The sequence below is a fragment of the Pedobacter polaris genome, from assembly GCF_005116505.1.
Classification (GTDB): domain Bacteria; phylum Bacteroidota; class Bacteroidia; order Sphingobacteriales; family Sphingobacteriaceae; genus Pedobacter; species Pedobacter polaris.
Genome location: NZ_SWBR01000001.1, coordinates 1,038,083 through 1,095,753, shown reverse-complemented (window position 1 = coordinate 1,095,753; position 57,671 = coordinate 1,038,083). Strand labels below are relative to the sequence as shown.

Below are 57,671 nucleotides of genomic sequence, written 5' to 3'. Positions count from 1 at the left end.
GTGAAACCTATTGCTTTTCGTTTGTTGGGTATGAGCGAAAAGGAATTGAGCATTTATATGAAAGAGGTAGAAGAACGTTTGTTGGAAGAAACTGATTATGAACGTGAAGTACGTAGCTCTATTGAATTTGCAGAAGCTTGTAAGAATTTAGAAAATGTTGTTTTTCCTGGTTATTATCCTGCACTTTCAAGCAGTAGGATCATTACAATGGATTGGATTGAAGGACAACATTTAAAAGAATTTCTAAAGAGTAATCCTTCTCAGGAGCTAAAAAACAAAATAGGACAGGCTTTATGGGATTTCTATAATTTTCAGCAACACGAGTTAAGAAAAGTACATGCAGACCCTCATCCTGGAAACTTCTTAATTACCAAAGATGAAAAGCTTGGAGCAATAGATTTTGGCTGCATTAAAGAGATGCCTGATGACTTTTATGAACCATTTTTCTCTCTAACCTCAACAGATTTATTTAATAACAAAGAAGAAACCATCAAAGCTTTTAGAAAGCTACAAATGATTTTGCCAAATGATACTTCTGCACAAATAGAATTCTATTATAAAGCTTATAAAGAAATGATTTCTCTATTTGCTAAACCTTATGTTACCGATACATTTGATTTTAGCCAAGAGCAGTTTTTTGAAGATTTATATACCTATGGCGAAAAGGTTGCTAAAATGCCAGAGTTTAAACAAGCACGTGGGGTTAAACATTTTATTTATATTAATCGCACCAATTTTGGTCTATACAACATTTTACATGAATTAAAGGCTACTGTAAGAACAGATACTTTTAAACCTCATGTAAAAAGGAACTAACAAATCGTTTAGATTGGTTGTTACGTAAGTAGTCATTCATTCGCAATCATGAAAATTTTACTTACAGGTGCCAATGGTTACATTGGTACCCGCTTACTTCCACTTTTATTAGCACAAGGCCATGAAGTAGTTTGCATGGTTCGTGATCCACGAAGGTTTGCCCTAGAAAGTGATTTTGGCGATAAAGTTCAAATTGTTACTGGCGATTTACTCAAACCAGATATTTTAAAAAACATTCCAACAAACATTGATGCAACTTATTACCTGGTACATTCAATGTCTGGTAGTGATGGTGATTTTGCAGATCTAGAACTAAAATCTGCTCAAAATTTTGTGCAGCAGATTAAACAAACCAATTGCAAACAGCTTATTTATTTAACTGGAATTGTTAATGGCGATGAGCTCTCTAAACATTTAAGCTCTCGTTTGGCGGTTGAGGATGAATTGAAAAATTCTGGTTTGGCTTACACTATCCTGCGAGCAGCAATTATTATAGGTTCCGGCTCTGCATCTTTCGAAATTATTAGAGATCTAACAGAAAAACTTCCGGTTATGGTTGCTCCAAAATGGGTTAGCACAAAATGCCAACCTATCGCCATTAGAGATGTACTTGAATATTTATGTGAGGTTTTGGGCAATGAAAAAGCTTACCAACAAGTTTTTGATATTGGCGGACCAGATATTTTAACCTACAAACAAATGCTTTTGCAATATGCAGAATCTAGAGGTTTAAAAAGATGGATTGTTACCGTTCCGGTTCTAACGCCAAAGCTTTCTTCATTGTGGCTAAATTTAGTTACCGCCGTTCCTTATTCTTTGGCTAGGAGCTTAGTAGATAGTATGAAAGTTGAAGTGATCTGTAAAAATGACAACATTAAAAAAGTGGTTCCGAAACCTTGCCTTACTTACAAAGAAGCTTTAAAACTTGCGTTCGAAAAGATTGAGCAAAACTCCATTGTGAGTAGCTGGAAAGATGCATTAAACAGGGGCTACTTAGAAACTTCTTTTATGGATCAGGTTAAGGTACCACAAAACGGGACTGTAGAATATAAAGTGAAGATGCTTTTTGAACGCAAAGCAGAAGAAGTTTTTGATAACATTTGGGGTATTGGTGGCACCAGAGGTTGGTATTATTTAGATTGGCTTTGGAGCTTACGTGGTTTTTTAGATAAGATGTTTGGTGGCGTAGGCACTAGACGAGGAAGAACAAGTAATACAAGTTTACAAGCCGGAGATGTACTAGATTTTTGGCGGGTTTTACTGGCGGATAAAGAGCATAAACGCTTACTACTTTATGCAGAAATGAAAGTACCCGGCGAAGCTTGGCTTGAGCTAAAAGTAGTGCAATTTCATGGCAAATCTTACCTTTCTCAAATTGCAACTTTTAGGCCTCATGGTTTATGGGGCAGACTTTATTGGTATGCCATGTACCCTTTTCATTTGGTTTTATTTAAAGGAATGGCCAAACAGATTGCTACTTATAAACCTAAGGCGTAAATTTTTTACCACATAGATACATAGTCTTACTTATTTTCTATGTACCTATGTGGTAATCGAGTGCAATTAAAACCTAAACATTGTATCCTTGCCACCTACTTTGCCACCAAAATTTTGGATATTATAAGTGAGTGTAAATAGTCCGTGCCTACCGATGTTATTTACCCTTAAATCTCTTGCCGTATTTTCAGTAATGTAAACGTAACGCCTATTATTGGTGTTCAAGATATCATTGAAACTAGCCTTTAGCTGTAACCTATCATTTTTCATAAATAAAAACGTAACTGCTGCATTCCAAAAGCTAATGGTATTATTTTGCCCATTAAGTGTTTGTGTATTGTACTGCAAGCGATAGTTGGTTTCCCAAACCACTTTTTTAGGCAAACGAATAATCATTTCTGTATCGCTACTGTGATTGTAATAGTCTAGGTTTTTAAAGAAATCGTTTTCGTATTGACTTTTGTTAAAGCCAAAGCTATAGGTTTCTCCAAACTCAAATTTATCGTTTAAATTAATTCTTCCTCCGAGTCTCGGACCTCCATTGATAATTTGACTATTACTTTTATTTCCATTTACGATAACATAACTTCTATTATAATTACCCCAATACCCGGTGCTAATGGTAAATTGCCTTTTAACGCCTTTAAAATCTTTGGAAATATTACCATTGCTATGGAATTGCCAGATACCATTTTGATTAACGGGAGTAGAGGTTTGTACACCCCCATCGCCAATTACCCTCGCCATAATTACACCGTCATTTTGTACACTACCACCTAAATACAAATTGTAACTTAATGTTTTCTGTGTATCATATTTATACAAATTCATGTTTACTTGGTGAGTTTTAGATGGTCTTAAGTTAGGGTTCCCGTTCTGAATGAAAAACTGATTGGTATTATTGGCTACTGGCTGCAGGTATCTTACATCAGCTTCTCTAAATGAGGGAGAATAATTAAAGCTTAAATTTTTATACTTGATGGTGAGTTGGGGTGCAAAAAAATTGAAATGCTGCTCGAAGCTTGTGTTATTTGCAAACTCATTTTTTAAATCGATTGTGTTAAAAACAAAACCTGGTTGGATGTTTAAATCCTTGGTTACCTTCCATCGTAGACTGATCCTGTTGTTTGTTTTATAACCACTTTGAACTACAGTTTCACTACGATCTGGCACTGCAATATCATACTGTTGATTATTAGGATTCTTAATAAAAGTAGCTAATGCATTTTCGTTGTCAATATAATTGGCATTACTAGCTATGCTTAATGTTAAAGCTTTACTTATTGGTTCGCTATAATTACCATTTAGGTTAAGGTTGAAGTTAGAAATATTGTTATCTCTCCATTGATCTAAATAAACACTCGGATTTTGCGGGTCATAAAAGTTACTTTGGTTAATGTTATAGTTGTCCATTAGATTTTCTCGCCTAGATATATTCATAGTCAAGTTTAAAGACCTGCCTGTTTTTTTAAAGTCTTTCCATAAACTTGTGCTTAGATTGATATCATTTGTTCTTCCTTTTGATCTAGACGCATTGTTACCGTCGCTTTCTAACTGCAAGTTGTTGTTAAAAGTAGTTGTTTTTAAAGTGCCATTGATATTTGTAATACCTATGGAAACATTAGGCTCTATGGTTAATTTCGTTAAACTATCAAGTTGCGCTTCTATCCTACCGCCAAAATTATGGCTATAGGCCCTATTGGTCTCTAATGAGTTTGTATTGATAAACAATCGCCTATTGCCCAACGTTTGGTCTACGTCTGTTTGTTGATTGGTAAAATTATCACTATAACCTAGAAAATATTTCCCATTAACCTTTAATCCCTTTTTTGTGATGGTGTTAAAATTGGCCCCTCCACCAGCTGACTTTTGAACACCTCCATTCATAGAACCACCAAAAGAAATTCCGTTGAGGCTAAAAGCTCCATCGGAGTTGATTGAGGTAGAATTAACACCTGATCTTGAAAATCCGCCGATGCGCATCACATCTGATATACTAAAACCTGGCTTGTTGGCATTGTTACTATATCCTAAAATACTTACCTGTGTAGTGTCTCTAAAAAAATTCATGATCCCACCTGCTTCATATAATTCTTTTGGCCCGCCACCAGCATAGAACTTTCCAAAAGCACCACTTTTAATTGCTTTTTTTAGTTTAAGATTAATAATTTGTGGAACGTTGCCCGCTACAATATCGGGATCTCTTCGTTTTGCTTCTGGGTCGTCACTCAATTGTACTTTATCAATAATATTGGCTGGAAGGTTTTTTGTAGCAATTTGTTGATCTCCACCAAAAAACTCTTTGCCATCTACTAATATTTTACTCACAGATTTTCCATTAACCATGATTGCTCCATTGGCGTCAATAGCTACACCTGGTAGCTTTTTCAATAAATCTTCAACAACAGCACTAGGCAGTGTTTTAAAAGATTCTGCATTAAATTCTATGGTATCTTTTCTAACAATAACTGGTGGTCTTTCAGACATAATAACCACTTCATTCAAGTTATTTCTTTTCTCTGACAACAGCAGATTCCCAACATTTAGGTTTGGTTCTGTTGCGGTTATTACGACTTCTTTGCGCAACACATTGTACATCCAAGCATTAATTACTAAACGATATTTTACGCCCAACTCTAAGTTGTTTATCTTAAAAACACCTTTATCATCAGATAATTTATAGGTAGTTAAAACTGTATCTGTTCCTTTAAAAATAGAGATAGTTGCATAATTTAAAGTGGTTTTATGGTTCGTACTATCAACTAATGTTCCGGTTATGCTACCCTTTTGGGCATACAAAATGGTTGATAAAAAAATTAAAGTAAGGGCAAGTAAGTTTCTCTTCATAAAATTTGTTTGTTTGGTTCTTGCTACAGAGACGTAGCATTATTTAAAATGTTGCATCATCGGTATAACAATAATTAAATACGAACACTTTCGTACATACGAAACTACGAAATATTTCGTAAAAACAAATTCTCCAGTAGAATTTTAAAAAAAAATTAGCACAAACAAAATTATCAGCCTTGTTAAACGGAAATTACAGACATGCAATGATTTTGATAACAAATTTTAAATCTGTATTCATTGCAAAAATTTACAACAAAATTTTACTACTCACTTCTTTATCAATGGTTATATAGCCAGGATATTTTACCAAGCCGCTTCCAACCATAATAGATGGACGAATTTTTAAAGTAACCATTCCTTTCTTTTCAGACCCGGTGTTTGCAGCCTTTACAAAATCTGTAATGTCTGATAGCATTGATCCATCGGCCAAAAACTTGTAAATATTAGCATTTAGTTGAACAGGGACTTTCACAGTTTGGCCAGCATCTATACTTACTCTTTGATCAACTGTACCATTTGCAATTTCTTGTTTATTGATTAAAATGATGTAATCAAAATTATTTATGGCTGCTAAAGTTGTAGACGGATTGCTAATTTCTAAGTTTAAGTTCGCTTTTAATGGAATATCTTTTCTTAAATAACCTAAAGCTAATGATGGAATACTGGTAAGATCTATTGAATTTCCATTAATTAATTTTTGGACATTAGTGCCTGCAATAGTAATATTAGTTGCATTTAAAAGCTTGTAATCGCACTTTTCTAAAGCTTTAATCTGTTGCGCTTGTTTATTTACACTGCATGCGGATAATCCTACAATTAGCAGAAAACCTAAAAATATTCTATTCATCACTTTATAACGATTAATTAAACACAAAGGTATAATCAACTATGGTACCAAAACTATTAAATGTAAGTCAAATTGTTACGCAACTACAATTACATCACCATTGGTTCTATTATATTATTAATTAATTTAGTGACTTAAATTCTTGTATGAAACGGCTATTTTACCTCACTCTCTTTTTATTTTCTCCTTGTTTGTTAAATGCGCAAATGCAACAAATGAATGCTGCAGATATTGCATTAGGTATAGCAAAATTAAATGTAAAAGGAAGTGTGCTTTATATTGCAGCACATCCTGATGATGAAAACACTCGCCTATTGGCTTACTTGGCAAAAGAAGTAAAAGTTAGAGCTGGGTACTTATCTCTAACCAGGGGTGATGGCGGCCAGAATTTAATAGGTAATGAACAAGCAGAGCTATTAGGTTTAATTAGAACTCAGGAATTACTAGCCGCAAGAAAAGTTGATGGGGCTGAACAGTTTTTTACACGAGCAAATGATTTTGGCTTCTCAAAAACAGCAGATGAAAGTTTTAAAATTTGGGGCAAAGAACAAATCTTAGCAGATGTAGTTTGGGTTATACGAAAGTTTAGGCCAGATGTAATAATTACTCGTTTTCCTGAAGATTCAAGAGCGGGTCACGGGCATCACGCAGGTTCGGCAATTTTAGCCAGAGAAGCATTTGTAGCGGCTGCAGATGCTAAACGTTTTCCAGAGCAGTTGAAATATGTTAAAGTTTGGCAAGCAAAACGAATACTTTGGAACACTTTTAATTTCGGAGGTAATAATACTACTGCCCCTGATCAACTTAAATTAGATGTTGGTTTATACAATCCATTAGTAGGAAAAAGCTATGGCGAAATTGCTGCCATTAGCAGAACAAACCATAAAAGCCAAGGCTTTGGTTCAACCTTACAAAGAGGAGAATCTATTGAATTTTTTAGTAGCGTTGGTGGAGAGCCTGCCAAAACTTCTATTTTTGATGGTGTTAAAACAACTATTGACAATAAAAACGTTCAATCCATTCTATCAGAAATTCAAAGCAATTTTAAAGTTAATGAACCTTGGTTGTCATTACCAAGCCTTTTGAAATTAAAAACAGCAACAAAGGAGATTGATTTCGACCATCAATTGGTAGATGATTTAATTTTAGCTTGTGCAGGTATTTGGACAGAAGTGAGCACACCAGAAAATGTTTATGCTGTAGGAGATTCTATTCCAGTTAGAATACAAGCAATAGCTAGATCAAAAACATCAATTTCTTTAACCACTCCAACCAAAACCGTGGTTCTTGAGCCCAATAAATTAACAAATACAGATTTTAAGGTTTCTTCAACTCAAACTTCGCAACCGTATTGGCTTCAGAAAAATCACCCAATTGGGCAATATATAATAGAAAATCAGGAAGAAGTTGGCAATCCAGAAAATCCCAAACGTTTATCTGTTAAATTACTCTTAAATTTTGGCAGTCAGAATATTGAGTTGAATAGTCCTGTAGTTTTTAAATCAACAGACCCAATTCGTGGTGAGCGTTACCAACCTTTAATTATAGCGCCAACTGTAACAGCAACGCTAAGTGAAAAAGCTTATGTTTTTAATGGTAATTCTACCAAAACAATATCAATTCAATTAAAGAGTTTTCGCAATAACAGCCCCGGTTTTGTAACCCCTCAATTACCAAAGGGATGGAAGAGTAATCCAGAAAAAATAGATTTCAGTTTAGCTAGAAAAGGTGATGAGCAAAATATTAGTTTTAGCATTACTCCTGGAAATGAAGTAAGCAGTGGCAGCATCACGCTTCAAGTTAACATCAACGGAAAGGTAGATGATAAAGGTTTAAAAACCATCAGCTATGAGCATATCCCTACCATAACTATCTTTCCTCAGGCAACCGCCAGATTAGAGAAAATTGACCTGAAAACAGTAGGTAAAAACATTGCTTATATTGAGGGTGCTGGCGATTTGGTTGCTGCTGCTTTAAAGGAAATGGGCTATCAGGTTACCCATTTAAATGCAGTACAGGCGCTTAATAATGACTTATCAACTTATGATGCCATTGTTGTTGGTGTTCGCTTTTACAATATTACAGATGAAGCTAGAATTATCCAACCTAAGTTATTAGCATATGTTGAAAATGGCGGAACATTATTAATTCAGTACAATGTAAATAACGGGCTAAAGACAACTAATATTGGCCCCTATCCGTTTAAACTAGCCAACAAAAGGGTAACCGAAGAGGATGCGAAAATTAACTTCATTACTCCAGCGCATGCTGCATTAAACTACCCAAATAAAATTACAACTAAAGATTTTGAAGGTTGGATTCAAGAAAGGGGATTATACTTTGCAACAGATATAGACCCAAAATATACAACCATTTTAAGTATGAATGATACTGGAGAACCTGCGAGTGATGGTGCTTTACTCGTTGCTGACTATGGCAAAGGAAAATTCGTTTATACTTCTCTAGTTTTCTTTAGAGAATTGCCTGCTGGTGTTCCAGGAGCTTACCGTTTATTCGCAAATTTACTTGCTCCAAAACAACCATAAAATGAAAGAAAAGCAACATGAGAAAGACCTTCCACCGTTTGTAAAAACCTGGAAACAGTTTTATTTTCTGCTAATGGCTTGGCTTGTTTTACTTATTCTAATGTTTTACGCTTTTACAAAATATTTCGAATGAGCTATATAGACTGGGCAGTTTTAATGACAACACTACTAGCTATCGTTGGTTATGGTGTTTATAAAAGCCGAGGTGCACAGAGCATGCAGGCTTATTTGTTGGCCAATCAAAGTTTGCCTTGGTATACAGTTTGCCTGTCTGTAATGGCTACACAAGCAAGCGCAATTACCTTTCTTTCTGCACCAGGCTTAGCCTACACTTCGGGAATGAGCTTTGTACAATTCTATTTTGGTTTGCCATTGGCGATGATTGTGCTTTGCATTGCATTTGTACCAATCTTTCACCGCCTTAAAGTTTATACTGCTTATGAATATTTAGAGCAACGTTTCGATTTAAATACAAGAGCCTTAACCGCGTTTTTGTTTTTAATCCAAAGGGGATTATCAACAGGAATTACAATTTATGCCCCATCTATAATTTTATCTACCATATTAGACATAGACACCACGTTTACCACTTTGTTTATTGGCGGATTGGTGATTTTCTATACTGTTTATGGAGGTACAAAAGCCGTCTCTTATACACAGCTTTTACAAATGAGTATTATTTTCTGTGGTATGTTTGCTGCAGGAGTAATGGTTGTTCATCTCTTACCAGGAAGTGTAGGTTTCGAAAAGGCCGTCAGCATTGCCGGGAAAATGGGAAGAACAAATGCGATAGATTTTAACTTCGACTGGAAAAATCCCTACAACATTTGGAGTGGAATTATTGGTGGTTTCTTTTTACAACTCTCCTATTTCGGTACAGATCAAAGTCAAGTTGGACGTTACTTAAGTGGGGCTTCTGTAGGTCAAAGTAGATTAGCTCTATTGATGAATGGTTTGGTTAAAATTCCAATGCAATTTTTAATTCTATTAATCGGTGTATTGGTCTTTACCTTTTATCAGTATAATAAAGCACCCTTATTTTTTAATAGCTATGAATTAAATAAACTAGAGGAAAGTAAGTATAAAGCAGAGCTGGATAAAATTAAAATTAATTACAACCAAGCTTTCGAAAGCAAAAAGAAAGAAGTAGAGAAATTAGATCAAGCATTAGATGCAAATGAACCAACAGCAATAAATCAACAAAGAATTGCGGTTAAAAAAGCGGATGAAGAAACTAAAACGATTCGCAAAGAACTAACCGACCTCATGATCAAAAATGATGAGAAAGCGAATATAAATGATAACAACTACATTTTTTTAAGCTTTGTTACACAATACCTACCAAAGGGATTAATTGGATTATTAATCGCTATAATCTTTTTAGCTTCTATGGGTTCTACAGCGAGCGCATTAAACTCATTGGCTTCTACAAGTGTGGTAGATATTTATAAGCGCTTAATTAATAAAAATGCAAGTGATAGTGAGTATGTAAAAGCCTCTCGATGGTCTACCATTATATGGGGTATTGTTTGTATAGTGATGGCATTGTTTGCTAGCAAAATTGGCAATTTGCTCGAAGCAGTAAACATTTTAGGATCATTTATTTACGGTACAATCTTGGGCGTTTTCATCGTCGCTTTTTACCTTAAATCTGTAAAGGGGAAAGCAGTTTTCTATGGCGCCCTATTAGCTGAAGTTATTGTTTGTATTTGTGGTTATAGTGAAGTAGTGGCTTATTTATGGCTTAATGTAATTGGCTGTTTATTGGTTGTAATTTTTGCATTAATCATACAAAGTTTGATGGGAAATAAAGCCGCTGATTCGCAGATTAAATTTTAGCGTAAAATGTTAGATTTTTAGTTAAGATGCAATTAAAAATCCTTTCAATTAACTTTAAAGCATTATTCATTCTAAATAACTTGAGTGTATTTAGGAGTTGTACGCAAGCAAATCTAACATTATGAGACAAAACTTACTTTTACTGACAATCATTGGAATACTACTTTCTTGTAATCAAGCTGACAAGAAAACGGCTGGTCAGGAAATAACAACCGTAGCCCAACTGAATGACACTATAGCAACTAATTCCGAACAACAAATAATAATCGCAGAACTAAAACGACTTCAAGCAGTTTTCTCTACTAATGACAAAGAAAAAGTGGCTGATATTTTCAGTTTCCCAATTTCTAACGAAAAATTAGGTATATATATTGACAATGACAACTTCAATGAACAATTGGCAAAAAATAACAACAGAGTAACAAGAAGTATGTTCATCAGTTTTTATCAAGACATTTCAGAGAGTTTGCAGATTGACCAATTAAACCAACTGTTTAAAAAGTTGCATGTAGAGAACCTTATAACGAAGGAGAGCTTAGAACATAAAGCAATTATCAAAACAGAACCTTGCTATCATTTTTATGGTGTGAAAGTTGAAAATAAACTTGTGACTCTTACCTTAGGAACAAACTCAAACAAAGGCTTCAAAGGCAAAACAGTTTCAGAAGACGAGATATCAGAAAATGACAGTTCAATTTGTGAATATGTAATTTGGTGGGTGTTTAAATTTGACGGAAAACAATTGCAATTAAAAGAAATTTCAGCTGCAGGGTAAAATTGACAACAAAGTGCTATTTAAGATGTTCTGAAAGGCATCTCGAATAAAAGATTTTACGGATTTGAAATCCGTTTCTATCAATAGTTCGAGATGCGCTGTGCTAAAAATCTCGAACAGCTGTGTGATTATTTTCGCTTATATAATTCCATTGATTAGATTTACAAAATGATTTACAAAATCTCTACGAAAGGCAAAATGTTTAGCCTTAAATGGGTTATATTATTATCATTTCTTCTAATTCCTGTTTTATTTAAGGTACTATTTATGGAATCGCCACAAGGAGGGGTATCAGCCTTGGTCTTCATTTTTTTTTGGCTCTTATTTTGTTTTCCGCATCTAAACTTGTTTTTACAGTACCGAAAGGTGACCAATTATCAAAGCATAGAGATTGACTATCACCAAAAAACTATCTCAATCTCAAAAGATGGTAAACTGCTCAAAAAAAAATTCTCGGATATCAAAAGACTTGCCTTGTATAAGGCCAAAGCCCCTTTTTTTTCAGGATCATGGTGGCTTACCATTTGTAATGAATTCTATTATTATAAAATTGATTTTGATGAAGAATCGTACTACTTGACCAGCATATTATTTCCAACTCCTTCATTAAATGGAGAAAAACATTTTTACGAATCATACATGGAAGTTACAACTGCCTATGCCAATATAAAGAAGACAATCAAATAGATTTGAACTTAACTTACCTGTTGCCATTCTCGAAATGCACCCACTAACATCTCGAACAGAAATTTGTGGGAATGAAGCGGAGTAAACAAAAAACCGCCCCAACAAAAGTTGAAGCGGTTATATAATTTGACTTGGGAATACTGACTCAAGACTTATTTCTTAGCCTCTGCTAATAATTGGGTATTTAGCCTGATATATTCATCATTTTTCATTGTAGTAGCTAACTCGATACCAGCTTTTGCACTTTCTGCTGCACCAACTTTATCGCCAGACTTTAGCTGCATTTTTCCTAACCATAACTTAGTCCATGGCATTTTTGGTTCTGCTTTATCAGCTTCTACCATCCAACCTAAAGCAGTTTTTAAATCTTTACCGTTGGTAAAATAATAAATAGCCGATTGCATATATGGTTTTTTCTCACCCTTCATTGCTTCAGCAATATTAGCCATTGCTTTGGTATCAACATCAGTTGTTAAGTTTACAGTAACCGCTGTGTTTTCCCAAGCTAAATGTAATTGTGCTTTACTTTCTGTTACGTTTACAAATTGCATCGTAAATGTTTCTGTTACGTCTTTTGTCGCCTTTGGCTTAACTTTTACACGCAAAACATCATCGTTTTGGTTGTAGGTATAAGCACCCCATTGTTTTGCATTTTTACTGAAAATGATCGTCCATTCCTTTGCGTTAGGGATAGAAAACAAACCATATTCGCCAGCTGGCAAATCTTGTCCTTCAATTTTAACAGGTTCGGTAAAAGTGATCATTGTAGTCGCGTTTGCTCCTGTTCTCCAAACTTTGTCCATAGGCTCCATTCCGCCAAACATTTTACGGCCTTTTACATTGGGTCTAGCATACACCAAAGTTATTTTCCCTAATCCAAATTCTTGGATAATTGTTTGCGTGCTACTTGGCGCAGGCAACTTTAATTGTGCACTTAAGCTATTATTTATGCCTAAAGCAATTAATAGCAAGAGCACTGTTTTTGTTGTAAATTTCATTTTGTTTTGATTTAAGTTTTGCGCTTAAATTTACAATAATAAAATTTTAAACTTTATTCAAATCGCTAACTGAATGTAAAGAAACATTAGCACATTGAAATTTGTTAAGCTAAAACCTTAGATTAGTGGAAATCAGATCTGTTAACCAAAAATTAAATGATAATGAAAAAGACAATCAAATCAATAGCTACTTTCTTATTTGTAGCTACAATTTCGGCAAATGCATTTGCACAAGAAACAAAGGCACCAGCAAGTCCACCTGCAACCGCGACAGGAAAAATTGGAGCGGCAAACGTTACAATTAATTATAGTAGCCCAGGCGTAAAAGGTCGTACCATTTGGGGTGGATTAGAAAAGTATGATAAAGTTTGGCGTGCGGGCGCAAATAAAACTACTACTTTCGAAACAGATAAAGACATCACCGTTCAGGGTAAAAAATTGCCAGCTGGAAAATATAATTTCTTCCTAATCCCTAAAGAAAGTGGTACTTGGACAGCTATTTTTAACAAAGAAGTAGCAAATACAAACCCTTTCAATTACAAGGAAGCTGAAGATCAATTGAGAGTTGACGTTAAAATAAAAGCGTTAAAAGAAATTCAAGAAAGATTGGTTTACAAAATTGACAATAAAGGTTTTGCCTTAGAATGGGAAAAAGTTTCAGTTCCTTTAGCTGTTAAATAAATTTTAAAAACATTAATAGGCCTCGGGGTTAAACTCTTCGAGGCTTTTTCATTTTATGGCAACTAAAAAAATCAGTATTTTAGGATGTGGATGGTTCGGTTTAGCAATGGCTAAAGCACTTAGTGCTGATGGATATGAAATAAAAGGCTCTACCACAACTGAAGAAAAGCTTGAAACCCTAAGTAAGTTCAATATCGAACCGTACTTAATTAATTTTGATAGTGACCATACCAATTATGATGAAAATTTCTTTAATTGTGATGTTTTAATCGTCAGTATACCACCTAAAAGGAATGCGCAAGCTGATTATCCAATCAAAATTAAAAACATCTCATTAGCAGCTGAAAAGGCTAAGATTAAGCAGATTATTTTTATTGGTTCTACTGGTATTTACCAAAATGGAAATTTTATTGTTAACGAAACAAATGAACCCGAACCCAATACAGTTGCTGGGCAAGTTTTATCTGCAGCCGAAGAAGTTTTAAAACAAAATCCGGCTTTCACAACAACTATCATCCGCTTTGCAGGATTAATTGGCCCAGAACGAAATTTAGCTAAGCATTTTGCGGGAAAAAGTGGAATAGCCAATGGTTTGGCACCAATCAATTTGATACATTTAGATGATTGCATCGGTATTACAAAAGCAATTATTGAGCAAAAAGCTTTCGGCAATATTTACCATGGTGTAACACCTCATCATCCTTCTAGAAAAGATTTTTACACCAGCGCTTGTTTAACTAGTGGTTTAGAAAAACCAACATTTATTGATGAACTTTTAGATTGGAAACAGGTAGAAAGTAAAAATGTACCTGAAGTTTTAAATTACCAATTTAAAATAGAGAATTGGATGGAATATGCTGAGAGCATGATAAAACATTAAGGAATTAAGAAAATCTTAACTCCTTAATGTTAAATATTAGGATAGCTCAATAAGCATTGAACCAATAATTATTTAAGTTTACGCTGTAGCTAATTTTGCTACGTTACGATAAGGGAATGCATTGAAGATATGTCTTCTTGCAAACCTACCTGGAGAATCGGCATTTACCAATTTGATGTACATTGCTCTAGGCACATCAAAATATTCATAGGCGCTACCATCAAAAAAATCAATGCGTAGAATAGCGTCTTTAAACTGAAAATCTTGGATGTTAGATAATGTTGTAGTTTGAATATATTCATCTTTTGCATGCTCCAAAGTTTCTGGTGCAATGCTCAATAAAAAGTTATAAGCTTCAATAATTTCTTTACTTTTTTCTTCAGCTTCAACATGCTTTTCTGCATCAGCACTAAACTTATCAGGGTGCCAATCTTTCATCAAACCTCTGTAAATACTCTTAATTTCCTTTAGCTCTGTTGCTTTAGTAACACCTAATGTTTTTCTGTAATCTCCAACTTTCTTCATAACCTTTTTTATATGTTATTGTTTATGAAACGGTTGCAAAATTTAAAACCAAGTAACAGGGAAACAAATATTTTTTTGCAAAGGTACAATTTAAAAACGAAAATTATAAGATAGCCCTAATTATTAAAAAATTGGGCCTTACTTTGCGAGTATAAAAGCTGCAATATCTTTTACCACCTGTTCAGAAACATTTACCATAACTTGGTATTGAGCAGTAGTTCCTTTTTCCAATTGAGGACTTAATAAATGATTAATCTCTGGATAAAATTTTAACGTCACACCTGTTTTACCCGCTAATGCTGCCTTCCAAAGATTAAAGTCTACTTCAGAAACCTGATAGTCATTTCCACCTTGTGCAATAAAAATCTTTTTTAAAGAGGCTTTTGCTGCTGCAACCTGGTTATAAGCATTTAGATCGATCCAATAAGATGCTGGTAAGCCTAAGATTATCGAGTCTGGTTTAATTGTGGTTCTTAATTTAGAAATCCTGGTAACCTCTACGGCTTTAATGGCATCTGCTAGAAGTTTTTTTGTCGCCGCAGTAGTGTCTTTTGCTTGAGCAACAGCATATTTATTTTGATCAATAATAATGTCTGTTAATTTTCTTGCTGGCGCAGCTGCTAAAATCATCCCTTTTAAATCTGGTACTAAGGTCGCTATACGCGGAGCAAGCATTCCCCCTAAACTATGGCCAAGGATATAAACATTCTTTACATCGGCTCCTTTAACAGTTTTGGCTAATGCAATAGCTGCAACTGCATCATCCAATACCTCTTCCTTAACTGTAAAAGCCTTATTAAATTCTGCCGGATAAATAACTGTTCTTTTTACATAACGCACCGAGCCAATACCTTTTGAAGCTAGACCAGTAGCAATGTCTTTTAATGGTTTATTTGGCCCAACAGTGCCATCCATATCTGCAGGACCAGAACCATGAACTAAAACAACTATCGGAAAATTTGTTATATTTTTTGGCGTTGTAATTATAGCCGCTAATTGATGATTAGACGACTGTAGATATACCGATTTTTCTGTATATAAAGCTGTATCAACGTAAAATGGTTTTGTATATGCTATCGCTTTTGGAGGCATATAAAGCCCAACCAGTTTTTCGCTCTTATTAAACATCAAAACAAAATTCTGAATGTCTCTTTCAAATTTCCCTTCAATTGTAACAGCAAAAAACTCACCTTGAACTCTACTTTGCAATACATCAATAGTTTCTACATTACCTAATCTTGCTTTGATTGTAGTCCACAGTTTTTTGAGATTTTCTGGAGTAATTTTAGCTTGCTCACTTTCTGCAAAATATAGGTGAGCAGTATCATATTTGTTGGTCTCTAGCAAGTTAAAGAACTCATTTGCCTTACCAAATAAACTAATTACATTTTGAGAGAATGAAACGGTACTTATCAATATTAGAGCGACTAATAAAATGGTTTTCTTCATAAAATTTAGGTTATTCCACAAAATGTGGGACTCAAAGTTAATGATAAATAAATTGCTTAATTGTTAAAAACTGTGAAATAAAAAAGCCATTTCAATTGCTAGAAATGGCTTAAAATAATTTAACAATACTGATTATAATAATTCCGCTTCGATTGTTATATTGGTATTTAACAATTTAGAAATCGGACAATTTGCTTTTGCATCCGCTACTAACTCATCGAATTTTTCTTTAGACAAACCTTCTGCTTTTACTTTCACTTCTAAATGAACACCAACAATTTCGCCTTTTTCAGGATTAAGATCTACAATTGCTTTTGTTGTCATTTCTTCTGGAGTAATATTTTCAGCAGAAATATTAAAGCTTAACTTCATAGTAAAGCACCCAGAATGGGCCGCCGCTACCAATTCTTCGGGGTTTGTACCTACACCCTCTTCAAAGCGGCTTTTGAAAGAATATTGTGTGTCTTTTAGTGTGCCACTCTGCGTGGTCAATGTTCCTTTTCCATCTTTTCCGGTGCCATTCCAAACGGCTGTAGCATTTCTTTTCATATTAATTTAATTTAAATAGTTAACCATAAAATGGTATGATTAATTTCCATATCTTAACATAAATTTACGGCTAATTTTCTAGAAATATTTAGTTAAATGTCATGGCAATAAATATATTTGCAGTACCATATAAATATTAACGCTTTGGCAAAAAACTCCAAAATTTACAGGAACATTTTAGTGATTGAAGACAATCATGCCATCTTAGATGTAATCACTCTAATTTTGCAGAGCGAAGCCTACAAAGTAGCTGGGTTAAATAAAAGTGAAAATATGATGGAGCATATTCAATCTTTTAATCCTGACTTGATGATTTTAGATATCATGCTGCCAGATGGCGATGGGAGAGATTTATTGACTCAAATACGCACCAATCCTAAAACAGCCAAAATTCCGGTTTTAATGATTTCTGCAAAGTATACAGCAGAAACTATTCAGCATGGAACACATAGACCAAACGGGTTTTTAGCAAAACCTTTTGACATTGATGATCTACTCGATAAAATAGAAGGTATATTAGCGGGTAAAACTTACTAATATTCATACTAGTTAACTGCTGTTAACAACAATCTAATTCTTATCCAGATGAATACTAACGAACAATTGATTCAACATTTTTATACCTGTTTTAAAAACAAGGATTATAAAGGAATGCAAGCTTGTTATGCTGATGATGCGACTTTTAGCGATGCTGTATTTAAAAATTTAAGTGCTGCCCAAGTAAAAGCAATGTGGGAAATGCTAATTGCAAAAGGAAAGGATATGAGGATAGAATTTAGCAACATTTCTGCAGATGAGCACACTGGTAGGGCACACTGGGATGCCTATTATACTTTTTCATCAACAGGAAAAAAAGTAATCAATAAAATTGATGCTAGTTTTGAGTTTAAGAATGGAAAAATTATCAAACATATTGACGATTTCAACTTTTATACCTGGGCGAAACAAGCTTTAGGTACTACTGGTATATTGTTAGGCTGGACAGGCTTTTTGAGAAATAAAATTCAAGCTACAGCTATAGGAAATCTGGAGAAATTTATGAAAAAGTAAGTTAAAATAATGGTGTCAACCTGAGTGTAGTCGAGTGACTTTCTAACTTATGTAACAAATGAGATTCCTACAAAGTCGAATGGCTAGTAGAACATTAAGAAATGAAGGTGATTAAGTCTTGCCTTTATAAAATTAAACTTTCTTCTTCCTTATCTTAATTCCTTCATGTTAAAAATATTTACCTCAGTTTTTCAATAATCGAAGTAATATTTAACTTTTCTTGCGCTCCACTTTCCATATTTTTAAACGTTAACAAACCGCTTTCCATTTCATCTCCGCCAATTAAAATAACGTAAGGAATATTTTTACCATCTGCATAGCTCATTTGTTTTTTAAGCTTAGCCGATGAAGGATAAAGTTCTGCAGCAATGCCTTCAGTTCTTAATTGTTGTAAAATTGGCAAGGCATAAAGTTCGGCTGTCTCATCAAAATTACTGATTAATACCTTTGTACCTTGTGCTGTTGATACTGGGAATAAGTTTAATTCTTCTAACACATCATAAATACGATCTGCACCAAAAGAAATTCCTACCCCTGTTAAATCTTTCAGGCCAAACATCCCTGTCAAGTCATCATAACGACCACCACCACCAATACTGCCCATGGCAACTTCATTGGTTTTAACCTCAAAGATACAACCAGTGTAATAGTTTAAACCACGCGCCAAAGTAATATCAAGTTCTATAGTTGTTGCGAGTTGTGAGTTGTGAGTTGTGAGTTTAGATACATAATCAAAAACTGTTTCAATTTCTTCGGTACCTTTTAATCCAGTTTCAGAATTAGCTAAAACTGACTTTAAGCTCGCTAACTTTTCTTCGTTTGTACCTTGCAGTAAAATAACCGGCTTTAATTTATCTATATCAGCATTACTAAAACCACGTTCAAGCAATTCTTTAGTAACACCTTCAAAACCAATTTTATCTAGTTTATCAATGGCAACCGTCATGTCTACAATCAATTCTGGCTTACCAATAATTTCGGCTATTCCAGATAAAATTTTACGGTTGTTGATTTTAATATTGAAATCTTTTAAACCTAAATTGCTTAATGCCTCATGGTAGATTAATATGAACTCGGCCTCATTTAACAAAGACGGAGAACCTACTACATCTGCATCGCATTGGTAAAACTCTCTGTACCGGCCCTTTTGCGGTCTATCAGCACGCCAAACTGGTTGCACTTGGAAACGTTTGAAAGGAAAAGAAATCTCACTTTGGTGCATCACAACGTAACGAGCAAAAGGAACTGTTAAATCGTAGCGAAGTGCCTTTTCAGATATAAGACTAACCAACCTATTACTATTGTCATCCTGAGCGAAGTTGAAGGATTTCTTTTTGGGATCATTCAAGAACTCTCCACTATTCAAAATCTTAAAAATCAGTTTATCGCCCTCATCACCATATTTGCCAGTTAAAGTTTGCAAGTTCTCCATACTGGGCGTTTGTATTTCGGCATAACCATATTTCTTGAAAACGGTTTTAATGGTATCAAAAATATAATTACGTTTCACCATTTCTTGTGGCGAAAAATCTCTTGTTCCTTTTGGCAAACTTGGCTTGGTAATAGACATGGCGCAAAAGTAATAAAAGAAGATTGAAAGTGTATGATATAATGGCAACGAAACCATTTACCGTTTCGATAGTGAAAATTTAGAATTACTTTTGATAAGGGAGTTAAGAATTAGGCTTTACCAGCAGATTAAATTTTCTGAGCTTAAAAAAACCAAAGATACCTATTACGAATAAAGCAACATAAGTGTAATCGTCTAGCGGCACGTTGCAGATATACTTATAGGGATACAGTGTATAGTTTGTCCCATTATAATTATAACTTCCACAAGAATTATTTGATTGTTTTACCCAACTGCAAGAACCATTAACAGCAGGAGTTCCCTGTGGTGGTGAGTAATATTGTGAATAAAATACATTGCCCATTATAATACCACAATCTTGTTTACCATTTGTTGGTGGATTATGTGCAAACGTAGAACTTATAAACAAACCCAATAACAAAATTGTAAATACGGTAATTTTATAAATTCTTTTCTTCATCATTTCGAGATGTATAACTTTTTACAATAACCATGCCCAAAGATTTTCTTTACCATATTTTAATTTAATTAAAAGGTAATAATATTTCTTTGTATGATATTAAATTGATTAAGCCTAATTGATGAGCAAACGATTGCGCATTTTGGGGAAATTAAACCCCGAAAGTACTCTTTATAGAGGCCTTATGAACTCAAGTTCGGATGTTATATAACTTATACGTTTGTGGAAGACAATCGTGAATTATTTTCTGATTATAGAATCGTTGAATTTCTCAGCCTCTCCGTTTTTATCCTTGTGAGCATAATCTAGTGCTTGGTATACAACGACCTTAACTCATTTCTTTAGGTTTATTTTGTTAAAGGCAATCTTTTACGGTAACTAAGTTGTCTCCAAATCCACTCTACCGGACCATAATTATATTTAGAGAGCCACCATTTACTAAAAAAGACTTGTAGGATATATACAACAATGGCTAATAGAAAATAAAACCAAATTGGCTTGGTGTTCCAAACACCAAAACCAAAGCCAGAAAAAATAAACAAGCCTATTAGGTTTTGTACCATGTAATTTGTTAGTGTCATTTTACCCATTACTGCTAGACCTGCAAAGAAAGCTTTAAATTTTCCTGTTATATATAGCCAACAAATTGAACAAGCTATAAAAATCATAGAACTTAAAATTAGCCAATAACCTAGTTTATAATATTTAAGGAAGTCCCATTCTAATTTACGTCCAATCTCAAATAATCCTGTTAAAAATATAGCAGTAGCTAGTGAAATCCAAAATGCTCTTTTGATATGCTTCAATTTGCTAACTAAGTTGTTAAAGAAATTGATTTTATATAAGCTAAAGCCCCATAAGAAACAACAAAACATAACGACATGAACAGTATACAAATAGGGTTTACTGATTATTTCTCCAAAATAAGTCCCCTTTAATCCAAACCATAAAACATCAAATAAATCGCTGCTCCTGTATAATGGAAATAGCTTTACAAACTCTTTCTGGCTATCGTTTGGTAAAGTGCTGATGTAAGCAGCAACTGCTGGAATAGCTAGCAATAAAATGATGCTTATTATAAAAGCAGTTTTAGCAGAACTTCGATAGAATAACAATAAAATAAGGCCCAAAATTGCATAGTCTTTTAGAATGTCTCCAAAGAAAAGTGCGCTATTTATGAATGCTAAAACCAGTAACCAAAACATCCGTCCAGCAAAAAAACCATAAGCATTGTGCCCTTTTTCTTTTATGTTATTCATTAAAACAGCGAAACCGTACCCAAACAGCAAACTCAATAAAGTCCAAGATTTTGCAGAGAAGATGATGCTCGACGCATACATTAAAACATTTGTAAAAGTGTCTGGCTTGAAGGTTTGCCAATTTCTACCTAATGTAAAAAAATCAAAGTAATTCATTAACACTACACCTAACAGCGCCCAACCTCTAAGAACATCTACAATTATAGTGCGCTGATTTTGTTGTATTGGTTGGTTAAGTGTACTCATTATCAAGTCTAATAAGTTAAAGATATACTGATTTTTTGATAAAATGATATCCCGTAAAAAACAAAAGAGCTATCTTAAAGGATAGCTCTTTTTAATTGAGTACTTGATCTTTATAAAGCCAATAAATTCATTAAGCCTTTATTGTATTAGTTTTTTAATCTAACGGGTTTCTATTTATTTTTTCAGCACCATCATTAATCATGATTTGAACCAAAACGGCAATCAATAAAAAATTGTATTCCATCCCATTTCTTCCACCGCCAACTACAAACCAACCCTCTTTAAAATGAATTAAAATGATACCCATAATTAAAATAAGGATAGTGAGAATACTGGCTACTTTGATATACTTATTTGCGAACAACAATAAGGCGCATATCACATGAGAGATTTTAATAGCCCAAGCAATAGCTACTCCAAAGGGGGCAAAGCCTATCTCGTTGAGGTAAAATTTTCCAAAAGCATTAACACCTCCATCAAACATGCCAAATATGCTATGTGATAAAAGTATAATTCCTACTGCAATTCGTAATATAAGATTTGGCTTTAACATAAAACAAATACTTTAAAACTTAAAGGCAACACCAACTCGAGCATTTGTGCTGCCTATTTCACCAAGCTCTGTAAAAACACCGATAGCATTTCCAAAATAATATTTACCCCCTATGTAAGCACCTAAAAACACGCCACTTCCATATTCATCACCAATATTTTGTTCGCTATCACTCCATGAGAAGCTCCTATACCCAAGTGTGGCACCACCATATAAATCTAATTTATTATTTTGTATTTTCAGCAAATTGTTAAAATGGTATGACCCTCTTGCTCCGAAATAAATGGCAGTAAATTTATAGGTTAAATATTTGTTAGATAAATAATCAAAATTAGCCCCTACGCTGATATCATCTGTAATACCTTTTTCATAAGATGCTCCTATAGGTAGGCCCCCGCTGTAAGAAGAATTAATACCGATACCTATATTAAGGAGATTGTCACCCTTACTGTAAGCCCCATTTTGTTGGGCTATTGAAGCAATTGAAATGAAAGTCAAGAAAGTTAATAGAAAAAAAGATTTCATAGATTAAAAGTTAGATTGTAAAAAATTATTAGTTTATTATTTGTGATATTATGGATACTAAAAAATATAGGCTATTGTGGGCGATGATAGTTCTCCTGAGGCACCGGTGGGCTGTGTGTCAGTTGCAAGAACAGCTCCAGTATGAGAATAAATCGTTATTTTAGCATTTTGTCCTGGAGCACTAACTGTGCTTGAGTTTGCACCAAAACCAATGCCTTTAACATTGCTTCCATAAGTTACAGTTTTTGAAAATGGAAGAGGAACCTCAGTTAGTACTGTATTGCCAGTCACATTATCATTGTAAATAACAGTAAGTTTTCCAGTAAAATTTCCAGTAATTTCATACTTCACTGTGCGGCTTTCTTCCTGAGGCTTTTTATCAGATTTTTTACATGCGCTGAACATAAAGAGACTAACGAGCGTAACTAAGATTAATTTGTTTAAGTACTTTGTCATAATTTTTATTTTTTTGTCAAACGGTTGACTTAACGAAATTATGACTAACAAGAAGGTATAAATAGTAAAAAACCGACAAAAACTATATTTTAGAAAAAAATTCAACGCTTTTCTATCATGAGAAATTGATGTTTTTAAACCCAGGTAGAGTGGGGCACAATTACTGAAATTTTTAGAAAATTGATAGGGTCATGCGGACAAACTAATTCCAAAATCTAAGTATTAGACTCAATTCTTACCCCTAAGATTTTTTCGTTGATCTGAGATACAAATCATTTTTAAACCCACAAAAAAAGCTACCTTTTCGGGGTAGCTTTTCTTATTTTATATATGAAATCCTTCGACAAGCTCAGGATGTCAAATTCTTTTTAGAACTATGCCAATAACCTAATTGGTTCTTCTAACAATCCTTTTAAAGTTTGTAAAAATGCAGCCCCAGTTGCACCATCAACCACACGGTGATCACAACCTAAAGTTAACTTCATTACATTACCTGGAACAACGGCTCCATTTTTAACTACAGGTATTGCTTGAATAGCACCAACAGATAAAATGGCTCCATCTGGAGAATTGATAATCGATGTAAATTCATCAATGCCAAACATACCTAAATTAGAAACGGTGAATGTACTTCCTTCCCAATCTGCAGGTTGTAGTTTCTTAGCTTTTGCTTTAGCACCAAAATCTTTTACTTCAGCAGAAATGTGAGATAAAGATTTACCATCTGCAAAACGAACAACAGGCACTAATAGTCCATCTTCAACTGCCATTGCCACACCAATATTGGTATGCTCATTAAAACGGATTTTATCTCCGCCCCATGATGAGTTAACTGCTGGATGTTTTTTCAATGCTACTGCAACAGCCTTAATTACGATATCATTAAACGAAACTTTTACTGGAGCAACCGTATTAATTTGGGTACGTGCAGCAATTGCTCCATCCATATCAATACTAATGGTTAAATAGAAATGTGGAGCAGTAAATAAGCTCTCTGCTAAACGTTTTGCAATTACTTTACGCATTTGCGAAACTGGTGCTTCTGTAAATTTAACCTCACCAACGTAAGATGGGATTACTGGAGCAGCTGCAGCAGGTTTATCTGAAGTAACAGGAGCATTTTCAACTTTTGCAGAAGCAGCAGCAGGCTTAAAGTTCTCTATATCTTTTTTAATGATACGACCACCCTCTGCACTACCAGCAACTTGCGCTAAATCAATTCCTTTATCTTTTGCAATTTTTTTAGCCAATGGCGATGCAATAATACGACCACCGTTTGAACTTACAGCAGGAGCTTCTTCTTGTGTAGGAGCAGCTTCTGTTTTTGCTTGTTCTTTTACCGGTGCATCTGCGTTTTTATCAGCAGTAGGTTTTGAAGGAGCATCACCTTGTGCCAAAATAGAAGAGATATCTGTTCCTTCTGGACCAACAATAGCGATGATGCCATTTACTTTAGCAGCTTCACCTTTATTAACACCAACATGTAATAAAGTTCCAGTTGCATAGCCCATCACTTCCATAGTTGCCTTATCGGTTTCTACATCCGCTAAAATGTCATCATCTTTAACTTTATCACCTACTTTTTTATGCCATTCAGCGATAACGCCTTCAGTCATAGTATCACTTAGTAAAGGCATACGAATAACAGTAACACCTTTTTTGCTTAATTCTTCTTCGCTTAAACCACCACCTTGAGCTGGCGCATCTGCTTTAGGTTCTTCTTTTGGAGCTTCTTCGTTTTTAGAAGCCGTCGTTGCAGCGCCACTTTCAGCTTCTAAAGCAGTCTTATAATCTTCGCCTTCTTTGCCAATTACAGCAATTACAGCATCAACTGGAACAGCTTTACCTTCCTCAACGCCAACAAATAATAACGTTCCATCCCAGTAAGATTCTAAATCCATGGTAGCTTTATCAGTCTCTACTTCGGCTAAAACATCACCGCTTTTAACTTTATCGCCTACTTTCTTATGCCACTTTGCCATTACCCCTTCGGTCATGGTATCGCTCATTTTGGGCATTTTTACTATATCAGCCATTTATATATCTATTGAAATGCGTTTTTATTAAATTTCTTGGTAAGGATAGTCAGATTGAACATATACGTCTTTGTAAAGTTCAGATGGATCTGGCCATGCAGATTCTTCAGCAAATTTTACTGATTCATCAACAATCTCTTTTACCTTTTCTTCAATTGAAGTGATCCAAGCATCATCAGCATATTTCTCTTTCAAAATTACTTCTCTTACCTGCTCAATTGGATCTTTTGCTTTATATTCTTCCAACTCATCTTTAGTACGGTATTTAGCTGGATCTGACATTGAGTGACCTCTATAACGGTAAGTTCTCATTTCTAAGAAAGTTGGACCCTCTCCATTACGAGCACGTTGAATTGCTTCATCCATTGCATTGTGGACAGCAACTGGATCCATACCATCTACCGGAGCACATGGCATATCAAAACCTAAACCAATTTTATAAATATCGGTCATGTTTGTAGTACGTTGTACAGAAGTACCCATTGCATAACCATTGTTTTCGCAAACAAAAATTACTGGCAACTTCCATAACATAGCCATGTTAAACGATTCATTTAATGCGCCTTGGCGTACTGCGCCATCTCCCATGTAACAAACATTAACATTTTTGGTGCCTTTATATTTTTCTGCAAATGCAATACCTGCACCTAGAGGCATTTGACCACCTACAATTCCATGGCCGCCATAAAAGTTATGTTCTTTGCTAAAAATGTGCATGGAACCACCTTTACCTTTAGAGCAACCAGTAATTTTTCCATACATTTCTGCCATTATACTATTAGCGCTCATTCCTAAGGCTAATCCATGAGCATGATCTCTGTAAGATGTAATCATAGAATCATCAGGTCCCATTGCTGAAATTGCACCTGCAACTACTGCTTCTTGACCGATGTATAAGTGACAAAAACCACGAATTTTTTGCTGTCCGTATAATTGTCCAGTTTTTTCTTCGAATTTGCGCATTAGCAACATCGACTCAAACCACTTCAAATAGGTATCCTTATTAATTTCTACTGCACTCATGTTGAGGTATTGATTTTTTTGTTTGTGGAGCAAATTTAATTTTTTTTCTGGTATTTCATGGTATTAGTATATGTAAAAACATCATTAGGTTGATAGATATTAATGCGTTACATCGGTTTTAGCTATATTCTTAAATAAAAATAAAAGTTTAAACATTTTATGCTTTAACAAGATCAACCTTTATAATAATTTCAATTCATTTTGAACTAGAATATTATTCTGCAAGAATGAAGTTCCTCCTAATTTAAAAAATCTAAAAATTGATTAAAATTTAGAAATTAATTCCTCGATTATAAAAAAATAAATAGCTTTTTTGCGTAGAGAAGTCTTGAAATGTTAATAACTTTCAGTTTTAAACACTCAAAATTTGGATAACATTTGTAAATAGCATACTTTTGCTATCCTAACAATAAGCCCTAGTGGTGTACGTTTAAGTGTAAGTGTCATTTACCCAAACTTAACAGTATAACATGATAAAAAAGTTTTTGTTTTCTACTCTTATCGTTTTATGCAGCTTTTCTGCTGTGTTTGCTCAAAACAAGACAAAAGAAACCAACAAATTAGAAGATCCAGACAACTTGGCCTCGCAATATTTCTCGCAGGTAATGGGTGTGGCTGTAGATGCAACGTCTAACTTAAAACTTTATAAGTTTATTTACGAATGGATAGGAACTCCTTACCGTTTTGGTGGAAATACCAAAAAAGGAATTGATTGTTCGGCCTTTGCAAAGACTATTTATGAAAAAGTTTTTAACACTACAATCTTACGTAGTTCACGTGATATCTTTAGCATGGTTGATCCACTGTCTAAAGACGAATTAAAAGAAGGAGATTTGGTTTTCTTTAAAATTAAAAGCCGCAGCATTTCTCACGTTGGTGTTTATCTTGGAGACAATCGTTTTGCGCACTCTAGTTCTGGAGGTGTTAAAATTAGCAATTTGAACGAACCTTATTATAGTCGCTATTTTTATAAAGGCGGAAGAATTCTTGATGACGCTAAGAAAGACTTTGTAGAAGAATAATTTAATAATTAGTTAATTTCGGTTAATACAAAATATAGAATCCTCCTACAACAAGGGGGATTTTTTTATGAATGAAGGATGAAGAATTTTTTTAGTATTTTGATTTTAGTTTGCGCGGGAGCTTATTTTTTGATGAGCTGCCAAAATAAACCTATTGCATCTGCGCGAGAGTCAAAAACCGATACCTTAAAAATTAGAAAAATAAAAGATACCATTAGCATAGTAGCCGTAGGGGATATTATGCTTGGTTCTGCTTTTCCGAGCAAATCAAATCTTCCACCAGATGATGCTATGAATAGTTTTGTTGCTGTTGAGCAATATTTAAAAGGTGATATTGTTTTTGGCAATTTAGAAGGTTGTTTTTTAAATGCTGGAAACTCATCAAAGTGTATTGGTTCAAATCCTAATAGCTGCTACGCATTTAGAATGCCAGACAGGTATGGATTAATATTTAAAAATGCTGGTTTTAATGTATTGAGTATTGCCAATAACCATGTGGGCGATTTTGATGCAAGAGGAAGAAAAAACACCGCAAGAATATTAGATTCATTGCAAATAAAGTACGCTGGTCAATTAAATAAACCTTTTGACATTTTTGAGAAAGATAGCGTTAAATATGCTTTTTGTGCTTTTGCTCCGAATGAAAATACGGTTTCGATAAAAAAAATAGATAGCGCTAAAATACTAGTAGCTGAGCTAAAGAAACAAGTTGATATCGTTATTGTATCTTTCCATGGTGGTGGTGAAGGTGCTAATTTTGAGCATTTAACACGTAAAACTGAAATTTTTTATAAAGAAAACAGAGGTAATGTTTATGCATTTGCACATGGAGTAATTGATGCAGGAGCCGATGTAGTTTTAGGCCATGGGCCACATGTTACCAGAGCAATGGAAGTTTACAAAAACAAATTTATAGCCTATAGTTTGGGTAATTTTTGTACTTACGGAATGTTTAGCTTAAAAGGCCCGAATGGCTTTGCACCGCTTGTACAATTAAAGATAAACTCGAAAGGCGATTTCTTATTTGCTGATATTATTTCTGTAAAACAGGATAAAATCAACAGACTTACAGTTGATACAAACCATACTGCTTTCAAAAAAATACAAACTTTAACCAATTTTGATTTACCAGAAAATCAGTTAAAGTTTGAAGGAAATGGACGAATTAGCTTGAAATAATTTAAGCTTCGTCTTTGGTGTTTCTTACTAATCCAATGCCAGAAACGAAGAATATCACACCAATTATACCAACAACGATTAATTCTCTTGAACCAGTGCTATGTTGTACAAAGCCCCAGCCAGCATAAATTAATCCTATAATTCCCAAAATAGTTAGTATAGTTCCAAAAGTTCTTTTTACGTTCATAAGTTTAGATTTTATAGCTCTATAACATAGAAACTATTCCATTTGTTTGACATAGACCTTATCGACGTTCAAATTATAAAAGGATTGATTAAAAATTATTTATTATTAATCACAATTACTTAGTAATATTGATTATAATTAAAATCAAATACCATTATGAATTACGTTCCGTACGTCTTACTTTTTTTGGGGCTGATTGTCCTATTTAGCTCATTTGTAACAGTAAAACAAGGCACAATTGCTGTAATTACTATCTTCGGAAAATATAGAAGACAATTAAGACCGGGCTTAAGCTTAAAAATTCCTTTGATAGAGCAAATCCATTCTAAAATTTCTATACAAAATCGCTCAGTTGAGTTATCTTTCCAAGCAGTAACGCAAGATCAAGCTAATGTTTATTTCAAGGCTATGCTTCTTTATTCTGTATTAAATCATGATGAAGAGACCATTAAAAATGTGGCCTTTAAATTTGTGGATGCCACTAACTTAATGCAAGCATTAATTCGCACCATTGAAGGTTCAATTAGAGCTTATGTAGCCACTCAAAAACAAGCAAATGTACTAGCGCAAAGAAATGAAATTGTAGAACACGTAAAGCACCAAATTGACCAAGTTTTAGAAAGCTGGGGTTATCACCTACAAGATTTACAGCTAAACGATATTACTTTTGATGAAGAAATTATGCGTTCAATGAGCAGGGTTGTTGCCTCTAATAACTTAAAAGCAGCAGCAGAAAATGAAGGGCAGGCTTTGCTAATTACCAAAACCAAAGGGGCAGAAGCTGATGGTAATGCCATTAAAATTGCCGCGGCGGCTGAAAGAGAGGCTGCTCAATTACGTGGACAAGGTATTGCCTTATTTCGTGCTGAAGTGGCCCATGGAATGACAAAGGCTGCTCAAGAAATGGAGCAAGCAAACTTAGATATTTCTGTTATCCTTTTCACCATGTGGACAGAATCTATTAAGCATTTTGCCGAGAACAGTGATGGCAATGTGATTTTCCTAGATGGCTCTACAGAAGGAATGAATAAAACCATGAAAGAAATGATGTCTATGCAGATGGAAAAAACCAACTCTGCTAGAACAAAAACCAAATAAAATTTCTTAAAACAAAAAAAGTCCACTAGCCTAAAGGTTAGTGGACTTTTTTATATCGGCAATAGCCTATTTATTAAATGTAGGAATAGCCGTGGCTGTTTTAGCTCCTTCTGTTAATTTCATTAGGTCTACCATTATTTTTAAGCTTTCATCCTGAACAAAATCGAAAGCGTCTTCTTTAGTTGTTTTATCTCCTTTTTTAACTGGAGCTAAACCTCTAGATGCTCTTAATTGATTAAAACGGGCTAAAGATTTAGCTTCTAACTCATCTCTTTCTGCTTTTAATTTAGCTTCATTTAATGTAATTGCAGTTTCGGTATCTCGTTTTTTAGATTCAACAATATCCTCTTCTAGTACCTTATAGTCTAAAGATTTTGCCATTCTTTCTTTATGTAATCTCAATAAATTAGCTTTAACATCTGTTAAACTAGCTATACTTTGAAAATTAGATGGCTTAATGATATCAAATGGTAATGCCGATGGCTCTGTATCTTCTCCAATTTTATCTAAAGGATAGATTGAAGGGAAACTAAAATCAGGCACGACACCTTTATGTTGCGTACTAGAGCCATTGATACGATAGAATTTACCCATTGTTAAATTCAATTGTCCTAATTGAGGAACTCCATTTTTATCTACAATAGTTACCGTTTTATCAGCATTGTTAGTTTTAATATTAATTGATTTATCACCGCCATTTTTGGCTTTATTAGCAGCTAATGCATTCATCATTTTTTGCAAAATAGATGAATCAACCATGTCATTTAAAGAAATTACTCTTTGTACAGTTCCTTTACCATACGATTGTGTACCCATAATTACACCTCTACCATAATCTTGTATGGCACCTGCAAAGATTTCTGATGCTGACGCACTTAAACGATCAATCATGACGCCAAGAGGACCTGTCCATGCTGCACCTGGGTCTCTATCAGAATTAACACTAACCTCTTTATTGTATTCTTTTACCTGAACTACCGGTCCTTTATCAATAAACAATCCGGTTAAATCAATTGCTTCTGGTAATGAACCACCTCCATTTGAACGTAAATCAACTACTATTGCATCAACTTTATCAATATTTTTTAATGTGTCTATTAACAAGCGAACATCACGCGTAGTGCTTTTATAGTTTTTATCTCCTGCCCTTGCAGCCTCAAAGTCTGCGTAAAAGCCTGGAACATCAATAATTCCGATTTTATAAGGTTTACCATCAGACTGTACGGTTTTAACAGACTTTTTCGCAGATTGGTCTGCCAAAATCACTTTTTCTCTAACCAAGGTAATAATAACTGGTTTTGATGACATCTCCTGTCCTACTGGAATAATTTTTAAACGGACAGTTGTTCCTTTTGGACCTTTTATTTTAGATACTGCATTATCAATTCTCCATCCTATAATATCTTCAAAGTCTCCATTTACACCCTGTGCAACTCCAATAATTCTATCACCAGCATTGATCTGTTTACTTTTAAAAGCAGGGCCACCTGGCACAATAGATACAATTTTAGTTACTTCATTATCTAGTTGTAATGTAGCACCGATACCTTCAATTGAACGAGACATTTCTTGATTAAAAGCTTCTGCATTTCTTGGATTAAAATAATTGGTATGTGGATCAATGGCTTCAGTAAAAGAGTCCATCAAGATTTGAAAAACGTCTTGGTTATTAAATTTGGCGGCCTGAGTTTTTAATCCTTGGTAACGTTTTGTTAACGTTTCAATATTTTTAGCAGGGTCAGCTCCTGTAATTTTTAAGTTAACCAGCTCATATTTTACCCTTTTTTTCCACACATCATCCAAACCAGAAGTACTAGAAATCCAAGGCATTTTCTCTCTATCATAAACATAAGTATCATTTTGATTAAAGTCATACTTAGCCTTAATTTGAGAAATTGAATAATCTATACGCTCATTGTACCTTTTTAAATAGACATTAAAAATATAAAAGGGTGCACTTAAGTCTCCAATTTTAAAATCATCATCTAAAGTTGCTCTAAACTTATCAAACTCTTTAATGTCACTAGCCAAAAAATAATACTTAGAGGGATCTAAAGCTTTGATATATCTATCTAGTACAATTGATGAAATAGAATCATTAATTGATATCTGTTTGTAATTATAGTTTTCTATTAATCCTACAACCTGTCTTAAAGCCAAGCTTTGTTGCTCATCTGGCTTAATATTCTGAACACCATCAACCATCTTCTGAGGCTTTGGTGAAGCGCTACAAGCAAGTGCTGCAGCTGTAAATGTTATCATTAATACTCTTCTCAACATCTCTTTAACTAATTTAAGTTCCATTCTTATAAAATCATCATCCAATATGATACCAATTTTTTTAAAAAACAAAAAAGATACCGCTTTATACTGTATCTTTTTTGTAAACTTAATAAAACTTAGGGGTATAATTAAGAAACCAACTTATTCTTAATGGCTAACATTACTAGACCTACAATACTTTTAACCTTTGTTTTTTTAAAGATATTTTTACGATGAGTTTCTACAGTTCGCTTACTTATAGCCAAATGAGACGCAATATCTTCATTACTAAATTCTTGTGTTATCAACTTTATAATTTCTACTTCACGCTTGCTTAAAACATCAATTACTTTATTACCTGCTTTCATAGCATAACGATTAGTTAAATTATTAAATTTTATTAGAATGATGCGCTGAATTTTCCATTCCCTAGGTTACAATAAACAGCAGATGTTGCAGTACCATCAAACATTTCGCAGAAGAATGTTCCTTCAATTTTATCTGCTGATATTGCTGTAATTATTGTATTGCCACCTCCATTATTTAGTGTGCCATAAGTTTTACTTCCAGTAGTAAAAGTTGCATTTCTATTTGCTGTAGTAAATGTATAGGTCCCTGCTGCTGTCACGTTATCTAGTTTAATTACCAAAGTTCCTGTTGAATTAATTGCGGTAATTGTATAACTAGTTCCAGCTTTTGTTGCTGTTGCTGTTGTTGCTACCCATGCCACACTTGCTGCACTACCTACTTTTAGATCTGCACTTGCTGTACCAGCCGCTTTAACTGTGGTTTCTTCATCTTTCTTGCAAGAAATAAATACAGTTGTTAAAATTGTGAATACCAGTAGAATTGTTGTAATTTTTTTCATGATTTATTTAAATTTATATCACAAATGTTCAAAAATGTACTCCGCAACACAATACCTTAGCTAGGGTATATTTACCTACCCAATAGCTGGTAGAAGCTTATATAATTTTATGCTCATAAGCATATTTAAGTAAGCCAACTAGGCTTTGTGTACCTGTTTTTCTAAAAATATTTTTACGATGGGTTTCTACTGTGCGCTCACTAATAAATAGCATGTCGGCAATTTTCTTATTGCTATTTTCGCATTCTATTAATCTTATTATTTCTACTTCCCTATTAGTTAAATGAGGAACCTCATCAAAGTTCTTAAAAGATTTCATCAATTCTTTGGTTACTTCTTCACTAAAAAAGGTTTGTCCTTTAGCTAACTTATCCAATGCTTCTAAGAGCTCATGTTTGCCCGTATTTTTTAATATGTAACCAGAAATACCTGCATCTATCATCTCTTTAATTACTTGTCGTTCTCCAAACATTGATAGTGCTAATACCTTAATACTCGGGTGCTTTTTCTTTACATTTCTTGTTAACTCAACTCCAGACATTTCAGGCATGTTAATATCCGTTAATAAGATATCTACCTTTAACTCATCAAGCATAGGTAAAACATCTTTAGGCTGATTACTACAGCCAACTATAGCATACTTATTTTCATTGTTTAGCAATGCACGTAAACCATCAACCACCAATTGGTGATCGTCTACAATAAACAGATTTGTTAAGAGCGTATTTTCCATCTCACTAATTTACAATGAATTATATTTAAATATTTAAACCAATTTATTTATTCTGCTTTCTTTTTTTATATTTATTTAACCAATTATGGTGATTGGCTTATAAAATATATTTTATGTTATTAATCGAAATGCAGTTGTTTTTATTTGATTTAGCATCAAGTGTTGGTTGTGACATTATACATGTTGGCAATACTATTGTTGATGACTTAAATGGCCTGATTAGGTAAGTAATTTAAGCTGGGTTGATGCTTCAGCTCAGCTATTATTAACTAAAAAGGTATAAATATTGCAACTAAAGTGCCACTACTAGGAGTTGAAGAAAAATCAACACTCCCTTTCAGGTATTCAACCCTACTTCTGATATTCTTTAAACCAATACCTTCAAATTTCTCTAATTCACTTGTGTTAAAACCTCTTCCATTATCCTCAATCATTGCATTAATGCCTTCTTCGTCTTTGCTAAGTTGAATATCTAACGAACTTGCCTCAGCATGTTTAATTACGTTATTTACTGTTTCCTGTATTACTCTATATAAAACAGTCTCTATATTCTGATCTAACCTTTCTTGAAGTCCAAAAGTTTCTAGCTTAATTTTTAGTTTTCTAGAATCTATCTTACTTATGAAATCTCTAACCGCTGTAGCCAACCCAGATTTCAATAATACATTAGGTGCCATTTGATGGGAAATCGATCTTACTTCTTTACAGCTTTCATCAACCAGACTCAATGTTTTGTCAAACATGTCCTTGCTCTGTTCGTTCTTAAAATTCAAATCTTCTGTTAGTGCAGATAAATTCATTTTTACAGCAGAAAACATTTGTCCTAAGCCATCATGTAATTCATTTGAAATCCGCTTACGCTCACTCTCTTCGGCATTTAAAATTGCTTTAGTTGCAAGATCTTGTTGTTTGATTACCTCATCTTGTAAACGAGCTTCCTGTTTCAATTTATTGCGACTATAAAACAGATATGCCAATAAAATAGAAACCAAAAGAATGCTTATAATTATTATTAAAAAAATATTGCGCTTAAGCAGTTCTAACTTTTGTACTTCATTTTGAGTAGCTAGTAATTTAATTTGTTGCGCTTTTGCCCTTGTTTCAATCTGTTTTTGTGCAATCAGCACTTTATTTTTTTGAAGAATGAAATTCTGCTCGCTAATCTGCAGCGCCTTTTTGTCATTCTCTAAACTTTCATTTTCTAACTCTAGTTTGCTTTTGTTTAGCTCTAATCCTTGTATAAGATTTTGCTTATCTAATAATAAAATCTTTTGCTCTTTTTTTTGAGTTTGATAAATTGTATTTAGCTCATTTATCTGTTTGCTATTACTCTCGTTTAATAAGCTGTCTTTAACAGCGATATATTGTCTTTGAGTTTTTATCGCTTGATTAGACTCATTAATTTTAATATAATATTCTGTCAATGCCTCGTAAGCATTTCTTTTATCAACTGCTGATTTTTGACTAATAGCGATCGCTAAACCTTTATCTAGATTACTTTTGGCTTGTTCTAGTTTGTTCAATTTTAATAATGATTTCCCATAACCAATATATGCACCTGCAACAGTTTTTTGCAAATTTATAGACTCATGTAAATTTATAGCCTGAACAAAATTTTTCTCTGCTAGCTCAAAAGCTTCGGCTTCAAAGTACAAATTGGATAGCTTTGACTGAAAAATAGCTATAGAACGCTTATCTTGATGTTTATTTGCTAAGTCTATTGCCATTTTTTCATATTCAATAGCTTTTTTAATATGATTGGTACTCTGAAAATAGGAGGCATACAAATCATAACTCACCGCCACGTTCCTGCCATCATTTAGCTCCTGAAACTTATTTAGGCTTAAATCTAAATACTTCTTTGTGTTTACTAGATCATTCCTTTGATTGTATAACAGAACTAGTTGCTGGTAAGAATAGGCCAAACCCATCTTATTATTAATCTCCTCGTCTATTTTTATCTGCTCAAAAATATAACTAATCGCTTTACCATTATTGCCAATATATCGATATGCAAATGCCAAATTCCCATAACCAAGTGATTGCCCCTTTTTATCATTGTTTTTCTTACTAATTGCTAAAACCTCTTCATATTTTTGAATTGCTTCATCGGTTTTACCTTGATCTATTAAAACACCAGCAATATTGTTTATAGCTTGAGCTATAAGTACATTATCCTTTAGTTGAAGAGCAATCGTCCTAAATTTTTCAAAATTTGATAAGGATGCTACATAATTCCCCTTGTAATATATCATTTGCCCTAGATAATTATATCCTACAGCCAATTCTTTATAAATTTTGTGCTTATTAGAAAAATTTATTGATTTATTACCGTAAGAGATTGCACTATCTAAATTAACCCTAAAATATGCTGATGAAATTTTATTGAGATTTTGAGCCTGCTCAACAATCGTTGATTTCTTCAGTATTCGTTTTAAGCTATCAAGCGTTTTTTGATCTTGCGCTGTAGCTTGGTAACAGCCTAAGAAGTAAGCAAATGCAATTGAGAGAATTAATTTCATTGAGCTAGTTAATATCTCAAAATTAATTAAATATGTTTCAATCCATATACCTACTAGTGGGTATTTTTATGTTGAAAAGTATTGAAAATAACAGCAGTGTTCCTCCAAGGACATGAAGAAAAATCTATTGCTGCTTTAAGTAATTATCTGTAAACTTTTACTTTTTTACTGCTTGTTTTTCTGCAATAATGGATCTATTACTCTTAATCTGTTGATTAAATTGAGTAATTTTTGATGCTTTGGCTAACAGTTCAGCCCTGTTTAGATCTTTAGTTGCTAAACTGTATTCTTTCTTTTTGATCTTTACCAAAGCTAAACCTATCACCGAGTCTATATAGGATGTGTTATTGCCTAACTGACGAGCTAATATGCCCTGTTGAGTATAAAACCACATTGATTGTGTAAATTTATTAGCAGCTAAATAAATTTTACCAAGTTGATTATAAGAAGCCATCTGACCGGTTCTACTACCAATACGCGAATATGTTTTTAGAGCCGCATTTAATACCACTTGCTCCGCTTCTGTATAATGTGTAAGCAACATATGTACATTGCTCATTCTTAACAATGTAGCCCCATATCTGCTGAATTTTTTATCGTTATTGTACTCAAATGCTGCCTTTCCAAATAAGGTTAAAGCTTCATTTAAATCACCTCTACGTTCATTTCTATCCGCATCTTCAAAAAATTCATCTGCTCCAGATTCATCATTTGTTGCGACAGCAATATTAATTGCCGTACCTACTTGAGGTACATCTTGGGGTCCAGAATTAAAGTTCTGAGCACCAACATTAGCAACAAAAAACAAACATGTAAGCGTTAAGCAGATTTTATTCATCCTGCTAAGATATGTAAATTTTAGTTAAACACCTGTAAATTAACATCAAAAGATGCCCAAACCATATAAGGATGAGAATCGCAATGATACATTTCTCCTTTTTTAGATATGCCAATAACGCCTGCAAAACCATCAAATGATTTTAACTCTGAGAAAGATTTATCACAAGCAGCTTGCAAAGTTAAACCATCAGTAACACGAGTTACAATCTTTGCAGCTAGTGCCCCACTAACAATATCTTCGCCCACGCCTGTACAAGAAATGCCAGCAAAATCATTGGCAAAATTACCAGCAACAGTAGCCGAATCACTTACACGACTCGGGATTTCAAAACCTTTTCCACCAGTTGAAGTAGCAACAGCTAAATTTCCATCAGCATCGAGTGCTACACAGCCAACTGTTCCTTTTTTCTCTTCTTGATTTAGCTTGTCTTTATATTCAGTTTGTCTTTGTGCAGTAATCGGATTAAAATATTCGAAACCATTTGCACGAGCAAAGGCCAAAGCACCCTCACCACTCAGTACTCTATCATCATAAGATAAAAGCTCTTTGGCAACTTCAATGGGATTTTTAACATCTTCTAAATTAATTACCCCACTAAATTTATGAGTTTTACCATCCATTATAGATGCACTTAATCTCACTTTACCGTCACTTTGTATCTGAGAACCAATGCCTGCATTAAAAAGTTCATTGTCTTCTAACAAGGCTACTGTATAAACTACAGTTTCTAAGGCAGTATTGGTTTTTAGAAATTGGTAGGCTTTTTCTACAATTTGGGCCAATGCATCTTGCTTAGCTTTTTTTGTTTCTTGATTGGTTGATGATTCACTAAAAAATCCACCATGTATAATTAATTTCATCTAGTATTTGGTACTTAGTATATAGTATTAAGACAGATTTATGCACCTGGATTATTCTGTTGGAACAGCTTTTGGATGATGAATAACCAATTGATGATCTGCTAAATTATACATATCTCCATCACACATTACATGTACAATCATATTTTTAATTGAAACTGGTTGTCCCATTTCCACATCAGTTAAATTGGTGTCAGCCATATGGCGGCCATCTACCAAAATTACCATTCCTGAACCAATTGCTTCCATTGTATTTTCATGAATATACAAACCTGTATCTTCACCTAAACCAATGCCCAAAATACCTGGATTACTTGCCGCAGCATATAATAAACGACCAATCCTACCTCGTTGCACAAAGTGAGTATCTACAATTACACCATCAATAAATCCTAGCCCACCAGTAATTTTAACCTCGCCTTTTAGTAAAGCATCTTTACTACTTCCTTGGTAAATCATATTTTTTGAACTTGCCGCAGCACCAGCTGATGTACCTGCAATTACAATTTCTGTATTTTGGTACTTATCTAATAAAACACGATGAATTTCTGTACCTCCAAAAATTGACGACAAGCGTAACTGATCGCCTCCTGTAAATATAATTACATCGGCTAGTTTAATTCGTTCAACATATTCCAATCTATTTGCTTCTTCTCTGCTTCCGATATTTAAAACACCAACATCGTGTACATCTAATTGTGCAAAAGCCTTAATATATTCTTCGCCTACTCTTTCAGGAATTAAAGAAGCAGTTGTCATAATTTCGAAACGAGATTCATTCCCTCTTACCGATTCCGTCGTTATTCTTTTTAAAATTCCACGCTCAAAAAAATTCATGTTCTGTGGTAATCCGAACTGTGTTTCGGCAAAACTTCCTGTATTTATTGCGCCACCAATTATAATTAATTTCCCTTTTGGAGCCATTGTAGTCTTTAGATTTTTGCTAAAATGCCAAATTTATAGCCATTAGCCTAATAATTAACGTTATTTTTATCCATATTACACTTTTAATTAACATTCTTAAAGATTTGTTCCATTTTATAACTTAGACTTAAACACTTTAGCAAATAAAGTTTTAAGGTGAAAGTTATTTTTTTGGAAAAAATTTTATACTTTAAGTGCTTCTTTGAGACAAAAATCTCTATTAAGTAATCGCTCTATTACCACTACTTAAAATAATACAACTAAATGAAGATATTAGGCATACAAGTGCTAAGAGGACCAAACATCTGGTCTATTAACAGAAAAAAATTAATTCAAATGCGTTTAGATTTGGAGGAGATGGAACAGCGCCCGACGAACGTTATAGAAGGTTTTAGAGAAAGAATAGAAAAATTAATTCCCAGCTTACAGTCTCATCGTTGTAGCAAAAGTTCACCTGGTGGATTTTTATTACGGATTGAAGAAGGTACATGGATGGGCCATGTAATAGAACATATTGCTTTAGAGATACAAACATTAGCAGGAATGGATACTGGCTTTGGTAGAACTCGCCAAACCAAAACCGATGGAATTTATAATGTTGTTTTTAGTTACTTAGAAGAAAAAGCTGGCGTTTATGCCGCTGAAGCTTCTGTTCGCATAGCTGAAGCTTTAATAGATGGCAAAGAATATGATTTAGAACACGACATCCATCGCATGCGTGAGTTGAGGGAATCTGAACGTTTAGGCCCAAGTACTGGATCAATTGTTGATGAAGCGATTGCTAGAGATATTCCTTGGATAAGGTTAAATAAAAGTTCATTAGTGCAATTAGGTTATGGCAAAAACCAAGTTCGTTTTAGAGCAACCATGACCGAAAGAACGAGTAGCATTGCTGTAGATATTGCAGGCAACAAAGACGAAACTAAACGTTTATTAGGAGATGCAGCAATTCCTGTTGCTAAAGGGGTTACCGCCTCTACTTTAGATGATGTTTATGATGCCATAAAGAGAGTTGGCTTCCCTTTGGTATTTAAACCTTTAGATGGTAATCACGGTAAGGGTGCCACAATTAATGTTAAAAATGAGGAAGAGGCTATTGCAGCATTTCATTATGCAAAAGAATATTCTAGAAGAATTATTGTAGAAAGCTTTATAAGCGGACATGATTTTAGGGTTTTGGTAATTGACCATAAAATGGTGGCCGCGGCCTTACGCGTTCCTGCTCATGTTAAAGGAGATGGAAAAAGTACTGTTCAGCAATTGATTGATATAGAAAATGAAGATCCACGACGAGGATATGGACATGAAAATGTACTCACTGAAATAACAGTTGATCGTGACACACAAGATTTATTAGAGAAAAAAGGATATACGCTAGAAACCGTAGCTCCAAAAGGTGAGATTGTTTACCTAAAATCTACTGCAAACTTAAGCACGGGTGGCACTTCCATTGATGTTACAGATCAGGTTCACCCCCAGAATGTTTTCAATTGCGAAAGAATATCACGAATTGTTGGTTTAGATATTTGCGGAATTGATATCATGGCGGAAAATTTAACTGAGCCATTAACAGAAAATGGTGGAGTTGTTTTAGAAGTTAATGCTGCCCCAGGTTTCAGAATGCATTTGGCACCTAGTGAAGGTCTACCTCGTAATGTAGCAGCACCAGTTATTGATATGCTTTATCCACCAGGGAAATCTGCTCGCATACCTATTATTGCAGTTACAGGAACCAATGGCAAGACAACTACAACTCGTTTAATTGCTCACATTGTAAAAAACAATGGTAGTAGAGTTGGTTTTACAACATCCGATGGGATCTATGTACAGAACACTTTATTAATGAAAGGTGATACTACTGGCCCTTTTAGTGCAGAATTTATTCTTAAAGATCCAACAGTAGAAGTTGCTGTGCTAGAAACAGCTAGAGGCGGAATACTTCGTGCCGGTTTAGGCTTTAATAAATGTGATATTGGTGTTGTTACCAACATACAAGAAGATCACTTAGGTATTTCAGACATTAATAATCTTGATGACTTAACCAGGGTAAAGTCTGTTATTATTGGAGCCGTTAAAAGAAGTGGTTGGGCAGTTTTAAATGCTGACAATTCATACTGTTTAAAAATTGCAGAAAGTGCAGATTGTAATGTTGCTTATTTTAGTATGGATGAAAAAAATCCAGTTATCAAAGAGCATAGCAAAAAAGGAGGCATTTCGGCAATTTATGAGAATGGGTACGTAACCATTAAAAAAGGAGACTGGAAAATTCGCGTTGAAAAAGCAACGCACATTCCCTTAACTTTTAATGGCTCAGTTAGCTTTATGATCCAGAATGTTTTAGCAGCAACTCTAACCACTTTTCTTTGGGGATGTAAAACAGAAGACATTAGAATGTCTCTTGAAACATTTATTCCATCGGCAGCACAAACGCCAGGTAGAATGAATGTATTTAAGTTTAAGGATTTTAAGATTCTGGTTGATTTTGCACACAATCCCGATGGATTTAACGGTATTAGAGCATATCTAGAGACCGTTGATGCAACAGAACATGTAGGTGTAATTTCTGGAACAGGGGATAGAAGAGATGAAGATATTATTGAAACAGCCCGTATTGCAGCTAAAATGTTTGACAAAGTTGTGATTTGTCAAGAAAAATATCTTCGTGGGCGTAAACAGCAAGAACTTATTGATTTATTGATTAAGGGCTTAAAAGAAATAAACCCCAATATTCCGATTGAAATTAATAACAATGGCGAAGATTGTATGAGGAACCTAGTTAAAAATGCAAAATCAGGTTCATTCATAACTATTTTAAGTGACACTATTGATAATGCGATACAAAAGGCAACTTATTATTTAGATAAAGAGTTAGATAAGAATAGCTCTTCATAAACTAATGAAACAACAAAGCCATTTCGAATACACGAAATGGCTTTGTATCTTTTACAGAAAGTTTTCATTATTGTGCGTCTCTCAATGCTTTAATCTCATCATGAGAAACTCTTAATTGAGCCTTTTGCTCTGTAATTAAACTTCTCAAATCTGCTGACAATTCATCTTCTTCTAATGCCATTTTATATGCTTTCTGAGCTGCATCTTCTCCAAACTCGCAATTGTTTAAAACTGTTTTACGATCATGACCAGTAAAAACTGCTTCTACATCCATCCATGCTCTATAAATTTTACCAGAACTTGTGGTTCCTACTTCAATCTCCTCACCTAAAGCTTGTACTTCTGTAGCTAAGGCCATTTTATACGTATGGCTTTCACCAATCATTTTTACAAATAATGTTTTTAAATCAGAATCTTCTGGTTTAAGCTCTTCAATTGCTCTTTCATACCCAACCACTCTATCATTATTGATTTGTATCAGGTCGTTTAAAATTTCTGCGTTTGCTGTTCTAGTTTCCATGTCTTTTAATAGTTTTGATGTGACTAAAGAACATCGACCATAAATAAAAGTTTAAAAAAACTTAGCGCCTTTAGGAATACAAAAAGCTTTATATATTTGAATAAAATCTAAAATATGTCTCCCAATTTCATCCAACATTTAAAAAAATACATTTCCCTTAATGAGGATGAGTTGCAGATTCTATCATCTTATGTAAAAACAATTTCCTTAAAAAAGAAAGATTTTTTGCTTCAGGAAGGCCAGATATGTAAAGCAAATTATTTTACTGAGAAAGGTCTTTTAAGGATGTATTTCATCAATGATAAGGGAATTGAACAAATAACCCAATTCGCTTTAGAAAACTGGTGGATAGCAGACTATATGAGTTTTACAATGCAAACACCAGGTCATTTCTACATTCAAGCAGTAGAAAATACTGATGTTGTAGTAATAGAGCATCATAAACAAGAAGAATTGTTTAAGCAATTACCTCAGTTAGAAAAATACTTTAGGATAATTATACAGAGAGCCTACGCAGCATCTCAAATGAGATTTAAATACTTTTACAATTATTCTAAAGAAGAAAATTATCGTCAATTTGTCTCTTTATTCCCAGAGTTTGCTCAACGAATTCCCCAATATATGTTAGCTTCTTATTTAGGATTAACACCCGAATATTTAAGTGAGCTAAGGAAGAAAGTTTAGTTTTCTTTATCAAAAGTATTGTCATCCTGAGCGTAGTCGAAGGATCATTTCTTAAACTAGTTTAAGTTTTTCAATTTGCCATCTGTTTACCTTTGATTTATCATTTAAAATAAATCACAATGGAAAAAAGAATAAACGTTGGACAAGTTGAACCAGAGGCTTACAAAGCTTTAGTGGGATTAGAAACCTACTTAGCAGCAACTACAATTAACAAAACTCACAAAGAATTAATTAAAATAAGAGCTTCTCAAATTAATGGCTGTGTATTTTGCATCAATATGCATACTACAGATGCAAGAAAACATGGAGAAACTGAACAACGTATTTATTTATTAAATGCTTGGAGAGAAGTAGCCAATCTTTATACAGAGGAAGAAAGAGCCATTTTAGCATTAACTGAAGAAATGACTTTAATTGCAAACGGTGGTGTTTCCGATGAAACTTATCAAAAAGCAAAATTATTTTTTGATGATAATCAACTCGCTCAACTAATGATCGCAATTATTGCTATTAATGCTTGGAACAGAATGGCAATTGCTACACAAATGCAGCCTGCATAATAGATTTGTCATTCAGAGCAAAGCGAAGAGAATCTGATTAGTAGATTCCTCGTTCCTCGGAATGACAACATTATATTTTCGACAAAGGCAAATAGCCTAAAAATATTTCATCTTCTGGCAAACCAGAATCTGATGTAAACTTAAGGGCATATTTGCTTTTTGTTGTTTCAGACAAAATATCTTTAATTTCAAAAATATCATCTACATCTACACCAAATTTATCATCTATATGAGATGTTGCACCTTTAAAGCCTACATGTTTATAGAAAGCTGTCTCTTTTGCCTCTTTAATTGCTAATGCTTTCTGATCAGCTACGGCTAGCATTTTATAATGAAGTTCTTCAAACTCATCTCTCTTATACCCACCCAGGTTCATGAAAAATAGACTTCTTAATTCTGTCTTGTTCTCATCGGCTTTAGCAATTACCTCAACTTTATAACCTCCTACCTTATTTATAATTCTGTAGGCATCAATGTGGATTTTACCATTTGCTTCTGGCCAAAAAGCAAGCATTTCGGGTAATAACTCTTTAACAGAAAATCCTATTCCAAAAAATATATCATGCTGTTCTATGTTTCTTCCTTTAGGCGTAGCACCTAATAAAATCATAAATAATTTTGGTATTTGCATTAGTCTCTGAATAAATAAGTGATAAATTTAAATTAAAACATTTAAAATGTCTTAACGTTTTAAAAGAAAATCCATCATTATGCTGACAGTTCAAAATCCACCAGATGGAGGCACTTTATATGCAGAAACCAATCTAGGAAACTTATTTCCAGAACCTTTAAATGCGCTAACGTCTTGCTTTTTCTTGGCGATTGCCATTTATTGGACCTTCAAACTTTGGAAGAACCATCAATCTCATCCGTTTTTAACTTATTGCTTAATCTTACTATATATTGGCGGTATTGGAGGAACAACCTACCATGCATTTAGACAGTGGCCACCTTTTATTATGATGGATTGGGTGCCAATTATGCTACTTTGTGTTTCTGCTGGCGTTTACTTTATGTCACAACTGATTAAATGGTACTATGCACTATTATTGGTTGGAGCTTATGTTGGATTTCAATTTTATTTTAGAAGCATTTTGTCTGGAAATAATATGCATTTATTCATCAACATCAATTATGCAATGATGGCATTGCTAGTTTTACTACCTGTATTAGCTTATTTAATTCATACCAAATGGAAGGATGGGAAATGGGTTGGGATTGCACTCATCTCATTTGTAGCTGCCCTCACTTTCCGCATAGCGGATAAATGGGAATGGCTAAATACTGGAACGCATTTTTTGTGGCATACATTTGGAGCAATGGCCTCTTTCTGTATGTTTAACTATATTTATTTAACTGGCATTAAGAAAGAAAATAAGAACTGATTTAATCGCCCTACCAATGAACTAATGACAAATGACTGGTGAACTACTTCCATTCCTTTATAAGTTTCTTACACCTTGCTTCTACCTCATTAAAAACATATTCGAATAAGTGGCTATGGTGGTATGGGTCTATTACTTCTCCATTGTCTGCTAAAAAGAATTGAACTTTATTTTTCTGCTCCTCATTTTTAGCAAGTTTTAAAACAGTTTTATAATTGTTCTTATCCATTACTAAAATATGATCAAACTCATCAAAACATTCAGAAGTAAAAAGTTTAGCTCTCTGCGCAGAAATATCATAGCCATAATTTTTAGCAACTTCAATGCTTCTGTAATCTGGGGCTCTTCCAATATGCCAGTCACCCGTTCCTGCAGATGCTATTTCCCAACCTAAATTTTGTTCATTAACTAAATGACGCATTATTCCTTCTGCCAAAGGAGAGCGACAAATATTACCCAAACAAACCATCAAAATTCTCAAAATCTTTATTTCTTTATAGCAGAATAAGTATAAATAATATTATAATTTACATTATTCTCGGTGAAACTAGTAGTTTGCAACATTACGTTTCCTGAAACGGTTAATTGCTTTATAGCCGCATAATTATTTAGTAAAGTAATCACATTACCGTCTTTAGACCACTTTTGATCATTGTTGTTTGCAACCATATCACACAAAGATCCATTAGAAGATACTTGATAAATGCCAGTTGATAGAAAATTAAAAGTATAATTACTAGCTAGACAACTACCTTCACCTAATGCATTTTTATAATCAGTAGTAGATTTGCCATTAATAATTTTTGCTGGAGTTATAACTGCAGTTTTTAAAACCCAATAATAATCTGTTATATTTTCTTCAGCTTTATTATTTTTTTTACAAGAAAGAAATGAGCAAACACAAATAAATAAAATTAGTCTTTTCATCTGAATTACTTATAAATACTGTTTAAGATTCCAGCCAATCGAACACCTCCTTTTAAAAGTTGTTCATTTACAGTTCCAATCCAATCGAAATTATATTTATAGCTTAACTTATCATCATTTTTTATTCCGGTAGTATAAATTTTATTACAGATAGTATAAGATTCATATACACAATCCTTCAAATCAGCTTTCTGCCAATTCAGAACCTGTTGAGGAGTTGTATGGTTTATGGCTTTGGTATATTCTGTATAACTCAATTGCTGAAAATCAATTAATCCTTCATCCCAAACTCTATGCAGATTAGATTTTTCTCCAAACCAGAGCAATTGAATCTTATTTCCCCCTAAATCATCTTTTCGAGCAGTATGCATTGGCTGATGCAGATCTCCAACCAAATGGATAATCATTCTTAAAGCTAATTTCTTCTGAATCATTGTGCTTTTTGGATTTTTTAAAACAGCAATCATTTCATTCGTTTTATTGTAAATGTTTGCGCTTGGTTGATTCGATAAAAAACTAAATACATCACTTTTACTTAAGTTTTCTGGCAGATTTACATAATGCCAATTGCTCAAATAATTATAGCTTGTGTCAGACTTAATAAAATCTGCCCAGTTTGCAGTCATTGCTATACTTTCTGTGCCTAAAATCTGCTTAATTGCCAAGCGAGTTTTAGCATTGATATATGATTCTGCGATATCACCAACTATTCTGTGCCCTAAAACACCCCATGCCGCAGCTGTAAAGGGCATATAAGCTAAAGCAATTATAACAACTATTCTCTTTAAATTTTTCATTCTATAATTCTTTTTGTTCACAGGTAATTTTTTCCTTCAAAACTAGTATGCATTCTCTTTGGTCATTCAAGCTTTCCAAAACCAAATTATTGGCACTAGAAGATTTAATTTTAAAATTAGCTAAATAACGTCCGTTACGATAGCAGCCCGAAACCTTTTGTTTATAATTAGCTTTTGTAAATGTGCCGTTTAATAGCAATGTATCTCCCTTAACTAAATATGTACCCTTGGCATATTCTTTCCAAACCCCTTTATTAAAACACGAATCTTCGTAGTAATTAGCTTTACTATAAGTAGTTAAATCCACATAAAATGAATCGCAACTAATTTTAAAATGGTGCTTTGTGTAGTTTAATAACTTGTTATTGTTTGCTATACTATCCTGATTCCAAACTCCCTGCAAAAGCAACTCACCCTTACCTTGTACGTTTGGTAAGCGAGTGCAAGACAAGACAAAAGCTGAAAAACCAAAGACTAAAGCAAAAAGGTAAATTCTCTTAAAAAAACTTGTCATTATTAAATAATTACAATCGATATATTTTAGCAACTTAATTTTTATGCTTTCAGCTTTAGTCTCTCTGTTTAATTATTTAAGGCTTCCCACCATGTCTTCAGGTTTTACCCATTCTGTAAATTGTTCGTCAGTTAACAAACCCAATGCAATTGCTGCTTCACGTAACGTTTTATTTTCCTTATGTGCTTTTTTAGCAATTTTAGCTGCGTTCTCATAGCCAACATACGGGTTAAGTGCCGTAACCAACATTAAAGAATTTTCCATATGTTGTTTAATTACAGGTTTATTTGGCTCAATTCCTTCTGCACATTTATCATTAAATGACACACAAGCATCGCCAATTAAACCACCACTTTGCAAAACATTAGCAGCAATAACTGGTTTAAAAACATTCAACTCAAAATGACCATTACTACCGCCAATGCCAACTGTTACATCGTTACCCATAACTTGAGCACAAACCATAGTTAATGCTTCTGGTTGTGTCGGATTAACCTTTCCTGGCATGATTGAAGAACCTGGCTCATTATCTGGGATAATAATCTCTCCAATTCCTGAACGAGGACCAGAACTTAACATCCTGATATCATTAGCAACCTTCATTAAAGAAACTGCCACACGTCTATAAGCACTAGAAAGCTCTACCATTGCGTCATGTGCAGCTAAAGCCTCAAATTTATTTGGTGCAGTTACAAAATCTAAACCTGTTAATTCAGCAATTTTTTTAGCTACTAGAACATCATAACCAGCAGGCGTATTTAAACCCGTACCAACAGCTGTCCCGCCTAAAGCAAGTTCACTAATCATTTGCAAAGCATTTTTAATTGCTCTAAGACCATTGTCAATTTGCTGTACATAACCAGAAAACTCTTGTCCTAATGTTAATGGCGTAGCATCCATAAAGTGTGTACGGCCAGTCTTTACGATATCATTCCAACTAGCTGCTTTTTTAGCTAACGTATTTCTTAATTTCTCTAATCCAGGAATGGTAATTTCTACAGCTTGTTTGTATGCTGCAATGTGCATTGCCGTTGGGTAAGTATCATTAGATGATTGAGATTTATTCACATCATCATTAGGATGCAAAACTTTTTTATCATCAGCCAAGCTTCCGCCATTAATTACATGAGCTCTATTTGCAATAACCTCATTAGCATTCATGTTGCTTTGTGTTCCAGAACCTGTTTGCCAAATTACCAAAGGAAATTCTGCATCCAGCTTACCTGCAATAACTTCATCACAAGCACTTGCAATTAAATTTGCTTTATCCTGAGACAAAACACCTAATTCTGTATTTGCTAAAGCAGCGGCTTTTTTCAAATAGCCAAATGCATGTATAATTTCCTTCGGCATACTAGCTTCCGGACCAATTTTAAAATTATTACGTGAACGTTCGGTTTGTGCTCCCCAATATTTTTCAGCAGGCACTTGCACCTCGCCCATTGTATCGTGTTCTATTCTGAAACTCATGATGTTATTATTTTTTTGCCAAATTTAGCATTTTTAAAATTACACCCTTTTAAAAGATGATAGAGTTTTGTAAAATAATTACGAAAAGCAAGTGCAGTACCATTTTTGAACTTTCAGCCCCGCTTTCCGCTTTACTTCGCCTACGTACCTAGCTCGTGCTCGCTACAATCGGGTTTAATTAACAACGGAATTGGTTATCGGCAAAAACGAATACTGCACAAAACAATACCTCTACTATTTCAAACACCACCATTCCTGTTTTATGGTTTTAGTTTCGCTATTATTGCTACAAGTTTGGTGAGAATTAAACTTAACATTATGAAAAGAATCATCTTCACATTTCTCAGCTTCTTTATTGCGCTATCTACGGTAAATGCACAAAAAGGCATCAACTTTTCTCACATGTATGCTGCTGGTGGAAAACTACTAATGTGTGTTGATAGTTCTGCCAAAAATGTCCACTATAATAATATCTTCCCAAATCAACCCAATACTTCTTTTAATTATTTACCTGACGTTCATAATTTAAGCATCCAAATTAATTTTAGAAATAATATTAATATACAGCATTATAGATACACAATTTTGGTTGACAACAAACCAATAGTGGTAAATAAATCAATCGACACAGCGCAACTGAAAAATACCAACGCAGGAGGAGATGAAGAAGTATTCCGCTCTACAACGCTTGGTATCTTTCGTATTCAAGGTAAAATCATTACAACACTTGTCTATAGCACCGAAAACCCGTTAGATATTGACAAATCTGTTTTTTATGGTAAGCCGATTCCGAGAGCAAAAATAAAATTCTTTTCAAAACTTTTTGCACTAGACCATGGCTTTGGCAGCTTAACCGATTTAAAAGAAAGAACAAACTTCAGCTTCGCTAAAAAAGACAAGGAACTAACAATTATAAAAGATAAATCAGATTTAGACTATCTTTACTATACTTCAATAAAAGATAAGCAAACAAACAAAATAATTTTCAAATCAACTGCTTGGGAATACGGTCACTTTGTTGATGGAAATGCGTACTTACCACATATAAGCATAGACAAAAATATCTTCAAGAAATCAGGAGATTATGAGATTATTATTCAGCCATTAATTAGATGGAATATTTCCTCAAAAGAAAAAGAAAAATATACTACTAGGCATACCCTTTCTATCACTTTAGAAGAAAGAAGCTACACCAAAAAAGAACTTTTAATATATACACTGATCGTTGCATGCTCGCTTGGATTAGTTTTTCTTATCTTCCTTTACTTCACAAAAAAGAGGAACAAACAAAAGCTGGCAGAAAAAGAGCAGCAAAAAAACACTGCAAAGCTTCAACTTAACTCCGTTCGCTCTCAATTAAACCCTCATTTTTTGTTTAATGCACTTTCAGGGATTCAAAATTTAATGAACAAAAACGAAATAGACAATGCCAATAAATACCTATCTAAATTTGCTAGGCTAACCCGTAATGTACTTGACGATAAAGAACTGATTAGCTTATCGCAGGAAAAAACTTTACTAGACGATTACCTACAAATGGAGCAATTGCGGTTCGGCTTTAAGTACGAAATTAACCGCTCCGAAAACTTAGATTTAGCTAACATTGAAATACCAAGTATGCTCCTACAACCTTTTGTAGAAAATGCAGTGAAACACGGTATATCGCAAAAAGCTACCGATGGAAAAATTATGATCGCATTTATTAAACAAGCAAATGATTTGGTTTTAACTGTTACCGATAATGGAAATGGATTTGACACCGAAAAAAAGAATACTGGTTTGGGTCTTCTATTAAGTGACAGTAGAATACAACTCTTAAATAATATTTATAAAGAAAATCGCTTTACTTTAGCTATACAATCAACCACTAATGGCACTAAAATATGTTTAACATTAACTGATTGGCTATAATATAATGAAAGCAGTTTTAATAGATGACGAAATTTCCAACTTAGAAAACCTACGGACTTTGCTAGAAAAGCATTGTCCGCAGGTAACTATAATGGCAACAGCACAAAATGTAAGTGATGCAGTTGGTGCCATTGAAAAACATCAACCACACTTAGTATTTCTCGATATTCAAATGGGTGAGCAAACAGGTTTTGAGGTGTTAAAACTGCTTCCAAAGCGTAATTTCGAAGTTATTTTTGTTACTGCTTACGACCATTATGGCATACAAGCTGTAAAATTTGCCGCCTTAGATTATCTTTTAAAACCCATTGATATTGAAGAGTTGATAACTGCAGTAAATAAAGTCGAATATAAATTGACAACACAGATACAAAATCTGCAGCTCGATTTTTTACTACAACAACTAAAAAAGCCAGAAAAGGACGTTAGCACAATTGCCCTGCCAATGCAAAACGAAATAAGATATATCCCTTTAGTTGAAATTATACGTTGCGAGGCCGATAATAGTTATACCTATTTCTTTTTAGCGAATAGCGAAAAAATAGTAGTTTCTAAATCTTTAAAAGAATATGCAGATTTACTGCGCCCCAACGGATTTTTAAGAACTCACCAAAGCCATTTAGTAAATCCAAAATATGTAAAAAGCTGGTTAAAAGAAGACGGTGGGATTCTGCTCTTAACATCTGGACAAAAAATACCTGTTTCTAAAGCCAACAAAGAAACAGTTAAACAAGCATTGCAACGGATTTAGTTTATGAAATTCGGTATTAGTGGAAATCTTTTGGGGCGTTCACAGGCTTAATTTATAGCCAGCATATATCAATCCATTTTTAGGAGCAAGCAAAAACATTTGTGCCTTAATTCTTTGAGCAAAACAATGTTTATAACTCTTTTATCGTTATTTTTTTAGGAATGCTTATTTTGCCGACTTTTAACTACTATTACTATCTCTATGAAGTTTCGTTTACTAATTACTGCGTTTGCATTAACAATCATATCTCTCTCATCTTGCACCTCTAAAGAAGAAAAAGCTAAAAAGGCAGCTGCCGATAAAAAAGTAAGAACCAAGGAAGACGATAAAGCTGACAGCATATTAATCTCATACGACCCAAAAAAAGGCGACCAATGGATTGCTGATTTTGTACAGAACTTGCATAAAAAGTCAGGTTTTAATGGCAATATATTAGTAGCCAGAAAAGGTAAAATCCTTTATGAAAAAGCTATTGGCTGGGCAGATTATTTACATCGCGATAGCCTAAAAATAAACTCAGAATTTGAACTAGCCTCTATTACCAAAACTTTTACAGGTATTGCAATTATGCAATTAGTTGAGGCTGGAAAACTAAAGTTAACAGACGATGTGAAAAAATTCTACCCAAACTTTCCTTATGATGGCATTACTGTAAAATTGCTTTTATCTCACAGGAGTGGAATGATGAATTATGTTTATTTCATTGATGACATTTGGCGCAAAGAGAAAAAAGACCAGAAAAAAGGTGTATCGAATAATGACGTTATGAACGTAATAGCCGAAAGAAAACCTAATCCGTACACCAAACCAAACAATAGGTTTCATTACAACAACTCTAACTTTATGGTTTTGGGTGCAATTATAGAAAAGGTAACAGGAAAAACTTATGCCGAATATATGATGGAGCATATATTTAAACCTGCTGGAATGAAAAATACACACGTTTATTCTACTACAGTTTATCCTAAAATCCCTGTAGATGTAGTTGGCCATGATAGAAATAGTTTCAAATATTCGGTAGTTCAGAACTTTTTAGATGGCCCAGTTGGCGATAAAGGGATTTACAGTACAATCCATGATTTGTTATTGTACGATAAATATTTGAAAAACGAGAGATTGCTAACCAACAAGAGTTTAGATTCAGCCTACGTTGGCCGCAATAAACCCGTTAATGGTCACTTTAATTATGGCTATGGCTGGCGTATGTTTGATGGTAAAGGGATGGACAAAGTTGTTTACCATACAGGTTGGTGGCATGGTTTCCGCCACATCTACATCCGCGATTTAGATAAAGATATTGTGGTAATTTTCTTAGGTAACAAAACCAACGGCAGTTTAATGCATTTGGATGAATTGTTTAAATATTTAAAAATGCCAATCATCCGTAAAGGCGCTTACACAGGTGCTGGTAGTTTGCCAGGCAGCGATGAGGATTAAATCAAATCCCTAATGGGCTTTTCTAACATAATTTGTCTGTAGTTTGAAGAATGTAGTTAAACTTATAGATTCTTCGCAGGCTCAGAATGACAAAAGTAAGCCCCTTTAGGGGTTTAAGAAATCTTATCAAAAGCGATTGCTCTTGTTTTTTTATGAAGATAGTTTTTTAGCAATAAATTTTCTGGCAAATCGAGCATTTTGTCTTTTTCAAAAAGCTCAATAACTGTATTTCTTGCTTCCTGCAAAATAACTTGGTCTTTAGCCAAATTTGCTAATTTAAGCTCAAGAACCCCACTTTGTTGAGTTCCTGTAATATCACCGGGTCCACGAAGTTGCAAATCAATTTCAGAGATTTCGAAACCATTATTAGTTTTAACCATCGTCTCTAAACGTAATTTAGAATTTTGGCTCAGCTTATTACCCGACATTAAAATACAGAAAGATTGCTCCGCCCCACGGCCAACCCTCCCCCTTAATTGATGCAATTGTGAAAGTCCAAATCTTTCTGCATTTTCTATAATCATAACTGAGGCATTAGGAACATTTACACCTACTTCAATTACAGTTGTGGCAACCATTATTTGGCTTTTACCTTGAATAAACTGTTGCATTTCATATTGTTTATCAGCATTTGGCATTTGCCCATGTACAATACTAATGTGATAATTCGGCAATGGAAATTCGTGTCTCATCTGCTCTACTCCAGCTTCTAAGTGCAAAAGATCTAATTTTTCACTTTCTCTTATTAATGGATAAACTATATAAACCTGTCTACCTTTAGCAATCTCTTGTTTCATAAAACCAAACATGCGCAACCTTTGGCCTTCAAATAAATGCTTGGTTTCAATCGGTTTCCTACCAATAGGCAATTCATCAATAACAGAAACATCTAAATCACCATACAGAGTCATGGCCAATGTTCGTGGAATTGGGGTTGCTGTCATTACTAAAATATGAGGTGGAATAACATTCTTTCTCCAAAGTTTTGCCCTTTGCTCTACACCAAAACGATGTTGCTCATCAATTACAACCAAACCCAAATTTTTGAATTGAACCTTATCCTCAATCAACGCATGAGTACCAACTAAAATATCAACCTCCCCATTTTCCAATTGTTGATGTAAAATTGTTCTTTGTTTCTTGGTAGTATTTCCTGTAAGAATACCAATATTAATCAGTTCCCCTTTTAATAAATCAACCAGGGATTGATAATGCTGGCGTGCTAATATTTCTGTAGGTGCCATCATACAAGCTTGATAGCCATTATCGTTTGCCAACAACATGCTCATTAAAGCTACAACTGTTTTACCGCTTCCAACATCGCCCTGAATAAGTCTATTCATTTGGCTTCCTCTTTGGGTATCTAATCTTATTTCTTTGATAACTCGCTTCTGTGCATTAGTTAAATCAAACGGAAGCTTTGTGTTATAAAAAGTATTTACCTTCTCTCCAACGGTATTAAAAAGTGCTCCTTTAAACTTTAAACTCCTCAGTTGCTTATTGTGTAGTAATTGAAGTTGAATAAAGAAGAGTTCTTCAAATTTCAATCGTCTCTCGGCATGCTGTAACATGGAAGTATTTGAAGGAAAATGAATATTGATTAATGCATCTTTTCTACTAATTAATTTATATTTTTCTAAAATGTAAGTTGGTAAGGTTTCTCTAACTTCATTAATGTGCAATTCAATAATATGATGAATTAGCTTTTGGATCCCTTTACTGTCTAGAAAACTTTTTTTAAGCTTTTCTGTCGAATTATAAATTGGTTGCAATGTTAGGTTTCCAGTAATGCCAGTTTGTCTGGGATATGGCTCTAAATCTGGATGAGAAATGCTAAAGCTATTATTGAATAAAGTGGGTTTTCCAAAAGCAATATATGTACTTCCACGCATTACATTATCTTCAACCCATTTTAAGCTTTGAAACCAAACCAAATCCATAATTCCAGTGTCATCTGCAAATTTGGCTACTATCCTTTTTTTATGTTTTTCACCTATGGTTTCTTTACTAACAATTCTCCCCACTACTTGTACTAGGGGCATTTCTGGGTTTAGCTCGTTTATTTTATAGAAACGAGTTCTATCTATGTATCTAAAAGGATAATGATCTAAAAGTTGTTCGTAGGTAGAAACTCCTAACTCTTTTTGCAAAAGTTCGGCACGTTTTGGACCAACGCCCTTCAGGTAAACTAGTGGTGTATCTAAATTTGAGGCAAACAAAATGCAATTATTTTCTCTTAAAAGTAAAGATATCTTTTATCAAGTTCCAATTAAATAGAAAAACAGCGAATAAGAGTATTAAATAGGCAAGTAACTGATTAACACTAATTCGCTCGTCAAAATATAAAACAGCAACAGCAAATGCAATTATTGGATTTAAATAGATAATTATTCCTAAAGTTGAAGATGGAATACCAATTAATGCATATAAACTCAGAAATAATGGTATAACTGTAAATACAACTGCAATAATGGTGATATGACTCCAAAACCAAACTCCAGTTGGAAAACCTTCATGTTGGTAAATATAGAAAGGCAACATCATTACAACAGCTAAAGTAATTTGCAAAGCCAATACATTTAGTTTATCTAAATGCTGCATCTTACGTTGAATAATCAAATAAAACGCATATAAGGCTGCAATTATAACAGACCAAAGGACTTCAATAAAAGAGCCAGTAGCAAGCATTAAAATACTTAATAAAGCAATTCCTAATGAGATTAACTTAATTTTAGAAAGCTCTTCTTTTAAAATTAAAAACCCGCCAAAAGCTGTAATTAATGGACAAACCATATAAGCAAATGCTGCAGATTTTAAGCTAACATTATTTACCGCATAAATGAAAGTATACCAATTTAAGGTTAGCAAAACTGTTGCACCTACAATTTGCCAGATAATAATTCTTCTTTCCCTGGGTAAGATCGATCGATAATATTGAAGATCTTGTTTTAAATATTTTCTTCTAAATAGTAAAATAGCAAGCCATATTACAATTAATGAGGTAAATATACGGTAATATAAAATTTCTTCAGAAGGGAAAGCTTTTAAATTTCTAAGTGGAATAGAAAAGAATCCCCAGATGGCAACCGATAAAAATGCTGCTAATAAATAACGTGATTTAGATTTCAACGAGATTTAGCCTTTAAATGCTGTAATTGAAATTTCTACATTAACTCCCTTTGGTAATCCCTTTACCGCAACTGTTTCACGAGCTGGATAAGCAGATTCAAAATAAGAACCATAAATTTCATTTACTTCAGCAAATAAAGCCATATCGGACAAGAAAATAGTTGTTTTAACAATATGTTCAAAATCGTAGTCGGCCTCTATTAAAACAGCTTTGATGTTGCGCATAACTTGATGTGTTTCTTCCGTAATTGTGCCAAGATTTAATTCTCCACTTTCTGGATTAATTGCAACTTGACCAGATGCGAATAAAAAGCCATTGGCAATTACAGCTTGGCTATACGGACCAATTGGAGCTGGAGCATTTTTTGTATTGATTATCGTCTTCATTATCGTTATTATTTTTTTAAGATAAACCATTGTATCAATTTCCAAGTTATTCCCCCTAAAAATAATAGAATAGCCAATGCATTGATTATGTGCATTATTTTAATGTTGATATTTAAAGGTCTATTTGGATCTCTTTTTCTGAAAAAGTACATGTACAAATGTAGGTATAAATAAAAAGAGCCCCGAAATTTCGGGGCTCTTTTTATATCGAATTAAGAAAGATTAGTTTCTTGAAGTCTCAACACGACGATTTTGGATACGACCTTCTTCAGTATCGTTAGAAGCAATTGGATTAGCTTCGCCAAAACCTTTAGTAGTAACTTGACTAGCATTAACACCAGAATTTACTAAGTAAGTTTTAACAGAATTAGCTCTGTCTTTAGATAATTTCATATTGTATGCAGCAGTACCTTCGCTAGAAGCATAACCTTTAGTAGTTACTTTACCACCGTTTTCACGCAATACTGAAGATAATTTATCTAAAGTAGGGTAAGATTCAGTTTTTAATACTGATGAATTGAATTCAAATTGAATAGTTTCAAAACCAGTTACATTAGAAGTTGTAGTAGTTTCAGTTACTTGAGGAGCAGGAACTGGAAGTGGGCAACCTGAACCATCAACTTTAGTTCCAGCAGGAGTACCAGCACATTTGTCGAATTGATCAGCAACACCGTCACCATCAGAATCTTTTTTCAAATCTTCAACAGATTTTTCTACGTTAGAAACACGATTTTTCAATGCTTCAACTTCAGCACGTAATGTAGGATCTTTTAATTCATCATACATCAATGCAAGTGGGTTAACCCAATCCAAGTTAGGTTTAGCTTTCGAACCTAAAGAGAATTCTAAACCAGCTGAAGTATAAGAATATTTATCTTTTGAAGTACCATTAGCATAAACTCCATCAACGTTATCACCGTCAACAAAGTTCATAGTATAAGCTAAATTGAAAGATACGCGATCAGAAACTTTAAATTTGATACCAGCACCTACAGGAATGTAAGCTTCTTTGATATAGTCATTATCACCATCTTCGCCAAATTTACCTTTATTGTCAACAACAGTACCATTAGCTAAAGTTACTTTTGGGTTATAAGCCATTAAACCGTAACCAGCAGTAACGAAGAAGTTCACAGAGTTCTCACGACGTAAGAAATCAACTGTTGCAACATTTACAACACCTCTTAAATCAGCAGCATATTGAATATCAGTTTCAAATTCTTTAGTGCCATTTGCAACACCACCTGTTTTGTCTTTGTTAGTTCCAGATAATTTTCCACGGAAAATGTTACCTTCTAAACCAAATGCATGACCTAATTGCTTACGTAATGATAGACCATAACCTAAGTTAACGTCCCAGTTAGAGAAATCGTTAGTGCCACCAGTTACAACAACTGGAGCTAGAACCCCACCGTTAACACCTAATGACCAAGTTCTGTACTGTGCTCTTCCGCCGAATACTTTCGCAGAAGAAGAGGTTGCTGGAGCATCTTGAGCGCTAGCAAGAGAGGTAACTCCCATTACTGCTACTAAAGAAGCTAAAACACCCTTTTTTAAAGTAGAATAATTCATAATTTTCTTTTTTAAGGTTAAACAAATATTAATTGTATAATTTTTTGTAAGACAAAATTAAACAAATTTTTATAATCTCAAAACACTTACACAAACTCCGT

Annotated in this window: 55 protein-coding genes (1 of these 55 cut by a window edge); 20 read left to right on the top strand and 35 right to left on the bottom strand. The window is 33.9% G+C overall.

Translation table 11 applies throughout. The features are described 5' to 3' along the window. Nucleotides 1–816, top strand: partial view of an ABC1 kinase family protein gene (locus tag FA048_RS04860; protein ID WP_136839075.1) — the 3' portion only. Its footprint begins 492 nt before the window's first position; the window shows 816 of its 1,308 coding nt (coding positions 493–1,308); its start codon lies off the left edge, out of view; its stop codon occupies nt 814–816. A 48-nt stretch (nt 817–864) separates the two neighbouring features. Beyond that, nucleotides 865–2,313, top strand: coding sequence for an SDR family oxidoreductase (locus FA048_RS04855; protein ID WP_136839074.1), 1,449 nt, complete (start codon nt 865–867; stop codon nt 2,311–2,313). 66 nt (nt 2,314–2,379) lie between these two features. Here FA048_RS04855 and FA048_RS04850 read toward each other — a convergent pair whose 3' ends face one another. Together FA048_RS04850 and FA048_RS04845 are read right to left on the bottom strand one after the other, a co-directional pair. Beyond that, nucleotides 2,380–5,160 carry an outer membrane beta-barrel protein gene (locus FA048_RS04850; RefSeq protein ID WP_136839073.1) on the bottom strand — a complete coding sequence of 927 codons (2,781 nt, stop codon included), beginning with the start codon at nt 5,158–5,160 and terminating at the stop codon, nt 2,380–2,382. A 250-nt stretch (nt 5,161–5,410) separates the two neighbouring features. Beyond that, nucleotides 5,411–6,010, bottom strand: a complete 600-nt coding sequence (locus tag FA048_RS04845; protein ID WP_136839072.1) for a hypothetical protein — start codon at nt 6,008–6,010, stop codon at nt 5,411–5,413. 146 nt (nt 6,011–6,156) lie between these two features. Here FA048_RS04845 and FA048_RS04840 point away from each other — a divergent pair, with 146 nt between their 5' ends. The 4 genes from FA048_RS04840 to FA048_RS04825 all read left to right on the top strand — a co-directional run bounded on the left by FA048_RS04840 (nt 6,157) and on the right by FA048_RS04825 (nt 11,857). Further along, complete coding sequence (locus FA048_RS04840) at nt 6,157–8,556, top strand: PIG-L family deacetylase (protein WP_136839071.1); 2,400 nt, start codon at nt 6,157–6,159, stop codon at nt 8,554–8,556. Nucleotides 8,557–8,685: 129 nt separating this feature from the next. Next, complete coding sequence (locus FA048_RS04835; protein WP_136839070.1) at nt 8,686–10,395, top strand: sodium:solute symporter; 1,710 nt, start codon at nt 8,686–8,688, stop codon at nt 10,393–10,395. Between the two features lie 121 nt (nt 10,396–10,516). After that, nucleotides 10,517–11,170, top strand: coding sequence for a hypothetical protein (locus tag FA048_RS04830; protein WP_136839069.1), 654 nt, complete (start codon nt 10,517–10,519; stop codon nt 11,168–11,170). Between the two features lie 366 nt (nt 11,171–11,536). Further along, on the top strand, nt 11,537–11,857 hold the full coding sequence (locus tag FA048_RS04825) for a hypothetical protein (RefSeq protein WP_136839068.1): 321 nt from the start codon (nt 11,537–11,539) through the stop codon (nt 11,855–11,857). A 152-nt stretch (nt 11,858–12,009) separates the two neighbouring features. On the opposite strand, the gene FA048_RS04820 is transcribed toward FA048_RS04825, so the two are convergent. Then, on the bottom strand, nt 12,010–12,855 hold the full coding sequence (locus FA048_RS04820) for a DUF2911 domain-containing protein (protein WP_136839067.1): 846 nt from the start codon (nt 12,853–12,855) through the stop codon (nt 12,010–12,012). A gap of 162 nt (nt 12,856–13,017) precedes the next feature. Here FA048_RS04820 and FA048_RS04815 point away from each other — a divergent pair, with 162 nt between their 5' ends. Further along, a complete protein-coding gene (locus tag FA048_RS04815) occupies nt 13,018–13,536 on the top strand; it encodes a DUF2911 domain-containing protein (RefSeq protein WP_136839066.1) in 519 nt (172 codons plus the stop codon). 55 nt (nt 13,537–13,591) lie between these two features. Next, nucleotides 13,592–14,416, top strand: a complete 825-nt coding sequence (locus FA048_RS04810; RefSeq protein WP_136839065.1) for an NAD(P)H-binding protein — start codon at nt 13,592–13,594, stop codon at nt 14,414–14,416. A 78-nt stretch (nt 14,417–14,494) separates the two neighbouring features. Here FA048_RS04810 and FA048_RS04805 read toward each other — a convergent pair whose 3' ends face one another. The 3 genes from FA048_RS04805 to FA048_RS04795 all read right to left on the bottom strand — a co-directional run bounded on the left by FA048_RS04805 (nt 14,495) and on the right by FA048_RS04795 (nt 16,939). Beyond that, complete coding sequence (locus tag FA048_RS04805) at nt 14,495–14,941, bottom strand: KTSC domain-containing protein (RefSeq protein WP_136839064.1); 447 nt, start codon at nt 14,939–14,941, stop codon at nt 14,495–14,497. Nucleotides 14,942–15,079: 138 nt separating this feature from the next. Beyond that, nucleotides 15,080–16,390 (bottom strand): DUF3887 domain-containing protein, encoded by a 1,311-nt coding sequence (locus FA048_RS04800; protein WP_136839063.1) that lies wholly within the window; start codon nt 16,388–16,390, stop codon nt 15,080–15,082. Between the two features lie 132 nt (nt 16,391–16,522). Next, complete coding sequence (locus FA048_RS04795) at nt 16,523–16,939, bottom strand: OsmC family protein (protein ID WP_136839062.1); 417 nt, start codon at nt 16,937–16,939, stop codon at nt 16,523–16,525. Between the two features lie 144 nt (nt 16,940–17,083). Between FA048_RS04795 and FA048_RS04790 the strand changes: the two genes are divergently transcribed. After that, nucleotides 17,084–17,476 carry a response regulator transcription factor gene (locus FA048_RS04790; RefSeq protein ID WP_136839061.1) on the top strand — a complete coding sequence of 131 codons (393 nt, stop codon included), beginning with the start codon at nt 17,084–17,086 and terminating at the stop codon, nt 17,474–17,476. 48 nt (nt 17,477–17,524) lie between these two features. Beyond that, complete coding sequence (locus FA048_RS04785; RefSeq protein WP_136839060.1) at nt 17,525–17,989, top strand: nuclear transport factor 2 family protein; 465 nt, start codon at nt 17,525–17,527, stop codon at nt 17,987–17,989. A gap of 178 nt (nt 17,990–18,167) precedes the next feature. On the opposite strand, the gene hisS is transcribed toward FA048_RS04785, so the two are convergent. The 8 genes from hisS to pdhA form a co-directional block, all read right to left on the bottom strand. Next, complete coding sequence (gene hisS, locus FA048_RS04780) at nt 18,168–19,559, bottom strand: histidine--tRNA ligase (protein WP_136839059.1); 1,392 nt, start codon at nt 19,557–19,559, stop codon at nt 18,168–18,170. A 103-nt stretch (nt 19,560–19,662) separates the two neighbouring features. Continuing rightward, the gene (locus FA048_RS04775) at nt 19,663–20,043 is read right to left on the bottom strand and encodes a hypothetical protein (RefSeq protein ID WP_136839058.1); all 381 of its coding nucleotides are present in this window, start codon (nt 20,041–20,043) and stop codon (nt 19,663–19,665) included. A 344-nt stretch (nt 20,044–20,387) separates the two neighbouring features. Beyond that, nucleotides 20,388–21,545, bottom strand: a complete 1,158-nt coding sequence (locus tag FA048_RS04770; protein WP_136839057.1) for a DUF418 domain-containing protein — start codon at nt 21,543–21,545, stop codon at nt 20,388–20,390. A gap of 154 nt (nt 21,546–21,699) precedes the next feature. Then, nucleotides 21,700–22,098, bottom strand: coding sequence for a DoxX family protein (locus tag FA048_RS04765; protein ID WP_136839056.1), 399 nt, complete (start codon nt 22,096–22,098; stop codon nt 21,700–21,702). A gap of 12 nt (nt 22,099–22,110) precedes the next feature. Continuing rightward, complete coding sequence (locus FA048_RS04760) at nt 22,111–22,623, bottom strand: hypothetical protein (RefSeq protein WP_136839055.1); 513 nt, start codon at nt 22,621–22,623, stop codon at nt 22,111–22,113. Nucleotides 22,624–22,680: 57 nt separating this feature from the next. Continuing rightward, on the bottom strand, nt 22,681–23,079 hold the full coding sequence (locus FA048_RS04755) for a hypothetical protein (RefSeq protein ID WP_136839054.1): 399 nt from the start codon (nt 23,077–23,079) through the stop codon (nt 22,681–22,683). 374 nt (nt 23,080–23,453) lie between these two features. Next, nucleotides 23,454–25,115 carry a dihydrolipoamide acetyltransferase family protein gene (locus FA048_RS04750; RefSeq protein ID WP_136839053.1) on the bottom strand — a complete coding sequence of 554 codons (1,662 nt, stop codon included), beginning with the start codon at nt 25,113–25,115 and terminating at the stop codon, nt 23,454–23,456. 27 nt (nt 25,116–25,142) lie between these two features. Continuing rightward, nucleotides 25,143–26,138 (bottom strand): pyruvate dehydrogenase (acetyl-transferring) E1 component subunit alpha, encoded by a 996-nt coding sequence (gene pdhA / locus FA048_RS04745; protein ID WP_136839411.1) that lies wholly within the window; start codon nt 26,136–26,138, stop codon nt 25,143–25,145. A 470-nt stretch (nt 26,139–26,608) separates the two neighbouring features. Between pdhA and FA048_RS04740 the strand changes: the two genes are divergently transcribed. After that, nucleotides 26,609–27,160, top strand: a complete 552-nt coding sequence (locus FA048_RS04740) for a C40 family peptidase (protein ID WP_136839052.1) — start codon at nt 26,609–26,611, stop codon at nt 27,158–27,160. 132 nt (nt 27,161–27,292) lie between these two features. Further along, the gene (locus tag FA048_RS04735; protein WP_225872474.1) at nt 27,293–28,339 is read left to right on the top strand and encodes a CapA family protein; all 1,047 of its coding nucleotides are present in this window, start codon (nt 27,293–27,295) and stop codon (nt 28,337–28,339) included. 1 nt (nt 28,340) lies between these two features. On the opposite strand, the gene FA048_RS04730 is transcribed toward FA048_RS04735, so the two are convergent. After that, entirely contained in the window at nt 28,341–28,526 is a 186-nt protein-coding gene (locus FA048_RS04730; RefSeq protein ID WP_136839050.1) for a hypothetical protein, read from the bottom strand. A gap of 156 nt (nt 28,527–28,682) precedes the next feature. Here FA048_RS04730 and FA048_RS04725 point away from each other — a divergent pair, with 156 nt between their 5' ends. Further along, entirely contained in the window at nt 28,683–29,624 is a 942-nt protein-coding gene (locus tag FA048_RS04725) for an SPFH domain-containing protein (RefSeq protein WP_136839049.1), read from the top strand. Nucleotides 29,625–29,690: 66 nt separating this feature from the next. Here FA048_RS04725 and FA048_RS04720 read toward each other — a convergent pair whose 3' ends face one another. The 8 genes from FA048_RS04720 to FA048_RS04685 form a co-directional block, all read right to left on the bottom strand. Then, the gene (locus FA048_RS04720) at nt 29,691–31,928 is read right to left on the bottom strand and encodes a carboxy terminal-processing peptidase (protein ID WP_136839048.1); all 2,238 of its coding nucleotides are present in this window, start codon (nt 31,926–31,928) and stop codon (nt 29,691–29,693) included. A gap of 107 nt (nt 31,929–32,035) precedes the next feature. Further along, entirely contained in the window at nt 32,036–32,254 is a 219-nt protein-coding gene (locus FA048_RS04715; protein WP_136839047.1) for a response regulator transcription factor, read from the bottom strand. Between the two features lie 32 nt (nt 32,255–32,286). Beyond that, a complete protein-coding gene (locus FA048_RS04710; protein WP_136839046.1) occupies nt 32,287–32,754 on the bottom strand; it encodes a DUF6252 family protein in 468 nt (155 codons plus the stop codon). A gap of 97 nt (nt 32,755–32,851) precedes the next feature. Beyond that, entirely contained in the window at nt 32,852–33,487 is a 636-nt protein-coding gene (locus FA048_RS04705) for a response regulator (protein WP_136839045.1), read from the bottom strand. A 269-nt stretch (nt 33,488–33,756) separates the two neighbouring features. Continuing rightward, the gene (locus tag FA048_RS04700; protein WP_136839044.1) at nt 33,757–36,009 is read right to left on the bottom strand and encodes an ATP-binding protein; all 2,253 of its coding nucleotides are present in this window, start codon (nt 36,007–36,009) and stop codon (nt 33,757–33,759) included. Between the two features lie 157 nt (nt 36,010–36,166). Continuing rightward, the gene (locus FA048_RS04695) at nt 36,167–36,847 is read right to left on the bottom strand and encodes a hypothetical protein (protein ID WP_136839043.1); all 681 of its coding nucleotides are present in this window, start codon (nt 36,845–36,847) and stop codon (nt 36,167–36,169) included. A gap of 20 nt (nt 36,848–36,867) precedes the next feature. Next, complete coding sequence (locus tag FA048_RS04690; protein ID WP_136839042.1) at nt 36,868–37,710, bottom strand: isoaspartyl peptidase/L-asparaginase; 843 nt, start codon at nt 37,708–37,710, stop codon at nt 36,868–36,870. Nucleotides 37,711–37,761: 51 nt separating this feature from the next. Beyond that, entirely contained in the window at nt 37,762–38,634 is an 873-nt protein-coding gene (locus FA048_RS04685) for a cyanophycinase (protein ID WP_136839041.1), read from the bottom strand. Between the two features lie 264 nt (nt 38,635–38,898). Between FA048_RS04685 and cphA the strand changes: the two genes are divergently transcribed. Further along, nucleotides 38,899–41,526, top strand: a complete 2,628-nt coding sequence (gene cphA, locus FA048_RS04680; protein ID WP_136839040.1) for a cyanophycin synthetase — start codon at nt 38,899–38,901, stop codon at nt 41,524–41,526. A 67-nt stretch (nt 41,527–41,593) separates the two neighbouring features. On the opposite strand, the gene FA048_RS04675 is transcribed toward cphA, so the two are convergent. Next, nucleotides 41,594–42,046 (bottom strand): PA2169 family four-helix-bundle protein, encoded by a 453-nt coding sequence (locus FA048_RS04675; RefSeq protein ID WP_136839039.1) that lies wholly within the window; start codon nt 42,044–42,046, stop codon nt 41,594–41,596. Nucleotides 42,047–42,160: 114 nt separating this feature from the next. On the opposite strand from FA048_RS04675, the gene FA048_RS04670 reads away from it, so the two are divergent. Together FA048_RS04670 and FA048_RS04665 are read left to right on the top strand one after the other, a co-directional pair. Then, nucleotides 42,161–42,730, top strand: a complete 570-nt coding sequence (locus FA048_RS04670; RefSeq protein WP_136839038.1) for a Crp/Fnr family transcriptional regulator — start codon at nt 42,161–42,163, stop codon at nt 42,728–42,730. A 119-nt stretch (nt 42,731–42,849) separates the two neighbouring features. Next, nucleotides 42,850–43,290, top strand: coding sequence for a carboxymuconolactone decarboxylase family protein (locus FA048_RS04665; RefSeq protein WP_136839037.1), 441 nt, complete (start codon nt 42,850–42,852; stop codon nt 43,288–43,290). A 70-nt stretch (nt 43,291–43,360) separates the two neighbouring features. Here FA048_RS04665 and FA048_RS04660 read toward each other — a convergent pair whose 3' ends face one another. Continuing rightward, complete coding sequence (locus tag FA048_RS04660) at nt 43,361–43,921, bottom strand: DUF1543 domain-containing protein (protein ID WP_136839036.1); 561 nt, start codon at nt 43,919–43,921, stop codon at nt 43,361–43,363. A gap of 79 nt (nt 43,922–44,000) precedes the next feature. Between FA048_RS04660 and FA048_RS04655 the strand changes: the two genes are divergently transcribed. Continuing rightward, nucleotides 44,001–44,675 (top strand): hypothetical protein, encoded by a 675-nt coding sequence (locus FA048_RS04655; RefSeq protein WP_136839035.1) that lies wholly within the window; start codon nt 44,001–44,003, stop codon nt 44,673–44,675. A gap of 43 nt (nt 44,676–44,718) precedes the next feature. Here FA048_RS04655 and FA048_RS04650 read toward each other — a convergent pair whose 3' ends face one another. From FA048_RS04650 to fumC, 5 genes are all read right to left on the bottom strand, one after another. Next, the gene (locus tag FA048_RS04650) at nt 44,719–45,144 is read right to left on the bottom strand and encodes a low molecular weight protein-tyrosine-phosphatase (protein WP_317130518.1); all 426 of its coding nucleotides are present in this window, start codon (nt 45,142–45,144) and stop codon (nt 44,719–44,721) included. Nucleotides 45,145–45,161: 17 nt separating this feature from the next. Next, entirely contained in the window at nt 45,162–45,602 is a 441-nt protein-coding gene (locus FA048_RS04645; protein WP_136839033.1) for a hypothetical protein, read from the bottom strand. Between the two features lie 5 nt (nt 45,603–45,607). Further along, nucleotides 45,608–46,399 carry a S1/P1 nuclease gene (locus FA048_RS04640; RefSeq protein WP_136839032.1) on the bottom strand — a complete coding sequence of 264 codons (792 nt, stop codon included), beginning with the start codon at nt 46,397–46,399 and terminating at the stop codon, nt 45,608–45,610. 1 nt (nt 46,400) lies between these two features. Beyond that, complete coding sequence (locus FA048_RS04635) at nt 46,401–46,913, bottom strand: fumarate hydratase (RefSeq protein WP_225872473.1); 513 nt, start codon at nt 46,911–46,913, stop codon at nt 46,401–46,403. 72 nt (nt 46,914–46,985) lie between these two features. Continuing rightward, nucleotides 46,986–48,383 carry a class II fumarate hydratase gene (fumC, locus tag FA048_RS04630; RefSeq protein WP_136839031.1) on the bottom strand — a complete coding sequence of 466 codons (1,398 nt, stop codon included), beginning with the start codon at nt 48,381–48,383 and terminating at the stop codon, nt 46,986–46,988. A gap of 318 nt (nt 48,384–48,701) precedes the next feature. Between fumC and FA048_RS04625 the strand changes: the two genes are divergently transcribed. From FA048_RS04625 to FA048_RS04615, 3 genes are all read left to right on the top strand, one after another. Further along, a complete protein-coding gene (locus FA048_RS04625) occupies nt 48,702–50,294 on the top strand; it encodes a sensor histidine kinase (protein WP_136839030.1) in 1,593 nt (530 codons plus the stop codon). 4 nt (nt 50,295–50,298) lie between these two features. Next, a complete protein-coding gene (locus FA048_RS04620) occupies nt 50,299–51,045 on the top strand; it encodes a LytR/AlgR family response regulator transcription factor (RefSeq protein ID WP_136839029.1) in 747 nt (248 codons plus the stop codon). 201 nt (nt 51,046–51,246) lie between these two features. After that, nucleotides 51,247–52,482, top strand: a complete 1,236-nt coding sequence (locus FA048_RS04615) for a serine hydrolase domain-containing protein (protein WP_136839028.1) — start codon at nt 51,247–51,249, stop codon at nt 52,480–52,482. A gap of 113 nt (nt 52,483–52,595) precedes the next feature. Here FA048_RS04615 and recG read toward each other — a convergent pair whose 3' ends face one another. The 5 genes from recG to FA048_RS04595 form a co-directional block, all read right to left on the bottom strand. Continuing rightward, nucleotides 52,596–54,701, bottom strand: coding sequence for an ATP-dependent DNA helicase RecG (recG, locus tag FA048_RS04610; protein ID WP_136839027.1), 2,106 nt, complete (start codon nt 54,699–54,701; stop codon nt 52,596–52,598). A gap of 7 nt (nt 54,702–54,708) precedes the next feature. After that, complete coding sequence (locus tag FA048_RS04605) at nt 54,709–55,611, bottom strand: EamA family transporter (RefSeq protein ID WP_136839026.1); 903 nt, start codon at nt 55,609–55,611, stop codon at nt 54,709–54,711. Nucleotides 55,612–55,617: 6 nt separating this feature from the next. Then, the gene (locus tag FA048_RS04600) at nt 55,618–55,998 is read right to left on the bottom strand and encodes a RidA family protein (RefSeq protein ID WP_136839025.1); all 381 of its coding nucleotides are present in this window, start codon (nt 55,996–55,998) and stop codon (nt 55,618–55,620) included. Between the two features lie 8 nt (nt 55,999–56,006). Then, the gene (locus FA048_RS20055) at nt 56,007–56,150 is read right to left on the bottom strand and encodes a DUF6728 family protein (protein WP_317130516.1); all 144 of its coding nucleotides are present in this window, start codon (nt 56,148–56,150) and stop codon (nt 56,007–56,009) included. A 70-nt stretch (nt 56,151–56,220) separates the two neighbouring features. After that, nucleotides 56,221–57,570 carry an OmpA family protein gene (locus FA048_RS04595; RefSeq protein WP_136839024.1) on the bottom strand — a complete coding sequence of 450 codons (1,350 nt, stop codon included), beginning with the start codon at nt 57,568–57,570 and terminating at the stop codon, nt 56,221–56,223. Between the last annotated feature and the right edge of the window lie 101 nt (nt 57,571–57,671).

Bases quoted from the DNA above. Each gene is read 5' to 3' on its own strand.
- FA048_RS04855 (WP_136839074.1), top strand. From the start codon at position 865: ATGAAAATTTTACTTACAGGTGCCAATGGTTACATTGGTACCCGCTTA.
- FA048_RS04850 (WP_136839073.1), bottom strand. From the start codon at position 5,160: ATGAAGAGAAACTTACTTGCCCTTACTTTAATTTTTTTATCAACCATT.
- FA048_RS04845 (WP_136839072.1), bottom strand. From the start codon at position 6,010: ATGAATAGAATATTTTTAGGTTTTCTGCTAATTGTAGGATTATCCGCA.
- FA048_RS04840 (WP_136839071.1), top strand. From the start codon at position 6,157: ATGAAACGGCTATTTTACCTCACTCTCTTTTTATTTTCTCCTTGTTTG.
- FA048_RS04835 (WP_136839070.1), top strand. From the start codon at position 8,686: ATGAGCTATATAGACTGGGCAGTTTTAATGACAACACTACTAGCTATC.
- FA048_RS04830 (WP_136839069.1), top strand. From the start codon at position 10,517: ATGAGACAAAACTTACTTTTACTGACAATCATTGGAATACTACTTTCT.
- FA048_RS04820 (WP_136839067.1), bottom strand. From the start codon at position 12,855: ATGAAATTTACAACAAAAACAGTGCTCTTGCTATTAATTGCTTTAGGC.
- FA048_RS04815 (WP_136839066.1), top strand. From the start codon at position 13,018: ATGAAAAAGACAATCAAATCAATAGCTACTTTCTTATTTGTAGCTACA.
- FA048_RS04810 (WP_136839065.1), top strand. From the start codon at position 13,592: ATGGCAACTAAAAAAATCAGTATTTTAGGATGTGGATGGTTCGGTTTA.
- FA048_RS04805 (WP_136839064.1), bottom strand. From the start codon at position 14,941: ATGAAGAAAGTTGGAGATTACAGAAAAACATTAGGTGTTACTAAAGCA.
- FA048_RS04800 (WP_136839063.1), bottom strand. From the start codon at position 16,390: ATGAAGAAAACCATTTTATTAGTCGCTCTAATATTGATAAGTACCGTT.
- FA048_RS04795 (WP_136839062.1), bottom strand. From the start codon at position 16,939: ATGAAAAGAAATGCTACAGCCGTTTGGAATGGCACCGGAAAAGATGGA.
- FA048_RS04785 (WP_136839060.1), top strand. From the start codon at position 17,525: ATGAATACTAACGAACAATTGATTCAACATTTTTATACCTGTTTTAAA.
- hisS (WP_136839059.1), bottom strand. From the start codon at position 19,559: ATGTCTATTACCAAGCCAAGTTTGCCAAAAGGAACAAGAGATTTTTCG.
- FA048_RS04775 (WP_136839058.1), bottom strand. From the start codon at position 20,043: ATGATGAAGAAAAGAATTTATAAAATTACCGTATTTACAATTTTGTTA.
- FA048_RS04770 (WP_136839057.1), bottom strand. From the start codon at position 21,545: ATGAGTACACTTAACCAACCAATACAACAAAATCAGCGCACTATAATT.
- FA048_RS04765 (WP_136839056.1), bottom strand. From the start codon at position 22,098: ATGTTAAAGCCAAATCTTATATTACGAATTGCAGTAGGAATTATACTT.
- FA048_RS04760 (WP_136839055.1), bottom strand. From the start codon at position 22,623: ATGAAATCTTTTTTTCTATTAACTTTCTTGACTTTCATTTCAATTGCT.
- FA048_RS04755 (WP_136839054.1), bottom strand. From the start codon at position 23,079: ATGACAAAGTACTTAAACAAATTAATCTTAGTTACGCTCGTTAGTCTC.
- FA048_RS04750 (WP_136839053.1), bottom strand. From the start codon at position 25,115: ATGGCTGATATAGTAAAAATGCCCAAAATGAGCGATACCATGACCGAA.
- pdhA (WP_136839411.1), bottom strand. From the start codon at position 26,138: ATGAGTGCAGTAGAAATTAATAAGGATACCTATTTGAAGTGGTTTGAG.
- FA048_RS04740 (WP_136839052.1), top strand. From the start codon at position 26,609: ATGATAAAAAAGTTTTTGTTTTCTACTCTTATCGTTTTATGCAGCTTT.
- FA048_RS04735 (WP_225872474.1), top strand. From the start codon at position 27,293: ATGAGCTGCCAAAATAAACCTATTGCATCTGCGCGAGAGTCAAAAACC.
- FA048_RS04730 (WP_136839050.1), bottom strand. From the start codon at position 28,526: ATGAACGTAAAAAGAACTTTTGGAACTATACTAACTATTTTGGGAATT.
- FA048_RS04725 (WP_136839049.1), top strand. From the start codon at position 28,683: ATGAATTACGTTCCGTACGTCTTACTTTTTTTGGGGCTGATTGTCCTA.
- FA048_RS04720 (WP_136839048.1), bottom strand. From the start codon at position 31,928: ATGGAACTTAAATTAGTTAAAGAGATGTTGAGAAGAGTATTAATGATA.
- FA048_RS04715 (WP_136839047.1), bottom strand. From the start codon at position 32,254: ATGAAAGCAGGTAATAAAGTAATTGATGTTTTAAGCAAGCGTGAAGTA.
- FA048_RS04710 (WP_136839046.1), bottom strand. From the start codon at position 32,754: ATGAAAAAAATTACAACAATTCTACTGGTATTCACAATTTTAACAACT.
- FA048_RS04705 (WP_136839045.1), bottom strand. From the start codon at position 33,487: ATGGAAAATACGCTCTTAACAAATCTGTTTATTGTAGACGATCACCAA.
- FA048_RS04700 (WP_136839044.1), bottom strand. From the start codon at position 36,009: ATGAAATTAATTCTCTCAATTGCATTTGCTTACTTCTTAGGCTGTTAC.
- FA048_RS04695 (WP_136839043.1), bottom strand. From the start codon at position 36,847: ATGAATAAAATCTGCTTAACGCTTACATGTTTGTTTTTTGTTGCTAAT.
- FA048_RS04690 (WP_136839042.1), bottom strand. From the start codon at position 37,710: ATGAAATTAATTATACATGGTGGATTTTTTAGTGAATCATCAACCAAT.
- FA048_RS04685 (WP_136839041.1), bottom strand. From the start codon at position 38,634: ATGGCTCCAAAAGGGAAATTAATTATAATTGGTGGCGCAATAAATACA.
- cphA (WP_136839040.1), top strand. From the start codon at position 38,899: ATGAAGATATTAGGCATACAAGTGCTAAGAGGACCAAACATCTGGTCT.
- FA048_RS04675 (WP_136839039.1), bottom strand. From the start codon at position 42,046: ATGGAAACTAGAACAGCAAACGCAGAAATTTTAAACGACCTGATACAA.
- FA048_RS04670 (WP_136839038.1), top strand. From the start codon at position 42,161: ATGTCTCCCAATTTCATCCAACATTTAAAAAAATACATTTCCCTTAAT.
- FA048_RS04665 (WP_136839037.1), top strand. From the start codon at position 42,850: ATGGAAAAAAGAATAAACGTTGGACAAGTTGAACCAGAGGCTTACAAA.
- FA048_RS04660 (WP_136839036.1), bottom strand. From the start codon at position 43,921: ATGCAAATACCAAAATTATTTATGATTTTATTAGGTGCTACGCCTAAA.
- FA048_RS04655 (WP_136839035.1), top strand. From the start codon at position 44,001: ATGCTGACAGTTCAAAATCCACCAGATGGAGGCACTTTATATGCAGAA.
- FA048_RS04650 (WP_317130518.1), bottom strand. From the start codon at position 45,144: ATGGTTTGTTTGGGTAATATTTGTCGCTCTCCTTTGGCAGAAGGAATA.
- FA048_RS04645 (WP_136839033.1), bottom strand. From the start codon at position 45,602: ATGAAAAGACTAATTTTATTTATTTGTGTTTGCTCATTTCTTTCTTGT.
- FA048_RS04640 (WP_136839032.1), bottom strand. From the start codon at position 46,399: ATGAAAAATTTAAAGAGAATAGTTGTTATAATTGCTTTAGCTTATATG.
- FA048_RS04635 (WP_225872473.1), bottom strand. From the start codon at position 46,913: ATGACAAGTTTTTTTAAGAGAATTTACCTTTTTGCTTTAGTCTTTGGT.
- fumC (WP_136839031.1), bottom strand. From the start codon at position 48,383: ATGAGTTTCAGAATAGAACACGATACAATGGGCGAGGTGCAAGTGCCT.
- FA048_RS04625 (WP_136839030.1), top strand. From the start codon at position 48,702: ATGAAAAGAATCATCTTCACATTTCTCAGCTTCTTTATTGCGCTATCT.
- FA048_RS04620 (WP_136839029.1), top strand. From the start codon at position 50,299: ATGAAAGCAGTTTTAATAGATGACGAAATTTCCAACTTAGAAAACCTA.
- FA048_RS04615 (WP_136839028.1), top strand. From the start codon at position 51,247: ATGAAGTTTCGTTTACTAATTACTGCGTTTGCATTAACAATCATATCT.
- FA048_RS04600 (WP_136839025.1), bottom strand. From the start codon at position 55,998: ATGAAGACGATAATCAATACAAAAAATGCTCCAGCTCCAATTGGTCCG.
- FA048_RS20055 (WP_317130516.1), bottom strand. From the start codon at position 56,150: ATGTACTTTTTCAGAAAAAGAGATCCAAATAGACCTTTAAATATCAAC.
- FA048_RS04595 (WP_136839024.1), bottom strand. From the start codon at position 57,570: ATGAATTATTCTACTTTAAAAAAGGGTGTTTTAGCTTCTTTAGTAGCA.